This window comes from Stappia stellulata, assembly GCF_020176715.1.
Classification (GTDB): Bacteria; Pseudomonadota; Alphaproteobacteria; order Rhizobiales; family Stappiaceae; genus Stappia.
Genome location: NZ_JAIVMF010000001.1, coordinates 570,167 through 627,837 on the forward strand (window position 1 = coordinate 570,167; position 57,671 = coordinate 627,837).

Here is a 57,671-nt window from a genome sequence, read left to right on the forward strand (position 1 = left end):
CCGACGGCCCGCATCACGCCGGGCTGTGCCGGCATCTGGAGCGACGAACAGGAAGCGGCCTGGAAGCGGATCGTCGATTTCGCACATTCCCAGTCGGAAGCGAAGATCTGTCTGCAGATCGGTCACGCGGGCCGCAAGGGCGCCTCGAAGCTGATGTGGGAGGGCATGGACCGTCCGCTTCCGGCTGAAGAAGCCTGGCCGATCCTATCCGCCTCGCCCCTTCCCTATTATCCCGAAAGCCAGACGCCCAAGGCGATGGACCGGGCCGACATGGACACGGTGAAGGCGGACTTCGTCGCCGCCGCGCAGCGCGGCGCGCGCGCCGGCTTCGACATGCTGGAGCTGCATTGCGCCCACGGCTATCTGCTGGCGAGCTTCCTGTCGCCGATCACCAACACGCGTACCGACGACTACGGCGGATCGCTGGAAAACCGCCTGCGCTTCCCGCTGGAGGTGTTTACGGCAGTGCGTGCGGCCTGGCCCGACGACAAGCCGATGTCGGTGCGCGTCTCGGCGACCGACTGGATCGAGGGCGGGATTACCGGCGACGACAGCGTTGTTATCGCCAAGGCCTTTGCCGAAGCCGGCGTCGACCTGATCGACGTCTCCACCGGACAGACCAGTCCCGACAGCGCGCCGGTCTACGGACGCATGTTCCAGACGTCCTACGCCGACCAGATCCGCAACGAGAGCGGCATCGCGACCATGGCAGTGGGGGCAATCACCTCGGCGGACCAGGCGAACACGATCCTGGCGGCGGGCCGCGCGGACCTCATCGCGCTCGGCCGGCCGCATCTCGCCGACCCCGCCTTCACGCTGAGGGCTGCCGGCGACTACGGCTTCGGCGACATTTTCGCGCCGAAACAGTATCAGCCGGGCAAGTTCCAGTTGCTCAGGAATGCGGAGCGGGAGCGCGAAGAGCTGAAGGAACTCAAGCTCAAGGCCAAGCCGAAGACCCACAATCCGGCCTTCCGGGAGGCAGCGGAGTAATCCGCCGCCAATCCGGCGCGGGACCGCTCGCAAATCGGGTCGCCCACGCCCCACCCATACGGCTATCCGTCTGGTGCACTCATTGCCAGACGGAGGCAGACCATGGCCGCACTTCGATTTCTCGCACTCGATACCGACACCGTCCGCCGCTATCAGGCGGGCGGTCCCGATGCCAACGGCCAGACGCCGGAGAGGGCGACTTCCAGCGGCGGAGGCCTCCCCTGCCGGCACTGCCTGAGGCAGATACCCGAAGGCGCGCCTTACCTGATCCTCGCCCACCGGCCGTTCCCCCAAGCCCAGCCCTATGCGGAGATCGGCCCGATCTTCCTGTGCGCTGAGCCCTGCGAACGACATCCGGACAGCGACACGCTACCGGATATGTTCGCCGGGATGGACAGGCTGATCATGCGCGGCTACGGCCATGACCAGCGGATCGTCTATGGCACCGGGGACGTGGTCGACACGTCGCAGATCGAGGCGCGCGCCGAGGCCTTGCTTGCACGCGACGACATCGCCTTTGTGCATCTGCGCTCGGCCCGCAACAATTGCTACCAGGGCCGCATCGAGCGGGCGTAAGGGAGGTCGCGCCTTACTTGGTCTCGACAGAGATACCTTCTTCGCCGACCTGGATGTTGATACCCGAGGCCTGCTGCTGGTCCTGATAGACCTTGTAGCCCAACACACCCGCCGCGACGGCGAGAACGACAATAATCAGATACAGCCCGTTCCGTTTCACCCGAAAGTCCTTCCTTCAATGCCGGGCCTCGCGTGGGCTCCGGTCCGCCGACGGTACTGCCCCCTCGCGCCCAAGGCAAAGACGGCTTTCGCGCCATACACGGCAATCGCACAAGAAAACGGGCGACCAGAGGCCGCCCGTTTCCGGATCATGATTGAAATAATGTGCGCGGGATCTCAGTCGACGCGGCGCACGGCCCCTTCCGCCGCCGAGGTCGTCAGCAGCGCATAGGCCTTGAGTGCCGTCGTGATCTTGCGGGTGCGCTTTTCCTCGGGCTTCCAGGCATTCGGGCCCTTGGCTTCCATCCCGGCGCGCCGGCTGGCCATCTCCTCGTCGGAAATCGCCAGATTGATCGTGCGGTTGGGAATGTCGATCTCAAGCGTATCGCCTTCCCGCGCCAGACCGATCGCCCCGCCCTCCGCCGCTTCCGGCGAAACGTGGCCGATGGAAAGGCCCGAGGTGCCGCCGGAGAAGCGACCGTCGGTGACAAGCGCGCAGGACTTTCCGAGACCCTTGGATTTCAGATAGCTCGTCGGATAGAGCATTTCCTGCATGCCGGGTCCGCCGCGCGGGCCCTCGTAGCGGATCAGCACCACGTCGCCGGCTTCCACCTTGTTGGTCAGGATCGCGCTGACGGCGCTGTCCTGGCTCTCGAAGATGCGCACCCGGCCGGTGAACTTCAGGATCGAATCATCGACGCCCGCGGTCTTCACGATGCAGCCGTCGAGCGCGATGTTGCCGTAGAGCACCGCCAGGCCGCCGTCCTGCGAGAAGGCATGCTCCTTCGCGCGGATCACGCCGTTTTCGCGGTCGTCGTCGACGCTGTCGTAGCGGCAATCCTGCGAAAACGCCGTCTGCGAGGGAATGCCGGCAGGACCTGCGCGGAAAAAGTCGCGCGCGGTCTGGCTGTCGGTGCGCTTGATGTCCCACTGATCGAGCGCGTGCTTGACGCTTTCGCTGTGCACCATCGGCAGCGAGGTGTCGATCAGCCCGGCCCGGTCGAGTTCGCCCAGGATGCCCATGATGCCGCCGGCGCGGTGAATGTCTTCCATGTGCACGTCGGGCACCGACGGCGCGACCTTGCACAGCACCGGCACCTTGCGCGACAGCTTGTCGATGTCGGACATGGTGAAATCGACCTCGCCCTCGCGGGCGGCGGCGAGCAGGTGCAGCACCGTGTTGGTCGAGCCGCCCATGGCAATGTCGAGCGACATGGCGTTGTGGAACGCCTGACGGTTGGCGATGTTGCGCGGCAGCACGCTTTCGTCGTTCTGCTCGTAGTAGCGCTTGGCAAGATCCACGATCAGGTGCCCCGCCTCGACGAAGAGACGCCGACGGTCGGCATGGGTCGCGAGCGTCGAACCGTTGCCCGGCAGCGACAGGCCAAGGGCCTCGGTCAGGCAGTTCATGGAGTTCGCCGTGAACATGCCCGAGCATGATCCGCAGGTCGGACAGGCGGAACGCTCGATCGCCGCGACATCCTCGTCCGACATGTTGTCGTCGGCGGCCGCGACCATGGCGTCGACCAGATCCAGCGCCCGCTCGGTGCCGTCGGCGAGCCGGACCTTGCCGGCCTCCATCGGTCCGCCGGAGACGAAGACGGCCGGGATGTTCAACCGCATCGCGGCGCTCAGCATGCCCGGCGTGATCTTGTCGCAGTTGGAAATGCAGACCATCGCGTCGGCGCAATGGGCATTGACCATATATTCCACGCTGTCGGAGATAATCTCGCGCGAGGGCAGCGAATAGAGCATGCCGTCGTGGCCCATGGCGATGCCGTCATCGACCGCGATGGTGTTGAACTCCTTGGCGACGCCGCCGGCGGCCTCGATCTCGCGCGCGACAAGCTGGCCAAGGTCCTTCAGGTGCACGTGACCCGGCACGAACTGGGTAAAGGAGTTCACCACCGCGATGATCGGCTTGCCGAAATCGCCGTCCTTCATGCCGGTCGCGCGCCACAGGCCGCGCGCGCCCGCCATGTTGCGTCCATGGGTGGTGGTTCTAGAGCGGTAGGTCGGCATGCTCGCCCCTGTCGGTTCGTATGACTATTAGTGGAAGTGACGAGTAAATTGTCACCTGCCGAAACGCAAGTGAAAGCGCGGTGAGAACGGCAATGCCACCCGCTCAGGGATGCAATGCGTCCCTCCGCGGCTCATGCAGCCTGGTCAGATAGCCGGGAAGCTGATCGCACGCGTCGTCGCGGTAGGGAAGCAGATGCACCGCATCGTCCAACGAGTTTTCGTCGAAGACCCGGTTGATGCGCTCGATCCGCGCGCGGACTTCCTCATCCCATAGGTCCGTTAGCGGTTCGAATTTATCGACCGCCCCGATCCCCAACGCCTCGCCAAGGCGAACGAGATAAATGCCCTGGTCGGGAAAGTACTTGAGACTTTTCAGTTGAGCGTCGACCCGAAGAAGAAATTCCAAGGCGCCGGCATGATGGTGACACGCGGCAAGGTGCTTGAGGACGAACGTCGCGCTGAAGAGACGATTGTCGTCCAACTCGACGGAACGGGTCGCGGTCGCACGACCGATACCGATGAAATATTGCGCCGTGTGGACGTCGACTTCGTCCGCCCACTCTTCGGTCAGCCTTTGCGCCTCCGCAACGAGGGGCTCGACAATGCGGAGCGCCTGACAATACGAAAACGCACGCGAGTAGATGGGGAATATCGCCTTGCGAAACAGTGGACCGATATCCGTTTCAGCAAGGGCCAGCCTCAACTCCGGATACAAATGCTTGTAGGCGGCCAACTCGATCTCAGCGACCTCGCCACACTCCCTGTTTGTCACAGCAACATGCAGCCGCTGGCGTGCATCCGGGCTCAACGCCTCGGAGACCTGTTTTTCAAGAAACGGAAGCCAAGGGCTCCGAACCCGAAACCAGTCCCGCCCGTCGTCCCGCGAGAGCGCGAGCCCTCCCGTGGTGAACGTTCGATACTCTCGAACATCGCGCATGAAGACTTCTGCATCGAAAGGCTCGGCGTGGGCTGAAGGAGAGGGAGAAAATAGCAAGCAAACAAAGACTAGAACAGCCTTCAGCGCCCAGGAGTGAAGAAAAAATCCCTTCATTTTCATATACTTTCTTGCATTCAAACGACTTTATTCGCCATCAAAAAATAGAGCTAGTCTGGATGACCTCAATTAAATTTGGCAAAAATGAGGATTTTCGAATGCATGACCGCAAACGGGTTCAGACGTCTCTCCAGATCGCAGCATTCGGCGAAGCGCCCGAAAAACGAATGTCCCTGACACCGCATGACTTCAATCTTCGGAACCATTGTCGCTCGCTGCGAACAGAAATAGCCGGCGAGCAATCCAATCTTCGAAAGCTCGAAACCGAGCGCGACGCCTTAAACCGGGAATGGCTCGAAATCACAAATGAACGTCGAAATGGCGCCACCGGAGATCGCCTGGAGTTTATCAAAGCCGAAAAATCCCGCTTAAAGCAGCGCGCGGGTATGGCCGAAACCCTCATCTACCGAGCCAACGAGCGTCTTAAGGCCCTGAAGAACGACTGGGAAATCAGCGGCTGCGATTCGCTGTGAACCGCCCGCTCCCGGAACCGCCTGACGGACCGCTTCGGTGCGGCCCGTCAGGCATCCGCATCAGCTTTCGACCCAGGTGGCGTTGAGCACATGGTACTTCGACGGATGCGCCGGGAAGCCATGCACCTTGTCCGCTGTCATCGTGTAGATCGGCCGCCACAGCGGCTGTACGATGGCGCCGCTGTCCTGCAGCAGCCGCTCGACCGTCTCCATCTTCTGCCGACGTTCGTCGGGATCGAAGATCGCCTCTGCCGCGTCCAGGGCGGCGTCGAAGTCCGGGTTGGAGAAGCGGCTCTCATTCCACGGCACGCCGGAACGATAGGCCTGCGACAGCACCATGGTGCCGAGCGGACGATGCGCCCAGGACGTCGCGCCGAACGGCGTTTCGGTCCACACCTCCCAATATTTCGTCGCCGGCATCAGGTTCACGGTCAGGCGAATACCGGCGTCGGCCATCTGGTCGCGCATCGCCTCGCACACGGTTTGCTGCCACACGCCGTCGGTATTGCCGACGTCGATGGTAAGGTCGATTCCGTCCGCATATCCGGCCTCCGCAAGGAGCGCCTTTGCCCCGTCCACATCGCGCATCGTCTTCGGCAGGTCGAAATACTCCGGATGCACCGGCGACACGTGATGGTTCTCGCCCGTCTGTGCATCGTCGGCAAAAACAATGGCCGCGATCTCCACATTGTCGATCGACAATTGCACAGCCTTGCGCACCCTCACATCGTCGAAAGGTGCCGTGTCCATGCGCATCCGACACACGAGACAATAGGCCGTCTCCACCGGCAGGATCTTTCCGGGGAAGCTCTCGGCCAGCGGCTTTTGCTCCGGGCCAAATTCAAAGATCGCATCGACGTCGCCGCCGGCCAGCGCGAGCAACTGGTTGTCGACGCTGAAGTCGTAGTAGTGGATCTCGTCAAGCAGCACGTCTCCGCCCCAATAGGCGAAGGCTTCGCCATCGGCGCGGGTGGTCATCCGCTCCAGGATACAGCGTTCGCCGACGACCAACTCCTTGAGCGTGTAGGCGCCCGTGCCGATCGGATTGTCCGACCACGGCGCGGTGAACGACGGATGCACGATGGGGCAGGAGAAATTGCTGAAGTCCTCCGGAACCGACAAGACGGGCTTGGCGAGGTTCAGGCGCAGCGTCAACGGATCGACCACCTCGACGGCGCCCGCGATGGGACGGCGCACCGGCGTCCCGTCCTCCTCCCGCTCGCCGGTTTCCTCCACCAGCGCGCTGAAGGTCGACAGGCCGATGTTGGCGGATCCGAGCGTGGCGTCGAGCCAGCGCCGCACGTTCCAGGCAACGTCCTCGGCGGTGAAGGGATCGCCATTGTGCCAGGTCACGCCCTCGCGAAAGGTGATCACCCAGGTCTTGAGATCGTCGGAGGGCGACCACCCGGCGGCGAGCATCGGCCGGGTGATGTTGTCAGCGCCCGTCAGCGCGACATAGTCGAGCACCTGGCGAGCCTGATTGGCCATCTCCCCCCAGGAAAACAGCGCCGGATCGTCCATCTTCTGCACGCCCATGCCGATGCGCAGGACCCCGCCACGCGTGGCCTCGGCATCGACGGCGGGAAACGGCGAATCGGCGAGCGTGTTCGCCTGCGCGGGCGCCGAAAGGCCGGCGAGCCCGTAGGCACTTGCCGCTCCGAGGCCGAAAAGCGCGGCAAGGCGAACAAACTGGCGCCGGTCAAGACCGCCCTGCTCCATCTGACGGCGAGCGCGTTCCACGAGACGATGATTGGGGCCTGAAGTCATTGCGTATCGCCCTTTGCGGCTGATTGCAGATCGTGCCTTCGCACCCTGACGGGACGGGCGCTCGTGCCTTTTGCACGTGACGTGATCGAGAATTTGTGAGGGACCGACCCTAACCGGAATTGGAACGTCCGGATATGACGAATGAACGACTTCGCACCGCCCTCATGACAAGAACGCAAGAGAACTTTCAACGCCTCGACGTGCGCTCAAACGCTCAGGTAGCGTTCGCGAATGGTGGCGTCGGCCGACAGTTCCGCGGATGTCCCCGACCAGACGACTTGCCCCTTCTCCACCACGACATGGGCATCGGCGAGCTTTTCCAGCGCATCGACATTCTTGTCGACGACGAGGATCGACTGTCCCTCGCCCTTGAGGCGTTCCAGGCAGGCCCAGATCTCTGCGCGCACCAGCGGCGCAAGGCCTTCGGTCGCCTCGTCCAGGATCAGCAGCTTGGGGTTGGTCATCAGCGCGCGGCCGATGGCGAGCATCTGCTGCTCGCCGCCCGACAGCTGGTTGCCCATGTTCTGCCGACGCTCGCGCAGGCGCGGGAAGAACTCATAGACCCGCTCCAGCGACCAGCCGGGCGTCGCCCCGTGCCGATTGGCGCTGGTGGCGATCAGGTTTTCCTCAACGCTCAGGGTCGGGAAGATCTGCCGACCCTCCGGCACCAGCCCGAGGCCGGCCTGCGCGACCCGATAGGACGGGCGCCCCGTCACGTCCTCGCCGTCGAAGACGATGCGCCCGCCGTCGGCGGCAATCATGCCGAGCAGCGCGCGGATCGTAGTCGTCTTGCCCATGCCGTTGCGGCCCATGAGCGTGACGACCTTGCCGGCGGGCACGGAAAACTCCATCCCGAAAAGAACCTTCGCCGCCCCGTAGGAGGCTTCCAGCCCGGACACTTCGAGCAGCATCGTCATGCCACCGCCTCCTCGCCGAGATAGGCCTCGCGCACGCGTGGATTGTCGCGGATTTCCTCCGGCGTTCCGGTGGCGACGATCTCGCCGTAGACCAGAACGGAGATCCGGTCGGCCAGCGCGAAGACGGCACTCATGTCGTGTTCCACCAGAAGCATCGCGTAGCGCCCCTTGAGCGCGCGCAGGACCTCGACCAGACGGTCGGTTTCCTCGCGCCCGGTGCCGGCCATCGGCTCGTCGAGAAGCAGGAGCTTCGGCTCGCAGGCCATGGCGATGGCAAGCTCCAGCGCGCGTTTCTCGCCATGCGACAGCGTGCCGGCGGGCACCTCCGCGCGGGCCTCCAGGCCGAGTTCAGCCAGACAGGCGTCGGCGCGGGCATTGAGATCCGCGTCGCGCGACACGTTGCGCCAGAAACGGAAGGAATGCCCCTCGCGCGCCTGCAGCGCCAGCGCCACGTTCTCGCGCGCGGTGAAGGCGGGAAGGATCTCGGTGATCTGGAACGAGCGCAGCAGGCCCGCATGGGCGCGCGCATGCATCGGCAAGGCGGTGACATCCCGGCCGTCGAAACGGATGCGACCGCTGTCGGGGGCGAGCGAGCCGGAGATCTGGCCGATCAGCGTGGTCTTGCCGGCGCCGTTCGGGCCGATCACCGCGTGGATCTCGCCGGGCCGAACGTCAAGGCTGACGTGGCTTGTGACCTTAAGCGCGCCATAGGCCTTGCAGAGATCGTCGAGCGCAAGGATCGGTTCAGCCATTCTTGCGCCCTCCCGGCAGCAGCGAAATCAGGCCGCCGCGCCCGAACAGCACGACGAGCACGAGGAAGGGGCCGAAAATCAGCCGCCAGTGCTCGGTGAAGTGGGACAGCACCTCCTCCAGCACCAGAAAGCTCGCAGCCCCAACGATCGCGCCAAGCAGCGACCCGAGACCGCCGAGCACCACCATGACGATGAGTTCGCCCGAACGGTGCCAGGACATATAGGCGGGCGAGACGAATTCGGCCGCGTTGGCCAGAAGCGCCCCGGCAAGCCCCGCCATCATGCCGGCAATGACATAGGCGATGAGCCGGTAGGCGTAAGGATCGATACCGATGGCGCGCAGGCGCATTTCACTTTGCTTGGCACCCTGCAGCACCCGTCCGAAGCGCGAGGCGACGATCATGCGCGCCAGCAGATAGCAGGTCAGCAGGCATCCGAGCACGACATAGTAGAACACCGTGCGGTCGCCGAGCGCGGTGGAGCCCAGGATCTCGGTGCGCCCCCACATCGTCAGCCCGTCGTCGCCGCCATAGGCGGACAGCGAGGTTGCCGTGTAATAGGCCATCTGCCCGAAGGCGAGCGTGATCATGATGAAATAGACCCCGCGCGTCTTCAGGCTGATCGCCCCGGTTACCAGCGCGAAAAGGCCGCAGACGGCCAGCGTGACCGGCAACGAGACGGTGACATCCCAGATGCCGTGCTCGGCCAGGATGGCGACGCAATAGGCACCGAGGCCGAGATAGGCGGCGTGGCCGAAGCTCACCATCGCGCCATAGCCGAGGATCAGCGACAGGCTGACGGCGGCGATGGCGAAGACCATGATGCGGATGGTGAAGAAGACGACGAAGGTATCGCCCATCGCATCGGCGAGGATGGGGAGCCCGGCGAAGAGCGCGAAGACGATCAACGCACCGATCAGTTCGCGCGACAGGCGGGCGGGAGCGGATTGTGTGGACATGAGGTTAGCCACCCCGCACGGGAAAGAGGCCGGTCGGCCGGAAGAACAGCACGCCCGCCATCAGGATATAGATCAGCATGGAGGCGATGGCCGGGCCGACGTCATTGGCAGCGGAGGGCGAAAGCAGCAGCTTGGCGATGTCGGTTGCAAAGCCCCGGCCCAGCGTGTCGACCAGCCCGACGATGAGCGCTGCCAGGAACGCGCCGCGGATCGAGCCGATGCCGCCGATGACGATCACGACGAAGGCGAGGATCAGCAGATTGTCGCCCATCCCCGGTTCCACCACCAGGATGGGGGCTGCGAGAATGCCGGCGAAGCCCGCGAGCATGGTGCCGAAGCCGAAGACCAGCATGAACAGGCGGCGGATATCGACGCCAAGGGCAGAGACCATCGGCGCATTGGTCGCGCCGGCGCGCACCAGCATGCCCGCGCGGGTCTTGCTGACGAGCACATAGAGAAGGGCTGCGACCGCTAGACCGGCGACGATCAGGGCGATCCGGTAGACCGGGTAAAGCAAGCCGTCCATGATTTCGATGGAACCGGAGAGAAGATCGGGCATGGGCAGCGTCAGCGGCGCCGCGCCCCAGATCACCTTCACCGCCTCGTTCAGAAACAGAATCACGCCGAAGGTCGCCAGCACCTGATCGAGATGATCCCGGTCGTAGAGATGTCGGAAGATCAGGGCCTCAAGCAGAAGGCCGACGACCAGCGCGCCGACGAGCGCAATCAGCATCGCGCCCCAGAAGGTGCCGGTGATGGCGTAGCCCGCGACCGCCAGATAGGCGCCGAGCATATATTGGACGCCATGGGCAAGATTGATGAAATCCATCACGCCGAAGACGAGCGTCAGTCCGGCGGCGATCAGAAACAGCAGGATGCCAAGCTGCAGGCCATTCAGCGTCTGGACGGCAAAAAGGGTGGCGCTCAACGGTCCGACCTCGTCGGTTGCGCATGACTGCGGAGGCGATGGGAGTGCAGACGGTCCGGGCGCGGGGCCCGGACCGAAGGACGAACGGACGTCAGTTCATCCGGCATTCGTCGACATAGGCGTCGACCTTGTCGTCGAACACCTTCTCGACCGTTTCGGTGACATATTTGCCGTCGTCGCGCTTGACCGCCTTGACGACATAGACGTCCTGGATCGGGAAGTTGTTGGTGTTGAAGGTAAAGTCGCCGCGAACGCTTTCGAAGGGGGCTTCCTTCAAGGCGGCCATCAGCGCCTGCTTGTCGCCCTTGCCGCCGGCTTTCTTCAGCGCCGCATCGATCAGGCGGGCCGCGTCATAACCCTGGGCCGCATAGGTTGCCGGCGCATAGCCGTATTCGGCTTCAAAGGCTGCGACGAACTCCTTGTTGGCCGCATTGTCGAGGTTCGGCGCCCATTGCGCGCCGGCCTGCAGGCCAAGCGCGGCGTCCTGGGTCGCCGGCAGCGTGGTCTCGTCCACGGTGAAGGCGGAGAGGAAGGGGATCTCGCCAGCAAGGCCGGCCTGGGCATATTGCTTCACCAGGTTCACGCCCATGCCGCCCGGCATGAAGGTGAAGATGGCGTCCGGCTTGGCGGCCGCGATGCGGGTGATCTCGGAGGAGAAGTCGAGCTGGCCGAGCTTGGTGTAGAGCTCGTCGACGATCTCGCCCTTGAAGTGGCGCTTGAAGCCGGCGATGGAATCCTTGCCCGCCTGATAGTTCGGCGCCATCACGATCATGCGCTTGTAGCCGGCGTCCTCGGCGTATTTGCCCATCGCCTCGTGATTCTGGTCGTTCTGGTAGGACGTGGTGAAGAAATAGGGCGAGCAGGCGCGGCCCGCGATCGGCGAGGGACCGGCGTTGCCGCCGACGAAAATCGTCTCGCTGTCGATGATCGGCTTGTAGACGGCCATCATCACGTTGGAAAAGACCACGCCGGCCATCATGTCGACCTGGTCGCGCTCCAGCAGCCCGCGCACCTTGGTCAGCGCGCCGTCCGGCTTCAGCTCGTCGTCCACGACGATGACCTCGGTGTCGAGGCCGCCCAGCTTGCCGCCGGCCTGCTTGACGCCCAGCAGGAAACCGTCGCGCATGTGCTGGCCAAGAACCGCCGGCGGTCCGGAAAGGGTCGCCAGGAATCCGATCTTCAGGCTTTCCGCCTGCGCGGCGGCACCATAAAGGCCGACTGCGGCCGCGGTCACCGCGGCAGTAATAATACGCTTCATTGGTCTCTCCCCTCAGGCCCGCCGCACGCCACGATCCGGTCAGCAGCGGTCCTCTGGATGGTGTCTGTCGTCTTCTGACGCCGCGTTTTGTACGGCTCACCGCTCTGCCGGCGGTTGGAAATATTTTAGACCTAAAATATCTCCGGTGTGAAGCCCATTCTTGCGCGGCGCGCCCGAGTTAAGCATGCGGAAGGGAGAATCCGAATAGGATGGCCGCGTTTTCGCCCTGCCCTCGCAAAGCCGTGGCAGGAAACGGAGCGCCGACCGCCCGGATGCAGAGCGCGCCACGCCATGGCCCCGATCGAAGGGCAACCTGCCACTGTTCGCTTTGTCGGGGACAGGCTTTTCGCCGAGCCAACGAGACCGAGAGGATCCTGCCATGACCGCCGACCCAGTCATGTTCGACCGCACCGCCTCCGGCGCCACTGCGCGCAGCGGCTGGTTCCTTGCCCTTGTGATGGTTCTAGCCAGCGCGCCTGCAAGCCTTGCCGATTCCGGACCGGAGCCGGATGCCTGCTCGCTCCAGGCCGCGGCCTATGCCGACCGGGCCGGTGCGCGCGGCATCGATGGCGAGGACGTTGCGGGAGCCGCAGTGGAAGGCGCCATTGTCGGCGGCCTTGCCGGCCCCGGCCCTGCCCCCGGCGGCTGGAGCGTACGCGGAGCACGGCGTGGCGCCCGTCTCGGCGGAGGGCTTGCGACGCTCGACGCGTTGAACGGTCCAGACCTCGACGACTGGCAGCGCAATTTCAACGCCGCCTATCAGGCCTGTCTTTCCGGCCGGCCGATGCCGGCGCGGCCCGAGAGCCGCTGCCCGCCCTCGACGGGCGTCGTCACCGGGTCCGGTCAGGGCGGCCTCTACGGCGCGTCCTCGCGCCGGAACTGCCGATAGGCAACCGCCCGCGGCACTCCTTGCGGCTTGTTGCGGGCAAAGGCGTTGCCGGCAATCTCTCGCAGCAGCTTTCGCTTCATCGCCGTGCCGTAGTCGGCGAAGCTCTCCGCCGTTTCCACGAAGGCGCCGGGCCCGCGAATGACGGTCTCGCGGTAATAAGCCACCGGATCCGGATCCGCGCCCCGGATGACGAGCCCGTTCACCGTTGTGCGGGAGAAGTCGAAGGCGCGATAGGCGCTGGCCGGCGGAAAGCCCTCGTTGTTCACTCCGTCGCCGGAGACGTCGACGACCTGCCGGGCGCAGGCGCGCGGCGCGCGGTTGAACTGGATTGCGGCATGGCCCAGCGCATATCCGAGTGCTGTGGGAAACCGGTGGTGACTGCGCGATGCGCCGGCCAGACGATCCGCAAAAGTCTGCACGGCGGCGGGCGTCTCAAGCCAGGTCCAGTCGGCGATGGGAACCTGCTGGTTACGGCCGCTCCACTCGAAGGCCGTCACCAGAACGCCGCCGTTGGAAATGATCGCATCGACGACCTCGCGATCCTCGAAGGCCTCGCCAAGGCCGCGCATTTGCAAGCGATAATCGCTGGCATCAACGCTGGAGGACACATCGATTGCCAGCACCAGCGCGAGCGGACAGGCCATCGCCGCCAGTGGAACCATCAGGGCGGACAGCCCGGCGGCGACGCCTGCCGCCAGCCGGCCTCTTCGAGCCCGGGGTCTTCGCGTTTCCGCGTCCTTGGCAACACGCGGGCGTATAGACTTGAAGCGCTGCACCCACTGACCTCCCCTGCCGCTCACGCCTTCATCGGCGCTTGTGACAATTAGGGTAGAAGGGCAGGCCCGCATGGCAATGGCGACGCAGCGGAAATCAGCCGGCGCGCGCCTTTCCCTCCACCAGACGGCGAAGCAGCGCCTCGAGCGGCCCCTGACGCCAGCGGCGCAGCCAAAGCAGGACCACGATGATCTGGACCGCGTTGATTGCCAGCGCGACAATCAGCAGCTGATGATGCTCCAGCGTTCCGAACTGTCCGAAGCCGACGCCGTAAAACACAGTAATGCAGACGATGGTCTGGCTGACGTAGACCGACAGCGGCATCCGTCCGACCTGCGCCAGGACCCGCACGACGGCCGCCGTCGCCCGGGCATGCGTCAGGACATGGAACAGGCCGACGACGCCCAGACACAATGCCAGCCGGCGGGCGTTGTAGAGATAGGCATCGGCCGTCCCGACCGAATAATCGTCCCAACCCTCGATCGCCGTTGCCCCGTGGATCCCGAATCCGAGCAGGAGGCCGAGCCCCAATCCGCCGACCGCAAGCGCCAGATAGGCGCGAAACGGCCATGCGCCAGACAGGGCCCCGAGACGGAACAGCGCCATGCCGAAGAACATCATCGCCCCGACATCCAGCAAATGATCCGACACGAACACCGAGGTCTGCTCCTGGAACGTCTGCAGCGCCATGGTCTTCACAAGACCGGGGTAGTCCTGCAGATGCTCCTCGATCTCGTAGAGCGCCAGCCGCTCGATATCGTCCAGCATCGCCCGCTCGATGTCGGAGCCGTCAACCGTGCTCGCCTCCTCCTCCGTCGGACCGGGATCAGGGACGCCCGGTGCATCCGGCGGCGACTGCGCCGCCTGGAGCATCATCTTGGCGTCGAGAGCGTTCATGGAATCTTCCGCAAGGCTCCAGCCGGTGCCGTCCTTGAGTGACGACACGGCGAAGATCATTAGGGCGATCACCAGAAGCCAGCGGCCCGAAAGATTGCGAAAGACGAAGAGGAACATACCGATGACGCCGTAGACGTAGAGAACGTCATGCGGCCACAACAGCAGATAGCCGTGGACGAGACCGAAGACGATCAGCCACATCAGCCGACGAAAATAGAGGTCCGCAGCGGCAAGACCGCCGGGGCGCACGGCGTATTTCTCCATGATCAGGATCGCGGACGCACCGAACAGGAGCGAGAACAATCCGCGCATGGTGCCGTCGACGAAGATGACGACAAACAGCCAGCTCGCCACATTGGCGCCGGTCGACACACCCCATTCCTCGGGAAGTGAAAAAGCCACCGCCGGCATGCCGAACACGAAGATGTTGCGCCACAGGATGCCAAGGGCGGCGAAGCCGCGCAGGGCGTCGAGAACGGCCAGGCGGCCCGGCGGAGATGCCTGAGCGGCGCCGGGAACGGCCGAACGGATACTTTGATCCACTTGCGAATTTCCAGAAAACGGGGACGATTGCGCGTGTCTACAACCAAACATAGAGTCGCACAATAAAATAGAACGGCCCAGATCTACTTATCCGGGCCGCTGTCATGTCACGACGAAAAAGAATACCCGCCTCAGCGCGGCGCCATCCGGATGGCGCCATCGAGACGGATCGTCTCGCCGTTGAGCATCGGGTTGTCGACGATCGCCGCAACGAGATTGGCATATTCCTCCGGCTTGCCGAGACGCGAGGGGAACGGAACCTGCTGGCCGAGCGAGGCCTGAACCTCTTCGGGAAGTCCGAGCAGCATCGGCGTTTCGAACAGGCCCGGCGCAATGGTCATCACGCGCACGCCCGATTTGGAAAGATCCCGCGCGATCGGCAGCGTCGCGGCGGCGACACCGCCCTTGGAGGCCGCATAGGCAACCTGACCGATCTGGCCGTCGAAAGCGGCGACGGAGGCGGTCGAGACGATCACGCCGCGCTCGCCGTCGGGCGTGACGGGATCAAGCGCGGTCATGGCGGTCGAGGAATGGGCAATACAGCGGAAGGTGCCGACGAGATTGACCGCGATCACCTTCTCGAACATGTCCATGGGGTGCGGCTCGCCACGGGAGGTGGTCTTCGCCACCGGCGCGATGCCGGCGCAATTGACCAGGATCCGCTCCACGCCAAAGCGCTCGCGCGCGGCAGCGAAGCCTTTGGTGACGCTGTCGTCGCTGGTGACGTCAACCGCCACGAAGGCGCCGCCGATTTCCTTTGCCACGGCCTCACCCGCCTCGACGTTCATGTCGAAGAGCGTGACCTTGACGCCGGAGGCGGCGAGACGGCGTGCCGTCGCAGCGCCAAGCCCGGACGCACCGCCCGTCACCACGGCGGAAATGGTATCCCCCAGTTTCATATGTCCTCTCCAGTTGTCGTCCCGATACAGGCACCACCCTCGCAGTGCATTCGGGGGAGACTGGTGGCAGGAAGCCGCCAGACGGTCAAGTAAGACGCGCCCTGGTGCGGGGCGCGGGGTCTTCTCAAGCCAGCACCACCAGGTCCACCGGTTGCGCGATGCCGGCGACCTCCCGGGCCGGGCGCAGGTCGAGCGGCGCCTCGCGGTACCCTTGCGCCCTTGCCGACTCGAAGGTCTCCAGGTCCGTCAGCACCCGTGTCGCCTGCGCCTTGTTGGCGTCTTCGAGCTTCGCCGCCCGGTTCACCGTATTGCCGATAACCGTGAATTCCAGGCGGTTCGCGGCCCCGACCACGCCGACCGTCACGGCCCCGTAGGTCACCGCTCCGCCAGCACGCAGGGGCTCGGGCCATCCACAGGCCAGCGCGCGGGGCACCAGCCGCTCGACGGCCGCAGGCAGCCCGCAGGCTGCCCGCACGGCATCGGCGGCGGCGGTTTCGCTCGGCTCCACCGCACCGAAGGTTGCCAGAATGCCGTCGCCCAGGAACTTGTCGACCCGCCCGCCGTGCGCGGAGATCAGAGCCAGCATCTCCTCCTGATAGCAGGCGAGCACCTGCATCACCGTCGCCGGCGGCAGCCCAGCGGCCGTGCGTGTGAAACCGCGAATATCGATGAACATAACCGCGGCCTTGCGGATCTCTCCGCGCCCCGCGGTCAGCGCCTCATCGGAATCCGTGATCGTGTGAGCCACCTCGGGCGCGAAAAAGCGCTTGAGATCTTCCGCGGCCGCGTGATCGCGCACCGCATCGAACAGAACCTGCCGCCCCCGGTACAGGGCCACCGACAGAAACAGGGTGACACCCAGGATGATGATCGTCTTGTCGAGTTCCGCCCCGATCAAGATCGCGTTGGAGGTAAGATACTCGACGTAATTGCGGGTGATGCGCATGTCTCCCATGTCCGAGAGCACCGCATAGCCGACCAGCGCAAGCCATCCGGCAACGCCCACCAGACCGGTGATCAGGACAAACCGCGGATCGAACCGCAGGGCCCTCAAGGAAATGAAGATGAAGAGATACATCAAGGTCGGTGCCTTGAGATAAAACGTCGGATGCTGACCGTACTGGATATGAAAGGAGAAGATCAGGGCGCACAGGAGCGCCACGTCGACAATAATCGAGACCACCAGGTACCACGCCGGCAGGACGAAGCGGTAGGACAGGCCGACGCGCAGGACCGTGAAGAGGAAATAGGCGGCAAGCGCCAGCGGCACGAAATTGAACCCGTCCGCGCCCTCGGCCCGCGGCGCAAGCGAATAGAGCCCGGCGAAGAAAACCACCATGGCGAGCTGGACCCAGCCGATCAGGCGTTCGGCGCTGTTTTCGCGCATGCGGATCTCGGCCCGCACCCGTTCGGGGATTCCGTCCTGCCGGGGACCGCCGCGAAGAATGTAGCCGACCCAGCCGTCCCGACGCCGGGGGGGCGCAACCGCCTTGCCATTGTCCACGTCGCATCTCCGCCGGCTTCGGTTGTGCGGGCCGCATCGAGCACTTGCGAACGCCCCACCTCCGGCCATAAAGACCGCAAACCAACTCACCGGCAACTCACCGCTGGCGGCGTCACCGCGACGTGATCGTGCGTTACGGGGTCAGCACCATGCCCTCGCGCCCGACAAGCGCCCCGGGATGGCGTTTTGCCGCCGCTTCGCCGATCGCATCCAGCTGGTCGTCGGTGCGGCGCGGGTCGTGATGGAACAGAACCGGACAGGCGACGCCGGCGTCCAGCGCCAGCTCAATGCCCTTTTGCCAGGTCGAATGCCCCCAGCCGACGAAGCGGTCGTATTCGTCATCCGTGTACATGGCGTCATAAATCATCACGTCGGCGCCTTCGACGAACCGCCGGACGGCCTGATCGATCTCGGCATTGCCATGCTCGTGATCCGTGATGATGCAGATGGACTTGCCGGCATGGTCCAGCCGGTAGCCGGTGGCCCCGCCCGGGTGGTTGAGCCCGACGGTGCGCAGGGCGATGCCGTCGCCGCGCTCAACGGTTTCGCCGGACCGGAAATTGCGGAAGGACACCGCCCGCAGCTTGTTGGCGGCAACGGGAAAGATCGGCGGCGACATGATCCGGCAGATGATATCCATCAGCCCGGAGCGGTCGGCGAAATGCCCCGCCCAGGCCGTGATGGAAAAGCGGTCGTCATAGGCGGGGGTGAAGAACGGCAGTCCGCAGATGTGGTCGAGATGGGTGTGGGTGAAAAACAGGTCGAAGGCGCGCGGCGGCGCGGCATGAAGCTCCACACCGAGATTGCGCGCACCCGACCCGCAATCGATCAGGATGGCATCCTCTCCGGCGCGGATCTCGAAACAGGTGGTTTCCCCGCCATAGCGAAGCGTTCCGGCACCCGGCGTGGGCGTCGACCCGCGCACACCCCACAATTTCAGCGACAACGACTGCGACACTCGGTTTCCTCGCCTCAAGCTGCCGCGCCGGACGCCTTTTGCGCCGCGAGGTCTTGTGTCGTGCGCTCCAGACGTTGCGCGAGCGTGCGCATGACCTCGAGCGACATGTCCGGAAATTCCTTGAGCAACCGGAGAAAGTCATCCTTCGATACGGTGAGGACGTCCATTTCCGTTGCCGCCACCACCGTTGCGGTGCGCGGAACGTCGCACAGGATCGCGATTTCGCCAACAATGGAATGCTGCCCGAGCCGGGCGACGGTTTTTTCGCCATCCGGCGTGGAAACGCGAATGTCCGCCTCGCCCTCGAGGATGATGAAGGCGGAATCGCCCTCCTCCCCCTGACGGCACAACTCCTCTCCGGGCGCGAAATGCGTCCGGTCGGAGATGAAAGCCAGCAGCCTCAGTTTGGTGGCATCGATGCCCCGGAACAAAGGCACACGACGCAGGGCGTCAACTTCAGCGTCTAGGGTCACAGATCCTCCTTCGGCCCGGCGGCACGCGGCACGCCGTGCGTACCGGCGCTCGGGCCATTCGATACGATCGGGACAGGAGAGCGAACCCCGGATCACTCCGCATTGTCATCCCCCGACGCGCTCTCCGTCATCCGTCCCTGGTTCATCACGATACTATGATCGAATTCCTCCGCGACGATCAAATTCGACGCCCCGAACAGCAGCATGCGCCCGTCGAGTTGCTCGCGGATCACCTTGCGCAGCGCCTTGTCGTCGTCGCTGTTTCCCGTTGCCGTCTCGTCGAGGATCGTCACCGGCGCATTCTTCATCAACGCACGCACCAGTGCGACCCGCCGGCGCTGGCCGGCCGAAAGCCGCGACCCGGCCACACCGACGTGGAAGCCCAGTCCCGCACGGATGATCGGACGGCGCAACTCCATCTCCTCGACGAGCGCCCGGATCACCTTGTCGATCTTCTCGCGCGCATCCCGCCGGTCGACGCGGGGCCGGCCGAAGAGGAGATTGTCCTCGATGGTCATCGGCGCGACGAAACGGTCGCGGTCGAACACGACGAAACGGCGCTCCGCCTGATCCATACGCTTGTGGAAGGTGGCGCGGGCCGCCACGATCTCGCCCCGCATGTCGTCGTCGAGAACGCCCAGGCGGTGCCGGGCTGGAATCAGCTTGAAGGCAAGGCCGATGAGACGCTGCTCGTCGGTCGGGGTCAGCCCGCCCTTGCCGGATCCGACCTTTGCAGCCCTCAGGATCCGCTCGAACTCGGGCAATTCATCCTGGGTGATGAAGGAATAATCGCCGAGCAGGCCGGAATCGTCGCTGATGTTGGCGAAGAGCTCGACCATCGTCTCGGCGATCTTCTGGCCGATCTCCAGCAGGCGCGCATAGAGCCCGGACTCCTTCAAGGCCGCTTCGATGTCGGGATCCGACGCCAGGGTGTCGATCCCGATCGAGCTATCCGCGGGCGCCGCGAACAGGAGGTTCTCGGCGACGCTGGCGCTGTTGTTGAAGCGGTCGATCTGCCAGAGCTCGATCATCGCGGAAAAGCGGTCGTCATTCGCGACCCGGTCGGCAAGTGCCCGGCGCGCGGCCAGGATCGCGTCCGCGAACTCCGGCTGAGACTCCGGGTCGATGGTTGCCTGCAATCCCATGCGGAACACATCCGCCGCCAGGCCGGTGAGCTCGATCAGGGCGAGCGCGTGCTCGACGAGGTCGTCCACATCCGCACAGGCAAGCGCGTCCAGATCCTCCCATTCCGCCTCGATGTCATATTGCGGGTTGCTGGTCAGCTGGGCCTCGGAGAGCCGTCGGGCGTAATCCACCTTGGACTCGCCGGTCCGTTCGGGCGGGCGCAGGGGCCGGTGCCGCAGCCCGTAGAAGATGTTGTCGCGCACCGTTCCCGTCCAGACATGCACCGCCGGGCCGACATAGGCGATCTGGCGGCCGAGCACGGATTCGCTCAAGGTCTCCAGGTTTCGCCCGCCGATCTCGACCCGCCCGCTTGTCGGACCAAGCAGGCCGGCGGCAAGCTGCAGCACCTCCGAGCGGCCGGATCCGTCCGGGCCGATGACCGCGAGATGTTGATCCGGCTCCACCGTCACCGTGACGTCGAACGCCTCCTGACCGGCCGCGCCTCCCGAGACGCTGACATTCTTCAGAGCCAGCGCGCCGGAGAGCGGCTCGGGCTCGTCGGTGACCAGACGGGCGACGGGGTAGATGTCCGGCGGATCGAAGTTTTCCACCACCGTCTGGTACTTCACGTCGACATCGGCAACCATCTGGTAGTAGGCGAGAAGTTCCTTCCAGGGACCGGCAAGGTCCTTGTAGGCGGCAATCACCGCAAGCAGCGCACCGATCGACAGGTTGCCCTCAATCACCAGCCAGCCGCCGATCAGATAGAACAGGAACGGCGTCAACTGATTCATGAAGTTATTGAGAAACTTTATGAAATACTTCCAGTTGAAGATTTTGAAGCGGATCTTGTAGTTGGTATAGAGGCGATCGGAAAGGTCGGCCGAATGCCAGGCCGACGCATCGTTGGCATGGATCTCGGACACCCCGGTGATGCTTTCGCCGATCTTGTCGGCGATGACGCGCACGTTGCGCACCCTTTGCCGGGACAGCAGAACGACCTTCTTCTGCAGCTTGGGAATGATGTAGGCCTGCATCGGGTAGGACGAGATTGCCGCCAACCCCAGAAGCGGGTCCTGCATGAAGATGAAGCCGATCTGGACGGCGAGCATGCCGCCCTGATAGGCCGGCAAGGCCACCGCCTCGCCGATGAAGCCGCCGACATCCTCGACCTCGGAGGTGATCATCGGAATGATTTCGCCCGAACTCACCTTCTTGAAGTGCGGAAGACGGAACCGCAGCACCCGCTGAAACAGCTCGAAGCGGAGCCGGCGGAGCATGCGCTCGCCAAGACGCCCCTTGTAGACATTGAGAACAAGCTTGATCCCGTTCGACAGGATCACCAGGCCGAGGAAGGCGAAACACAAGAGCACCAGATAGGAGATCTGGTCGAACTCGAAGCCCAGCACCTCGCGGGGAAACAATTCCCCCTGGATCGCGTCGTTGACGATCAGCTTCGGCAGCTCCAAAAGGATATAGCTTACCGGATACGATAGCACGGTGATCAGCAGGATCACCATCTGCTGCCTTGCGCTATACTGCCAGATGAAGCGGAAGAGGCTTTTTTCCATAGGGGGTTGTGTGCCTGGCTGGCGTTGGTCGCTCTCGATCTTCTCGCATCATAACGCGGTGTTTTCAAAGCGCCAGTTCGCGCAGTATGCATTTGGCCACCGTTCCGGTCCGGGTCGTGCGAGCGGCGCAGAAACCGGCGGGGCTCCGCCTTGCCCGGGACAACCGGACCGTTCCGGTCTTGCATCGCGTTGACGCCGGGGCTAGAGCAGAAGGGTATGAGGGGATGCGTGGTCGTGCCGGACACCGGTTGCGCTGACCGAATGGGGCCGAATGACGAACACTTCCCCGAAAGTGCTGATTTACAGCCATGATTCCTTTGGTCTGGGCCATCTGCGGCGCTGCCGGACAATTGCGCATGCGCTCACCGAGCGGTTTGGCGACCTCTCGGTCCTGATCCTGTCCGGATCCCCGATCATCGGCAGCTTCGAATTCCGCACGCGCGTCGACTTCGTTCGCATTCCAGGCGTCATCAAGCTCAGGAATGGCGAATACACGCCGCTGTCGCTGTCGCTCAACATCGAGCACATTCTGGCGATTCGCTCGTCGATCATCGAACACACGGCGCAGGTGTTCGATCCCGACATCCTGATCGTCGACAAGGAACCGCTCGGATTGCGCGGCGAGATCCTCAGCACGCTGGAGATGCTCAAGGCGCGCGGGACGACCCGGCTCGTTCTCGGCCTGCGCGACGTGATGGACGACCCGGCGCATCTGCGCGAGGAATGGACCCGCAAGAACGTCGACCCAGCGCTCGAGCGGCTCTACGACGAGATCTGGATCTATGGACCGCCCGACCTGCACGACCCGTTGGCCGGCATGGACCTGTCGCCCGCCGTTCATGCCAAGGCGACGAACACCGGATACCTGCGCCGCGACATTCCCGCCGACGCCAAGATCACCGAACCGCTGCCCTTCGACGACGAACCCTATATTCTCGTCACGCCTGGCGGCGGCGGCGACGGCGTCGAACTGGTCGACTGGGTGATGCGAGCCTATGAGGCCCGCTCGCAGCCGCTGTTTCCCGCGCTGATCGTTCTCGGCCCCTTCATGCCGGCCTCATCGGCGACCGAATTCCTGGCACGGGCGGAGCACCTGCGCGATGTCCATATCCTGCGCTTCCTGCCGACCATCGAGCCTTATATGGCCGGCGCGAAGGCCATCGTCGGAATGGGCGGCTACAACACGTTTTGCGAGATCCTGTCGTTCGACAAGCCGACGCTGATGGTGCCGCGAGTCGTCCCGCGGCGGGAACAGTCCATTCGCGCGACACGGGCCCAGGCCATCGGCCTGCTCAAGGTGCTTCCGATCGAGGACTACCCCGATGTCGACAAGATGATCGCGGCGCTCGTTGCCCTGCCGAACTCGAACCCTCCGTCCGCGGCCGGGATCGACAATCTGCTTGGCGGACTGGACGTGATCGGCGACCGCGTCGAAACCATCCTGGCGGACAAGCCGCGCGCGGATGCGCTGCGCGTTACTGCGCGCGGCGGGGACTGACCCGCGTCTCGCCTGCCCCTTGAACCCTGTTGAAGACCAGGATCACATGTCGCGCCTCGCCGTCGTCGTAAAAGGCTATCCACGCCTGTCGGAAACCTTCATCGCCCAGGAGATCCACGGGCTTCAGACACGCGGGATCGACCAGCTCATCGTCGCCTTGCGCAAGCCCTATGATCCCTTCATCCACGAGGTGCATCGCAAGATCACCGCCGATGTTCTCTATCTTCCCGAGTATCTGAAGGATGACCCGGCCCGCGTTGCCCGCGCACGCCGTTGGGCGCAGGCGCAGCCGACCTATGCGGAGGCGCGCGCGCTTTTCGAGGCGGACTTCGCGCGCGAGTCCAATGCCGGGCGGCAGCGGCGCTGGGGCCAGGCCTGCGTGCTTGCCCACGAGCTTCCCGACGACGTCTCCTGGATCCACACCCATTATCTGCACACGCCCTGCACCGTTGCCAGGTATGCCGCGCATCTGTCGGGCCGGCGCTGGTCGTTTTCCGCTCACGCCAAGGACATCTGGACGAGTGCGGAGTGGGACCTGAAGGTTAAGCTCGCCGATGCCGCCTGGGGCGTGACCTGCACGAAGGTCAACGTCGATCACCTGAACGCGCTCGCCGGGACTGCGGACAAGGTGGACCTCGTCTACCACGGGCTGGATTTCTCGCCCTTTCCGCAACCGGACGGGCCGCCCGGCACGGCAAACGGCGCGACCGGCGCGCCCGTGCGCCTGCTCTCCGTCGGGCGCGCGGTGGAAAAGAAGGGGTATGACGACCTGCTGCATGCGCTGGCGGCCCTGCCCGCCTCGCTCAACTGGCACTTCGACCATATCGGCGGCGGGGAAAAGGCCGACGACCTGAAGGCGCTCGCCGAGCGCCTTGGCCTGACGGACCGCATCTCCTGGCAGGGCGCGCGTCCGCGCGAGGATGTGATTGCCGCGGCCAGCCGCGCGGACCTGTTCGTCCTGACATCGAAGGTCGCCAAGTCCGGCGACCGCGACGGGCTGCCGAACGTGCTGATGGAAGCGCAGGCAATGGGCCTGTGCTGCCTCGCCACCAGGGTCTCCGCGATTCCCGAACTGATCCGCGATGGCGAGACCGGCGTTCTGGTTCCGCCGGCGGATCGCTCGGCGATTGCTGCCGCGCTGGAAACGCTGATCCGCTCGCCCGACACCCGCCACCGGCTCGGCCAGGCAGCGGCACAGGACGTCCGCGCCCGGTTTTCCGCCGACCCGGGGCTCGATTTTCTGGCAGACCGGTTTCGCAAGATCCTGTAAGGCACAGCGATGCGCATCGCCTTCACCGCTCCGATGAAACCGCTGGACGATCCTGTGCCGTCCGGCGATCGCACCATGGGCCGGCTGATCCTGCGCGCGCTGGAAACGGCCGGGCACGAAGTCTCGGTCGCCTCGCGGTTTCGCGCCTGGCGCAGGGACGGCGGCGTCGACATGCAGCTTGCGCTGGAGGCCGAGGCCCGACGCGAGGCAGCGCGGATCGCGCGCGAATGGCGATCTGACGGCACCCGGCCCGACGCGTTCCTGACCTACCACCTCTACCACAAGGCGCCGGACTGGATCGGCCCCGCACTGGCCGGCGCCTTCGACCTTCCCTACGTCGTGATCGAGGCAAGCCGGGCGCCCAAGCGTCGCACCGGCCCCTGGTCGCACGGATTCGCCGCAGCCGATGCGGCCCTCGCCCGCGCCGACCGGGTCGCTGCCTTGCACAGCGCCGACCTAGGCTGCCTCAAGGAGGTCGTGCCGGCCGACCGGCTGGAGATCTGTCCGCCGTTCCTTGACGAGGCACCGTTTCGCGATGCGGCGTCGTCGCGCAGTGCGGCGACCTCGCCCTTGCGGCTGCTGGCGGTCGGGATGATGCGGCCCGGAGACAAGCACGCCTCCTACAGACTGCTCGCGGACGCACTTGCCCTGCTGGCGGGGCGGCCCTGGCAACTGACCATAGCCGGCGACGGGCCTTGCCGGACGGAAATCGCAGGGTGGTTCGATCCCGCGCGCGTCACCTTCACCGGAGCCCTTGCGGAGGATGACATGCCCGCGCTCTACGCCCGCCATGACGTCCTCGTCTGGCCGGCGATCCGCGAGGCCTTCGGCTTCGTTTTTCTGGAAGCGCAGGCGAGCGGGCTTGCCGTTGTCGGCGGCGACACCTTCGGCGTACCGGAGGTGGTTGCCGACGGCAGCAGCGGGCTTTTGTCACCGGAGGGCGACACGACCGCATTCGCCGCCAACATCCGCCGTCTGATCGACGATCCCGGCCTTGTGGCGCGTCTTGCCGGTGGCGCGAGGGCGAACATCGCCAAGCGTCACAGCCTCGCCAGTGGGGCGCAGCGGCTCGATGCCTTGATGCAAGCGGCCGGCGCCACTTATGCCGCCCGAAGCGGGACCTTGCCGTCATGACCCTCTCCGCCTTCATCCACGTCCAACATCTGCTGGGGACCGGCCATGTGCTGCGGGCCGCCGCGATCGGGCGCGCGCTCGCCGAGCGGGGCGTGGCGGTGACACTCGCCACCGGCAACACGCTGCCGCCGCATGCCGATGTCGGTGGACTGGAGATCGTCGAACTGCCGCCAGTGCGCGCCGCCGACGCCCGCTTCAAGACGTTCCTGACGCCCGAGGGACGGGAGATAGACGACGGCTGGAAGACGGCCCGCCGGCAGGCGACCCTTCGCGCCTTCACCGCCCGGCCCTATGACCTGCTTCTGAGCGAGACCTGGCCCTTCGGCCGCCGTCCCTTCGCCTTCGAGATGGAGGCTCTGACCGCGACCGCCCGGGCGTTGGATCGCCCGCCGCTTGTCGCAGCGTCGATCCGCGACATCCTGGTGCGCAAGCAGCAGCTCTGGAAGGAAGAGCAGATGGCCGAGCTTGCCCAGGCCTTCTACGACCGCGTGCTGGTGCATTCCGATCCGGAGTTCATCCGGCTTGAGGACAGTTTCCCCTTCACCGATCGTATCGCGCCGCTCCTGCGCTACACCGGCTTCGTCGACACCTCGACCGGTCGCCCTGATGCGCCGGACGGAGACGGCGAGGACGAGGTGATCGTCTCCTGCGGCGGCGGGGCCGTCGGCGCCGACCTTCTGGCAGCGGCCATCGACGCCCGCCCGCTCTCCCGGCGCGCCGGCGATTGCACCTGGCGGCTGCTTGCCGGCCATGACATCGACGCCGCCACCTTCGATGCACTTTCGAACAAGGCCTCAACCGGCATTGTCCTGGAGCGCGCACGGCGGGACTTTCCTTCGCTTCTGGCCCGCGCACGGCTGTCCGTCAGTCAGGCCGGCTACAACACGGTGCTTGATGTCCTGCGGGCAGGCGTTCCGGCAGTCTTTGTGCCCTTCGCCCAGATCAAGGAAACCGAACAGCAGCAACGCGCCGAAGCGCTGCAGCGCCAAGGGCGGGCGGTCGTCACCCCGGAAGCGTCCTTGACGTCGGAAGCCCTGGCCGGCGCCATCGACGACGCCCTCGCCCTGCCGAAACGCCGGTTTACCGTTCAAACGGGCGGGGCGGAACGCAGCGCCGAGATCCTGATGGACGACCTGGAGCGGCGAAGCCGATGACCGACGACGGGTTCAGCGACTTCCGCGCGCAACTCGAGGCGCATCTCGACTGGTTCGCCGAACGGGGCTTGAGCGTTCCGGTCTGGTGGCGCGACGACGACGCCGTCGAACCGACGCCGGCGCTCGATCGCCTGATCGCCATCGCCAACACGCATGACATCGAGGTCTCGCTTGCGGTGATCCCGAGGGAGGCGACCGAGGCGCTTGCGGAGCGAATCGCGAACGAGCCCTTCGTCGCGGTGCTCCAGCACGGGTACGAACACCGAAACCATCAGGACAAGGCGCGCGGCGAAAAGGCGGCGGAGTTCGGATCGCGCCGCGATGCCGATGAGGCGATCCGTCTGCTGAAGGGTGGCTGCGAAAGGCTCACGGCCCTGTTCGGCCCGCGGTTCGTGCCGGTGTTCGTGCCGCCCTGGAACCGTCTGTCACCGCAGATCGCGCGCCGCCTGCCGGAGGCCGGACTGGTGGCCTCATCCACCTTCACGCAGTTTCACCCGCGCGCCCTGCCCTATCTGCAGACCCATATCGACATGATCAAATGGAAGAAGGACCGGCGCTTCATCGGCTGGCGCTCGGCCGCGCTGCGCTTCGACTACCAGCTCGCCCGACGGCGCACCAATGCGGACGAGCCGCTCGGCATCCTGTCGCACCATCTGGCGCAGAACGACGCCTGTTTCGACTTTCTGGACAAGACCTTCGCCATCCTGCGGGCCCATCCCGGCGCGCGCTTCCTGCGCGCCGGCGCACTTCTGGCCGCGCGTTAGATCGCCGGCCTGACCAGACGCAACCGCCAGGTGACGTTCTTCTTGTCGGAGGTCAGCCGGTAGTCGTCGAGAACGTCCCACTCCACACCGTCGGTGGCTTCCCACAGGCGGGAAATCAGGCGGTTGGCACCGGATTCAAGGCGTTTGGGCGAATACATCGACACGGCAATCACGCCGCCCGGCGCCAGAAACGGAACGTAGCGCGCAACTGCAGCGGCCGGATCGTCGGAGAAATGCAGCACCTCGTTGAAGACGATGGCGGAGAAGGTCTCGCCCTCCTCCGGCGTAAAGGTGTGCAGATCGCCGGCGCGCAGCGAGGCGAGGTCGGGATCGACATTGGCGATGTTGAGCGCGGCCGGCGCCAGATCGACGCCGACATAGCGCTTGATACCCATCGGCTGCAGGCGCTCGTAGAGCAGCCCCTCGCCGCAGCCGATGTCGAGCACGCTGTCGAGCGTCTCCGTCAGCGACAGCCACATGCCGATGATGCCATAGCGACCGCTTTCGGGCAGATCGCGCAGGAACGACCAGCGTCCGGCCCGGTATTCCTCGTCCCAGCCGTCAGCGGTCGATGCGTTCTTCGCCATTCTCGTCTCCGGTTTGCCAGCACACGCCCCCGCGCGTTCCGCCTCACTTATACGGGTCGGCGGCATCACGCAAACCGTCGCCGAGGAAATTGAACGCAAGAACGACGATGATGATGGGGACAACCGGCGCCATCAGCCACGGATAGACCACAACGACCGAGATATCCTGCGCCTCGTTGAGCAGCACGCCCCAGGACACCGCCGGGCGCCGCAGCCCGAGATTGAGGTAGGAGAGCGCCGTCTCGCCCAGGATCATCGCCGGAATCGATAGCGAGGCGGAGGCGATGATGTGGCTGGTGAAACCCGGCAGCAGATGTTTGCGGATCACGCGCGAGGGGGTGGCGCCCATCAGTGTCGCGGCGCGGGCATATTCCTCCTCGCGCAGCGCGAGCAGCTTCGATCTCACCGCGCGTGCAAGCCCCGGCCAGTCGAGCAGCCCGAGGATCACGGTGATGCCGAGATAGATCCACACCGGCGACCAGGTGACGGGAAGTGCTGCGGACAACGCCATCCACAGGGGAAGCTCCGGCAGCGAGCGCAGGATCTCGATCACGCGCTGGACCAGGCTGTCGATGATGCCGCCGAAGAAGCCGGCGATCCCGCCGAAGAACAGGCCGAGCACGATGGAGATGGTCACGCCGACCAGACCGACGGTGAGCGACAGGCGCGCGCCGTAGACCAGCCCGGAAAAAACGTCGCGGCCCAGCCTGTCCGTGCCGAGCAGGAAGAGCGTGCCGCCTTCCGCCGGACAGAACAGGCGGAAACTGCCATCGATCAGGCCCCAGAACTTGTACTGCGACCCGAAACAGAAAAACCGGATCGGCTGCACGTCGGTCCGGTCTTCGGTGAAGACCCAGCGCACCGTTTCCAGATCGACGCTTGCCTCCAGTCCATAGACGAAGGGACCGACAAACCGGCCTTCATGGAAGAGATGGACGGCCTGCGGCGGCGAATAGAGGTGATCGTTCGCGCGTTCGTTCGCCGTATAGGGCGCGATCAGCTCAGCAAAGGGCACGGCCAGATAGAACAGGATCAGGATCGCGCCCGACCATACGGCCAGCTTGTGGCGGCGGAACTTCCACCACATGATTTTCCACTGCGAGGCCTGGTAGTAGCGCTCCTGCTCCGGCGTGAGCGTCTCGGCCGCGGTCGGGTTGAACGGCTCGGGGTTCACATAGTGATCCCGATCCAGCGGATCGCCTCCCTGCACGGTCATGACGGCGCCTTTCCGCCCAGGCGGATGCGCGGGTCGAGCACGGCGAGCAGCAGGTCGGACACCAGCATGCCAAACAGCGTCAAGATCGCCACGAAGAGCAGAACGAAGCCGGAGAGGAACTGGTCCTGCGATTGCAGCGCATTGAGCAGGACCGGCCCGACGGTCGGCAGGTTCAGCACCACCGACACGATCACCGACCCCGACACCAGCGAGGGGATCAGGTTGCCGATGTCGGCGATGAAGGGGTTGAGCGCCATGCGCAGCGGATACTTGAGCAAGAGCCGGGCCTCGCGCATGCCCTTGGCGCGCGCGGTCGTGACATATTGCTTGTGCAGCTCGTCGAGCAGGTTGGCCCGCAGCCGGCGGATCATCGCGGCGGTACCGGCGGTCCCGATCACGATCGTCGGCACGATCAGATGCGCCAGGATCGACAGCGCCTTGGCAACGCTCCAGGGCTCGCCGATGTATTGCGGGTCCATCAATCCGCCGATCGACAGGCCGAACCATCGGTTGGAGAAATACAGCAGGATCAGACCGAGGAGGAAGTTCGGCGTGGCAAGGCCGATGTAGCCGACCAGGGTAAAGCCGTAGTCGCCCCAGGAGTACTGCCGCGTGGCCGAGTAGATGCCGATCGGAAAGGAGACGACATAGACGAAGAGGATGGTCGCCGTGTTCAGCACGATGGTAAGCGGCAGCGTCGGGCCGACGACCTCCGCCACCGGCTTGTCGTATTCGAAGGACCAGCCCCAGTTGCCCTGGATCAGCCCGTCGAAGCCGTGCGGTCCGGGCCACAGCCCGACCCAGATCAGATAGCGTTCAAGGAACGGGCGGTCGAGCGCGAACTCGCTGCGCATGAACTCCAGCTTGGCGATCGACGCGCTCTCTCCCGCAGCCCTCAGGGCCGCGATCTGATTGGAGATATAGTCCCCCGCCGGCAACTCGATGATGATGAAGGTCAGCAACGAGATAACCAGCAGCGTCGGGATCATCGTCAGGATCCGGCGCAGCACATAGAAGGCCATCAGGCGACCTCCTGCAGGGGAATCGTCATGTTGCGTGTCAAACCCGTCATTTCACGAAGAACTCATCCATGCGGTGAATGCCGAAATGCGCACCCGGGTCCCACCCGTAGATGCCTTCCTTCGGCACATTTCCGAGGTTTTTCACGACCACCGGCTGACGCACCTCGGACACCAGCCCGATATGGATCGTTTCCTCGGCGTGAATCTCCAGGATCTCGTGCCAGATGCGCTCGCGCTCCGCCCTGGAGGTCGAGACGAGCCAGGAGTCATAGAGTTCGATCAGGCGCACAGCCGGCGGCCAATCGGGCTTTTCACCGGTAAGGCCGTCGGTCTCGTAATAGTCGCCCCACCGCGCCCAGGACAGGAAATCGCCACGAACCGGCACGAAGTCCTCCGGCGGCATCTCGGAGGTGGGAATGCCGTTTTCGAAGCCGGACCAGACCGACATCACCAAAAGCCCCGAAAGCGCGCGCTCGCGCATGATGTCGCGCTGGCTCGGCTTGGCGAACAGGCGCACGCCGATGCCGCGCCACGTCTCGCTGACAAGCTCCAGCGCATCGAGCTGTTCCTGGCTTTCCCCGGACGCCTCGATGATGATCTCCAGCGGCCGGCCGTCCGGCAAGAGCCGGGTGCCGTCGCTGCGGCGCTCGGTCAGCCCCATCTCGTCAAGAAGCGCATTGGCCTTGTCCGGGTCGTAGGAGGCATAGGCCTCGTGATAGTGCGACTTGTACAGCGGGCTCTTGGACAGGACCGTATCGTTTCCGGGCTTTCCGAAGCCCAGGTACAACACCTTGTTGATCATGTCGCGGTCGATCCCGAGCGACAGGGCGCGCCGGAAGCGGGTATCGCGCAGCACCTTGCGCCAGACCGGGTCGGCAACCGTCAGGTTCGGCAGGATCGAAATCTCCGATCCCTTGGAGATCGGCCAGAGATAGGTCTTGAACTTTCCGGACTTCTCGCCCTGCTTCAGGATCGTGATGTCGGAAAAGCCGATGTTGCGCGCCTGAAGGTCAGACTCACCCGCCTGCGTCTTGGCGGGAATGATCTTTCCGTCGGCGACGGTCATGATCACCCGGTCGATGTAGGGCAACTGGTTTCCAGCCGTATCGACCCGGTGATAATAGGGGTTTCGCTCCAGGACGAAACGCCGCTCGCCATCGTCCGTCAGCCTGAGCCAAGGCTGCAGGCTCGGCAGATCCGGGTTCCTGGCGTCATACATGTCGTCCATCTTGTTGAACAACGACGCCCAGTTGCGCAGCTTGCGCGCGGCGGCAAGCTCGGCGATCTCGTCCATGTCGCCGTATTTGGCGTGGAACTGCTTGAGATAATGCGCAGGCCGGTAGATGAACGGCGGACGCGACTTGGCCAGTTCCGGGGCAAAAAGCGGATTGGGCGCGTCCCAGGCGAACCGCACGGTCGTCTCGTCGATCACCTCGAACACAGGCGGCTTTCCGCCGGCCAGCATGAAGGCGGGAAGACCGGCCGGCTGCAGTTCCTGGTTCAACGCGATGTCTTCGTACCAGAAGCGGATATCCTCGCTCGTGAAGGGCGCGCCGTCCGACCACTTGTGCCCTTTACGCAGATGCAGCGTGAAGCGGCGATCATCCTCCGACACCAGATCCTTGAGGAGATCGGGAACGAGAACGAGGTCCTCGGTGTATCCGACGAGGCGCGCGTAGCCCCAGACGTTGATCAGGCGGACGTCCTTCGAGCGGCCGATCAGGGTGTTGATCTCTCCCCCCGACGTGCCGATCTCGCGCCCGGTCGCCTCAAGGTCGACCACGAGAGGTTCGGCCGGCACCCGCTCCGCCACCGGCGGCAGGTCCTTGCCGACACGCTCCGCCAGTCCGGGGGTTTCCTTCAGGTCAAGGGCCGAAGCGGCTGTGCCGAGGGCCGTGAACGTCAGCAGTGCGATTGACACGATGGTCGAGGAAAGCCTCAAGCCCAGGCTCATGATACAGCCTCCTTGACGGATGAAAGGGGGGCGTTGCCGGCAAGGCCGGGTGCGCAGACAAAATGGCCCGGCTCCGTTTCGACAAGCGTCGGCGCCATGCCGTCGGTCAGTCGATAGGGGTGCGGCCAGGCATCGGGCTCCGACGCGCGTCCCGCGTCGAGCCTGGCGAAATCGAGCGGCGCGTCGAGATCCGGCTCGGGGACCGAATCGAGCAAGGCGCGCGTGTAGGGATGCAGCGGATTTTCGATCAGCTCGCGGGTCGGCGCGACTTCCACGACCCGTCCGCGGCACATCACGGCGATGCGGTCCGCGATATAGTCGACGACAGCCAGGTTGTGGCTGACGAACAGATAGGTCAGGCCGAGTTCCCGCTTCAGGTCCTTCAGCAGGTTGAGGATCTGCGCCTGGACGGACACATCGAGCGCGGAGGTCGGCTCGTCGCAGAGGATGAATTCCGGATTGAGCGCGAGCGCGCGCGCGATGCCGATGCGCTGGCGCTGTCCGCCGGAGAAGGAATGCGGGTAGCGGCGCAGGAAGCGGGCGTCGAGACCGACCAGCCGCATCAATTCACGCACGCGTTCGGCGCGCTCCTCAGGCGTTCCGACCTTGTGGATGACCAGCGGCTCGGACAACAGGTCGTTGACCGTCATGCGCGGGTTGAGCGAGGAAAACGGATCCTGGAAGATCAACTGGACCCGCTTGCGGTAATCGAGAAGATCAGCGCCAGAGAGTTTGGAGACATCCACCGGCCCGGCGCCGGCATCGTAGCGGATCTCGCCCTCGTCGATCTCGATCGCCCGCAGGATCGCCTTGGCGGTCGTCGTCTTGCCGGACCCGGATTCGCCGACAAGCCCGAGGCATTCGCCGCGATTGACCGTGAGGTTGATGTCGTCGAGCGCCAGCAGCGCGTGGGATTTTCCGCCGAACATCCCGGCCTTGCGGGTCACGAAGCGTTTGGTCACGCCGGCGAGCGAAACGAGCGGCGTGCCCGGCGTGGCCGCACGGGTGCGCCCGCTCTTCAAGAACCCTTCCGCGTGCGGCTCGATGGGCCGGATGGGAACCAGCCGCTCTCCCGGCTCCATCCCGAACCGCGGCACCGCATTGAGCAGCGCCTTGAGATAGGCATGCTGCGGATTGCCGAAGAGCTGGGCGGCACTGCCCTGCTCCATCACCCGCCCGTGGTAAACGACGACGACCTCGTCGGCCATGTTGGCGACCACGCCGAAATCATGGGTGATCAGCAACATCGACATCTTCAGGGTTTCCTGGACGTCCTTCATCAACTTCAGGATTTCCGCCTGAATGGTGACGTCCAGGGCCGTTGTCGGTTCGTCGGCGATCAGGAGTGCGGGATGGCAGATCATCGCCATGGCGATCATCGCGCGCTGGCGCAAGCCGCCCGACAACTCGAAGGGATAGGCATCCAGGCCGCGCACGGGATCGGGAAAGCGGACCAGGCTCAGCATTTCGCGGGTGAGTTCACGCGCTTCCGCCGGCCCGGCGCCGCGATGAAGTTGGGCTGCCTCGCCAATCTGGTCGCCAATCGTATGCAGCGGCGACAGCGAGGTCATCGGCTCCTGGAAGATGATGGCGATCCGGTTGCCGCGGATGGCGCGCAAGGTCGCCCCCTTGCGATCGAGCTGCGCGATATCGACCGGCGCCCCATCGGTCGCCGGATCCCGGAACAGGACGCGCCCGCCGGTGACATGCGCCTTTTCCGGCAAAAGACCCATGATGGTCTGCGACACGACGGTCTTTCCGGACCCTGATTCGCCAACAAGCGCGACGGTCCGGTTTTCCGGCACGGAAAAGGACACTCCGTTCACCGCGCGGGCGCGTCCTTCCGGGGTCACAAAATCGACGCTCAGATCGTCGACCGTCAGCACATCCACGTAAACCGCCCTCCTCCCGGCGAAATCGCATTGGCGCGAGGAACGGACTACCGCTTGCAAAAAGCGTCCTGTCGGCTCCCCAGCCTCACCGACACAGTGTCACGGCGACTTTAAAGACAAGTGATGAAAATCACAAAAGAATGTCTTGCGATTGACGGTGCATTTCATTCACCGGCAAGGCCGATGGGCGCCGGCTCTGCAACAGCATCCGGCGCTGCGGTCTCGTCAATGCGCCACACTGTGACCGCTCCGCTGCGACCACGCAACTGGTAGGCGCCAAGCGATGCGGCGCCCACCGGCCCGATCCGCGAAACGGTCTCCTCGCTCGCAAGAATCACCACCTCCGCATTGGGCGCCACGTCCCGGCCAAGGGTCTGCAGGCGCTCGCACAGGTTTACCGCATCTCCCACGACCGTATAGTTCCAGCGATCGAGCGCCCCGACGTTGCCGACGACCGCCCGACCGCTGTGGATGCCGATACGCAGCCGGATCGGCTTGCCGCCAGCCTCGACGGCTTGCGCGTTTGCCAGCTTCACCTTCTGTGAAATGGAGAGGCAGGCGCGGGTCGCGGCCAGGGCGTGATCGTCGCGCGCGTCCGGCGCGCCCCAGAAAGCGAGCATGCCGTCGCCGACGAATTTGTCCACCGTTCCGCCCTCGGCCTCCACGGCCGCGACCAGCAGAGCGAAATGGTCGTTCAAGAGCTGCGCGGTTTCCGGTGCCGTGAGATGCTCCGAAACCGAGGTGAAGCCGACGATGTCGGTGAAGATGCACGTCAGGTCGCGCTCCTGGGCAACGGCAGCGCTGTCGACACCGAGGCGCATCAGCTTGCGAAACAGGCTGCGCGGCACATAGGTGTTCATCGCCTTCAGGCCGATCACCATCGCGTTGAACGCCTGATAGACCTGATCGAGCTCCTTGATCCGGCTTCTCGGCAAGGGAGCGACCTGGTCGAAGTCGAGTGCGCCGACATGTTCCGCGCGCCTAGCGATTTCCGACAGCGGCCGCGCCGCCCGGCGCACGAGAAGAATCGACAGCCCCAGCGCAATCACAATCGACACCAGCCCGACCACGGCAGACCCGAACAGGCGCCGCACCTCGCGCGAGATGCTGGATGCCTCGTAATACTGGCCCACCGTCCACACACCGGGACCGTAGCCGGCGATGGTTTTGGTCATGGACAGATAGTTGGGCCCGTCCTCAGGCGTTTCCAGATCACGCACATCGACGCCGGCGGCGCTCGCGCGGCGGAAATTGTCGAGGCGCGGGCTTGTCCTGAGGCGTTGAAGGGCGACATCGCCAAGTTCCTCGATCGTCGCCGGCAACATCGCCGGCCGGCCGTCGATCTGCGGAAGACGTTCCAGGTCCGAATGCGCAATGACCTCGTCGCCATCGGCAATGATGAAAACGGTCGCGAAGGGACCGTCGTCGAGCTGGCGCACCGTGTTTCCGATCTCCTCGGTCGAGACGGCGGCCGTGAGATAGCCGGACAGTTGTCCCTCTTGCACGAGCGGCACGGTGACATTCGCATAAAGCGCACCGTCGGACTCCATCAGCGGGCCCCAGGTCGCCGGCGCATCCATGCCGATTTCGGGAATACTGTAGCGCGATGCGACTTCCGGCACCTGCTGGCGCTGAAACGGCCAGAGCTTTCCCGTTTCCGACCGGTAGATGCCGAAGGCCTCGCCGTCGGGGCGGGAGACGACCAGAACATCAATGGCGGGATTGGCGTTGACGGCGGCGAGCAACACCGGGCGCAGCTCCGGATAGGCGGAGACGTCAAGCGGACGGTCGTCCATCTGGGTCTTCAAGCCGTTGACCGCACTTGCCGCAAGATCGAGGTGATCGCGCACCTGCCGTTCAAGAGCGCCGGTGGCCAGGACCGCCTTGTCGTTGAGGAGCGAGAAGGTGTTTTGAACGTTCGCGGTCACGGCAAGACCGAGCACGAGAAGCATGGACACGGTCAGCAGCGCGCCGAAAGCGGCGCCCACCAGAACGGTCATCGAGATCCCCCGCACGCGGGAGCGCCCATATTTTCTCAAACGCTTGATCATTCGGCGCGTCGATTCCTGCCCGTGCAGTCTTGAAAATCAGACGCACCTTACACCGGAAAGACGCACGGCGGCGACCCCGCCCGTCACGCGAGGGCAAGGGTCGGGGACGCGCATGCTCTCTCTGTACTCGCAGGCGACGGGCAGGTAAGACGGCAGATGAAACAGGAGCACCGGCGTGATCGACTACGAAGCGGAATACAACAACAGGGCGCTTGTGCCGGAGCATCCGGCGCTGATCGAGGGCTGGAAGCGGGATGCGGCCGCCTACAGGGCCGAGGCGCATTGCGATCTGGCGATCCCCTACGAGCTGTCGGAACGCACGACCTACGATCTTTTCCTGCCCGAAGACGGCATGCCCCGCGGCGGCGCCATAGCCCTCTTCCTGCATGGCGGCTACTGGCAGGCGCTTGATCGCACCTTCTTCTCCCACATGGCCCGCGGGATCGTGGCGCATGGCATTCCCTGCGCGGTGGCGAATTACACCCTGTGCCCGCAGGTCCGCGTCGGAGACATCGTCGAGGAAATCCGCCATCTGGCCGGCCACATCTGGGAACGCTACCGCAAACCGATTGTCGCCTTCGGTCATTCCGCGGGCGGGCACCTGACGGCCTCCCTGCTCGCCACAGACTGGGCGCAACGCGGCCTGCCGCTGCGCCTGGTGCCGGCGGGCCTGTCGATTTCCGGGGTCTTCGACCTGCAGCCGCTGATCGATACCTCGCTCAACGCGAATCTGCGCCTTGACCGCAAGGAAGCCATCGACGTCTCGCCGCTCGCCATGGTGGCGCCGTCCGGCACCCATCTCACTGCGGCCGTCGGCGGCGGCGAATCCAGCGAGTTCATCCGCCAGTCCCGCATCATCGCCGACATCTGGGGACGCGGCGGCGTCGACACGCGCCTCGATATTCGCGGGACAGACAACCATTTCACGGTGATCGCCCCTCTGGCCGATCCGCACAGCGATTTGACGCAGACCCTCGTCGCCATGACCAAAGCGATCTGCTGAGCGGCTGAGGAGCGACGCGGCCGACCCGCAAAACCACGATTGCCGCATGCCTCATCCCGTCGCCCGGCACCGGCCGGACACACGCGCCCGAGGATGCGAGCCGCAAGAAGGAGCCATTGATGCGCACGGAGACCCCTGCCCCGGTCCGCCTCGAGGACTATAGCCCGCCGAGCTTCCGGATCGACACTGTCGATCTCGATATCCGGCTGGCTCCGCGCGCCACAAGGGTCGCCGCGCGCCTGACGATCCGCCGTGCGGGCGATGCGCCGGCGGACGCGCCGCTCATCCTCGACGGCGACGAACTGACCCTCGTTTCGCTGGCGCTCGACGGCCAGGTGCTGGCCGCCGATCGCTACCGCGCGACCCCGTCGCGGCTTGAGATCGACAAGCTGCCCGACGGCCCGTTCCGGCTCGATATCGAAACGCGGCTCGATCCGGACGCAAACACCAAGCTGATGGGGCTTTACCGCTCGAACGGCACCTATTGCACGCAATGCGAGGCGGAAGGGTTTCGCCGGATCACCTATTTCCTCGACCGGCCGGACTGCCTCGCCGTCTACACCACCCGCATCGAGGCCCGGGCCAGCGAAGCGCCGCTCCTGCTTGGAAACGGCAATCCGGTCGAACAGGGCGAGGTGCCGGGAACGGACCGGCACTATGCGATCTGGCACGATCCGCATCCCAAGCCGAGCTATCTCTTCGCGCTTGTCGCCGGCGACCTCGCCTGCGTCAGCGACCGCTTCACGACCGCCGAAGGCCGGGACGTCGCGCTCAACATCTATGTGGAACATGGCAACGAGAACCATTGCGGATGGGCAATGGACAGTCTCAAGCGGTCGATGCGCTGGGACGAGGAGACCTTCGGGCGCTGCTACGACCTCGACGTCTTCAACATCGTCGCCGTCTCCGATTTCAACATGGGCGCGATGGAGAACAAGGGCCTCAACATCTTCAACGACAAATACGTGCTGGCCGACCCCGATACGGCAACCGATCAGGACTATGCCGGCATCGAGGCCGTGATCGCGCATGAGTATTTCCACAACTGGACCGGCAACCGCATCACCTGCCGCGACTGGTTCCAGCTATGCCTGAAGGAAGGCCTCACGGTGTTCCGCGATCAGGAGTTTTCCGCAGACATGCGGTCTCGCGCGGTCAAGCGGATCTCCGACGTGCGCCTGCTGAAGTCGCACCAGTTTCCCGAGGACGCCGGTCCGCTGGCGCATCCGGTGCGCCCGCGCCTTTATCACGAGATCAACAACTTCTACACGGCCACCGTCTACGAGAAGGGCGCGGAGGTCGTGCGCATGCTCAAGACCGTGCTGGGTGCGGCGGATTTCCGCAAGGGAATGGATCTGTTCTTCGAGCGCCACGACGGCGAGGCGACCACGATCGAGGCTTTTCTCGCCTGTTTCGCGGAGGCGAGCGGCCGCGACCTCAACCAGTTCGCGCTGTGGTACGAGCAGGCCGGAACGCCGTCCTTGCGCATCGACAGCGACTATGACGCGAATGAACAGCGCCTGACGCTCACCGTGGCGCAACACACGCCGCCGACCCCGAAGCAGAACGACAAGCCCGCCCTCCACATCCCGGTGCGGATCGGGCTCGTCGGACCGACCGGGGCGGAGCTCTCGCACGGGGCCGTGACCGGCGCGCAAACGACCGGCGACGTGGTGCATATCACCGCGCCGAAGCAGAAGGTCGTCTTCCACGACGTTGCGGACCGTCCCGTCCCCTCGCTGTTGCGCGGCTTTTCAGCCCCCGTCACCCTGAAGAGCGATCTCGGCGACACCGACCTCCTGTTCCTCGCCGCAAATGACGCGGACGCCTTCAACCGCTGGGAGGCCTTGCAGACGGTCGTCTTCAAGACCCTGATCGCGCAGACCTTCGCCGGCCCGCGCCAGCAGCCGCTCGAGATCGACCCGCGCCTGACCGCCGCCATCGAGGCGACCATGACGGACGATACTCTCGAGCCCGCCTTCCGCGCTCTGTGCCTGCAGTTGCCGGGCGAAGCGGATATCGCCCGGGAGATCGGAAGCAATGTCGATCCGGAGGCGATCCACCTCGCCCGCTCGCAGATGCGCGCCGGGCTCGCTGCCGCACTCGCACCGTCCATCAAGCGGATCTACGACGGCATGAAGGAGACGGCACCCTATGCGCCGGATGCGGCCGCTGCCGGTCGCCGTGCGCTGAAAAACGTCCTGCTCGAATATCTGGGCCATGCCCACGGCGGCGAATATGACGCCCTCGTGCGCCAGCAGTTCGACGCGGCCGACAACATGACGGACCGGCTCGCCGCCCTCACCGTCCTCGTGCACGCACGCCTTCCGGGATATGAGGACGCGCTCTCCGCCTTTGCCGACCGCCACGCGCGCACGCCGCTTGCCATGGACAAGTGGTTCATGGTGCAGGCCACGGCGCCGCGCGAGGAGACCTTGGCCGCGGTCAAGACGCTCACCGCGCATCCGGGCTTCTCGGCGGCAAACCCGAACCGCGTCCGCGCCTTGATCGGCGCCTTTGCCAGCGGGAACCAGAGCCAGTTCAACCGCGCCGACGGTGCGGGTTTCGACTTCATCGCCGACTTCGCGCTGGATCTCGACACGCGCAACCCGCAGGCCGCGGCCCGGCTGCTGTCGGCGTTCCGCTCCTGGCGGGCGCTCGAGCCCGGCCGCCGCGCCCGGGCACGGGCAACGCTTGAGTGCATGGCGCAGGCAAGCAACCTGTCGCCCGACGTGCGCGATATCGTCGACCGCTGCCTGCAATAACAGCGGGCGGCCAAAGGCCCGGAGACGGCGGACAACAAGCCTCTGCCGTCTCCACCGCCCCGGCCAAGACCAGACTCGCGATAGTTGTGTTTAAAGACCGATGCATTAACCTTTGATTAACTATATTTTTCTTGCCCAGCTCTGGACAAAATCAACGAATGCGATTCAAATAAAGTTGATTCGAACGCCTGTCGCGTTCTCGTTGCGGATACATCGAAACATCGGGAGCCATTACGATGGCGCGTGCCCTTGCAGGTTCAGCGTCCGCGCGTCGATTCGCGGAGCTGCTTCGGAAACAACGCGACGCCCAGTCGCTGACCGGACACATTCGCCTGCTGGCCCAACCGGCCTATCAGCGTCTCCTGACCGCAGAACCGTTCTTTCGCCGCGCCATTCCCGTTCTCTGCGTCGTCTTCATCGCCACGCTCGCCACCTATCGCGCCCTCACCCTGTCTTACGAGCATGAAGAGACCGACCAGCGGGCGCGCGACGACCTCACGATGATCGCAACGACCCTGGCCGCCCGCCTCGGCGCCGAGGAAGCCGACCTGCCGGAACAGGGGTTCCATACCGCACTGCAGGCGGCGCTTGCCGACAGCCTGCCGCCGCGCGCCACGAGCGACGCCCGCCGCATTCTGGTGGCCGACAAGGACGGCCGCATCGTTGCCACCGCGCCGCTGCGCTCCGACCTCGAAGGCCGCCCGCTGTCCGACCTTCTGGGCGTGGGCCAGCCGCTGACCGTGTTCGGCGCACGTGCCGGCGTACTGACGATCGCCGCCGACACGGATGACGAGGCCTATGCCACCGTGCACCATCTGGACGGACGTCTCGGCATGGTCGCGCTCATCCAGTCGAAGGACATGCTGTTTGCCGAGTGGCGCGCAGGCGTCTCGGCCAATGTCACGCTCTTCGTCGGCACCGCCACGGTGATGCTGATCCTGATCTACGCCTTCTTCGCCCAGGCAACCCGGGCCGAGCAGGCGGACCAGATCTACGCGGCGACACGCGCGCGCATCGACCTCGCGCTCAACCGCGGCCGCTGCGGCCTGTTCGACTGGGACCTGTCGCGCGGACGGATCTTCTGGTCGGCCTCGCTCTATGAAATGCTGGGCATGCCGCCGCGGGACGACATTCTCGGCTTCTCCGAGATCTCCGCCCTGACCCACCCCGACGACATCGACCTTTACGATCTCGCGGAATCGCTGCTGGAGACCGGGGAAACCACCGTCGACAAGCAGTTCCGCATGCGCCACGCCAACGGCGAATGGGTATGGCTGCGCGCCCGCGCCCAGGTGCAGAGCGAACCGGGCATCTCCGAACCGCATCTGATCGGCATCTGCATCGACGTCACCGAACAGAAGCAGCTGGCGGAGCAAAGCCGGACAGCGGACTTGCGCCTGCGCGATGCCATCGAGACGATTTCCGAGGCCTTCGTCCTGTGGGACACGGAAAACCGGATGGTGATGTGCAACTCCAACTATCAGACGCTGCACAATCTGCCGAACTCCGCCATCAAGGCCGGAACGCCCTATGCTCAGGTGATGTCGAGCGCCCGCCAGACGGTGGTCTCCGCCAGCCCGACGATCGGCAGCGACGGATCCGACCCCTCCTCTAGCTACGAGGCGCATCTCGCCGACGGGCGCTGGCTGCAGATCTCCGAGCGCCGCACCAAGGACGGCGGCTTCGTGTCGGTCGGCACCGACATCACCGCGCTGAAGCGGCACGAGGAAAAGCTGATGGAAAGCGAGCGCCGGCTGATGGCGACCGTCGCCGACCTGCGCCAGTCCCGCCAGAAGCTCGAGATCCAGGCCCAGCAGCTCGTCGAGCTTGCCGAGAAATATTCGGAAGAAAAGACCAAGGCCGAAGAGGCCAACCAGGCGAAGAGCGAATTTCTCGCCAATATTTCCCATGAGCTGCGCACGCCGCTCAATGCGATCATCGGCTTTTCGGAGATCATGGACCAAGGCATGTTCGGCCCGCTCGGATCGGACAAATACCGCGAGTATTGCAGCGATATCCACGACAGCGGCCGTTACCTGCTGAACGTCATCAACGACATTCTCGACATGTCGAAGATCGAGGCCGGCCGGCTGGAGCTGAAGTACGAGGAAATGGATTTCGGCGCCGTCGTCAGCGACGTCTCGCGGATCATCGCCTCGGCCGCCGACGAGAAGAACATCTCCGTCACCACCGAGACGGCCGACGATCTCCTGCTGAACGGCGACCGCCGGGCGATGAAGCAGGTTCTCCTGAACCTGCTGGCGAATGCCGTGAAGTTCACGCCCGATGGCGGAGCTGTCAGTCTCTCCGCCCAGCATTCGGGCAAGGGCGATATCGCGCAGATCGTCGTCGACATCCGCGACACGGGCATCGGCATCAAGCAGAGCGACATCGTGCGCCTCGCCAAGCCCTTCGTGCAGGTCGAGAACCAGTTCACCAAGACCCACAAGGGCTCGGGCCTCGGGCTGGCGATCGCCCAGTCGCTGATCAAGCTGCACGGCGGGTCGATGGCCATTCAGTCGACCGTCGGCAAGGGCACCTGCGTCACCGTGACGTTGCCGGTCCGTCGCCCGGCGACACCGCCGGTCGAGCTGCCGGCGGCCTGAATTGCGAGAGCGCGCGCGGCGGTTCAGTCGCCCGCCTTCTCCACCGGTCCGACGATCCGCGCGAAGGTTTGCCTGACCGCGTCCTGACAATCCTTCAACCGATGTTCCAGATGGCTGAAGTCCGGTGCCTCTCCGGCATGGACCAGAAGGTCGCGGACGCCCTTTGGCGCGGCGTCCGCCTTGAACGGTCCGTCGAGGGTCAGGCGCTGCACCTGGGTCAGGGCGTGATAGAGACGGATGGCGGGCAACAGTACCTCGGCATCGCCGGCGGACAGAAAACCGGCGCGGGCTGCGTTTTCCAGCGCCGTCTCCGTGGTCTGGGAGAGGACGCCGGGATCTGCCTCGGCATGCACGAGCTGCAGAAATTGCGCGATGAACTCGATATCGACCAGCCCCCCGGCAACCTGCTTCATGTCCCAGATGTCGGATGTGCCCTTCTCCGCCTCGATGCGCGCGCGCATCGACGCCACCTCTTGCGCCACCTTCGCCGCGTCGCGCGGCCGCGCCAGCGTCTCGCGGATCAACGCATGAATGCGCTCCGCGAAGGCGTCCGAGGAGGCGGCGATGACCCGTGCCCGCGTCAGCGCCATATGCTCCCAGGTCCAGGCTTCCTTGGCCTGATAGGCCTCGAAGGACGCAAGACGGGTGGCGAGCGGACCGGCGTTGCCCGACGGGCGTAGCCGGAAGTCGACCTCGTAGAGAAGCCCTTCCGCCGTCGGTGCGGAGAGCGCCGACACCAGTCGCTGGGTCAGGCGGATGTAATACTGGCTGGCGGCCAGCGGGCGCGACCCGTCCGTCTGGGCGGTCTCGTCCGGGTGATCGTAGAGCAGGATCAGGTCGAGATCGGAGGAGGCCGTCATTTCCCGGCCGCCGAGCTTGCCCATGGCGAGAACCGCCCAGGACCCGCCGGGCAGCCGGCCGTGGTTTTCCGCCACATGAGCGATCACATACGGCAGCAAGCCCTCGATGATCGTCTCGGCCAGGCGTGCCAGCGCCTCGCCGACCTGGTGGGCGGTCAACGTGTCCGACAGGAGCCGCAGGCCGATCAGGAACTGCTGCTCCTGCGCGAAGATGCGCGCACGGTCGAGCGCATCCTCATAGAAGCGCGCGAGGTCCAGCGTGCGGGCAAGGCCGGCCCGGAATTCCTCGGAGGTCGGCATCGCGCCGAAGAAGGCCGGATCGAGAACCGCGTCCAGCACATGCACGCGCTTGGAGACGACCTCGGCGAGGCGGGGCGCCGCGCCCATCACCGTCGCCAGCAGGCGCAGCAGTTCTGGGTTCGACCTGAGCAGCGAGAACAGCTGCACGCCGGCAGGCAGCTTGGACAGGAACCCGTCGAAGGAAATCAGCGCCTGATCGGCATTGTCGGTGCTTGCCAATGCCGCGATCAGCACAGGGTGCAGCTCAGTAAGCCGCTCGCGCGCTTTGGAGGAGCGCACCGCCGGATAGCGCCCGAAATGCCAAGCGCGAATGATCTTCGCCGCCTCCTTCGGCCGGGCGTAGCCGAGCCCGCTCAGCGTTTCCAATGTTTCGGGATCGTCGTCGTCGCCGGTGAAAACGAGGTTGCCGAGGTCGGAGGCGAGCTCCGGCTCGTTCTCGAACAGCGCCGAATAGTGCCGCTGGACCGTCTTGAACCGCGTCCGCAGATCGGTCTCGAATGCCGTGAGGTCGGTGTAGCCCATCAGGCGCGACACCCGCGCGCGGGCGCTCTCGTCCGCCGGCAGGATATGGGTCTGCTCGTCGTTCACCATCTGGATACGGTGCTCGACGTTGCGCATATAGACATAGGCCTCGGCCAGTTCGTCCCGCGTGTCCGGCGTGATCCAGTCGAGATCCGCCAGCGTGCCGAGCGTGTCGAGCGTGCGCCGCCCGCGCAGTTCGGTGATCCGGCCGCCTGCGATCAGCTGCTGGGTCTGGGCGAAGAACTCGACCTCGCGGATGCCGCCGCGCCCGAGCTTCACGTTGTGGCCGGCGACCGCGATCTCGCCGTGTCCCTTGTGCACATGGATCTGGCGCTTGATGGAATGCACGTCGGCGATCGAGGCGTAATCGAGATACTTGCGCCAGATGAAGGGCACGATTTCCTTCAGGAAGGCGTCGCCGCAGGAAATGTCGCCGGCGCAGGCCCGCGCCTTGATCAGCGCGGCGCGCTCCCAGTTCTGACCCAGGCTCTCATAGTAGACGAGCGCGCCGGGGATCGACATGGCGAGCGGCGTCGCGCCGGGATCGGGACGCAGCCGCAAGTCCGTGCGGAACACATAACCATCCGCCGTGCGGTCACCCATGATCTTCACCAGACGCTTGGTCAGGCGGACGAATTCCACCGGAGCTTCCGCCCCGCCCCCCATCGGCGCCAGATCCGGATCGTAGAGCACGATCAGATCGATGTCGGAGGAGTAATTCAGCTCGAAGGCGCCGTATTTGCCCATCGCCAGAATGACGAAACCGGAGCCCTCCTCCGGGCGCATCGCATCCTTGGGAACGAAGCGGCCGCGGCGCTCCAAATCACGCAGGCAGAAGCGGATCGCGGCGGTCAGCGCCGCATCGGCAAAGCGGCTGAGACCGCCGGTCACCGCATCGAGATCGATCGCCTGGCCGATGTCGGCGAGCGCGAGCGTCAGCGCCAGATCCTTTTTCAGATCGCGCAGCGCACGCATCAGACCCGCCTCGTCGTCCACGTCGAGCGCGCGCGCCTCCGCGATCAGGCGTTCGGCGCGCTGACGCGGCGGCGTGGTCAGGATGGTCGCAAGGCGCTCGGGATCGGAACAGGCGAGATCGCGCAGATACGGCGCATTGGAGAGCGCCCCGGCCAGAAAAGCACGGGCGCGGTCCTGCAAGCCGGCATCGGCGATCGCCTCCAGCGCCGGCGCGAGATCGGCCAGAATGACCTCGCCGGCCTGTCGGTCGGCCGGTGCCGGTTCCACGGTCAGCGCCTCGATCAGAGACCGTTCGCCCGCCGTTTGGTCGTCAGCCGCCTGTGCGTCCGTCTGCTCGCCCGTCACGCTCATCTACCCCGTTTCCCCGTTTCCCGGATGCCCCGCCAGCCGGCAGCCGCAGTTCCGCACGCAATCCCGGATGCGCATCCGCCAACACCAGACGCCCGCCATGCAGCCGCGCGACCGCGGACACGAGGCTCAGGCCGAGCCCGGACCCCGGTGCATTGCGGCTCTTCTCCAGCCGCACGAAGCGGTGCAGCACGCGCTCCTTGTCGGCATCCGGGATCCCGGTTCCGAAATCGCGAACGGCAAGCACCACCGTGTCGCCGTCCCTGTATCCCTCAAGCGCGACCCTGACACCGCCGTCATCCGGGTTTTGAGCGTATTTCAACGCATTTTCAATGAGATTCACCAAAGCCTGCACCAGCAGCTCGCGGTTTCCGCAAAGCGTCATCCCCGTGCCGGCGTCCAGCTCAAGCCGGCCTCCCTGATCCTCGACCACCGGGGCATAGAGCTCGCCAACCTCGGCGATGAGAGTGCCCGCGTCAAAGGTTTCCTGGACGGCATCAGAAGACCCCGCCTCGACGCGCGCGATGCGCAAGAGCGCGTCGAAGGTGCGGATCAGCGTGTCGCAATCCTCGATCGTCGCCTCCAGCGCCGCGCGCGCGGGCGCATCCGCATCCTGCTGGCGCAGCGCCTCCTCGACCCGATTACGCATGCGCGTCAGCGGGGTCTTCAGGTCGTGCGCAATGTTGTCGGAGACATCCTTGAGGCCCTGCATCAGCGCCTCGATGCGCTCCAGCATGGTGTTGAGGCCGATTGCCAGGCGGTCGAACTCGTCGCCGGTGCCCTCCACCGGCAACCGCTCCGACAAATCACCCGACATGATCCGCCGGCCGGTCGCCGCCATGGCGTCGATGCGCTTGAGCACGCGCCGGCTGACGTAGATCCAGGTCACCAGACCGAGACCGGCAAGCACCAGCAGCCAGAAACGCATCGCCTCGACCAGCAGCGAGCGGAAATACTGCTGCTCCTGCAGATCCCGCCCGACCAGAAGGCGAAAGCCGCCGGAAAGCTGGAACACCCGCACGAGCGCCTCGCGCTTGTCGCCGCCGCCGAGCGGCGTGTAGCTCACCCGCTGCAGCTCGCCGCTCTCGCCGGCCAGCACGCGCTCGTCCAGTCCCTCGACGTTGCCGACGAGCTGGTTGGCGGCAAAATCCGTGACGAGATAAAGGCTTGCGCCGGGCCGCCTCGAGCGCGCCTCGACGGAGGCGACCAGACCGCGAATGCCGGCGATGCGGTAGCGGTCGGCCAGGCCGACGATCTCCGCATCCACCGTTTCGACGATCTGCTCGCGCAGCACCGTCGCCGTGTTTTGCGACAAATAGACGATCACCGCGCCGGAGGCGAGCGAAAGCGCCGCCAGATAGATCAGCGCAAGCTTTATGGCCGTGGTGCGAAACAATTTAGCGAGCGGTGTCACGGATCGTGTACCCGGCGCCGCGCACCGTATGGAGAAGCGGGCGGTCGAAATCCTTGTCGATCTTCGCGCGAAGCCGCGAGACGTGGACGTCGATCACATTGGTCTGCGGATCGAAGTGATACTCCCAGACATGTTCCAGCAGCATCGTGCGGGTCACCACCTGCCCGGCGTTCTGCATCAGGTATTCCAGCAGCTTGAACTCGCGCGGCTGAAGCGGAATGTCGCGGCCCGAGCGGGTGACCGTGTGGGTGAGCCGGTCGAGCGTCAGGTCGCCCACGGTATAGCTGGTGTCGATGTCCTGCTGGCGCGGGCGCCGGCCAAGCGCCTCGACGCGGGCGAGAAGCTCGGAAAACGCATAGGGTTTGGGGAGGTAGTCGTCGCCGCCGGCGCGCAGTCCGGTGACCCGGTCGTCGACCTGGCCAAGTGCCGACAGCACGAGGACCGGTGTGTGATTGCCGTCCGCGCGCAGGCCGGAAATCATCGAGAGACCGTCGCGGCGCGGCAGCATCCGGTCGACCACCAGAACGTCATAGGGTGCGGAGGACGCCAGTTCGTAACCGGTCTCGCCGTCGGCCGCGTGGTCGACCACATGGCCGGCCTCGCGCAGGGCCTTGGCGAGATAGTTGGCGGCTTCGGTATCGTCCTCGACAATCAGGATTCGCATCGGCTTCTTCACATCGCGTTGCGCAGCGGTTGCTTGCATATCACCGTCGGGGAGCGCGGTCTAATCGCGCGCCCGCGACGCCAAAGCCCCGGACCGTATCACCGGTCCGGGGCTTCGTTGCGTTTCAGGCGCCGGGTGGCGCCGGCTTTCGCCCCTTGAGGACCCGCGTCAGCCGCGGGCGACCGGGACCGCCACGAAGCGCGTGGCGTTTTCGCTCTTCACCCGCATCAGGACGGCCTTGCGGCCTCCCTCGCTGGCGCCGAGCACGGCACTAGCCACATCGCCCGGAGCGTCGACCTGCTTGCCGGCGACCTCGAGGATCACGTCGCCGCGCTTCAGGCCCTTCTCCGCGGCCGCGCTGTCGTTCGCGAGATCGGTGATCACCACACCGCGCTCGCCCGCGCCGACCTTGCTGGCGGAGGCCAGTTCCAGGCCGAGGCTGTCGACGAAGGCGGTTGCCTCGCCGGTCGGCTCGACCGCCGCGGTGACGCTGGCCTTTTCCTGCAGGCGACCGAGGGTCACGTCGACGCTCTGCTTGCGGCCGTCGCGCCAGATGCCGAGCTCGACCACGGTCTCCGGCGGATAGCCGGCGATCTTGCGGGCCAACTCACGCGGTCCGTCGATCGCCTCCCCGTCGACCGTCAGGATGGTGTCGCCGGACTCGATCCCGGCCTGCAGCGCAGGGCTGTCGGCCTGGGCCTCGGCAACGATGGCGCCCTTGGCTTCCTCGAGGCCGAGGCTTTCGGCGATGTCGGCGGATACCGGCTGGATCTGTACGCCGAGCCAGCCGCGCACCACCGTTCCGTCGTCCTTGAGGTCGGCGATAATGTTGGTCGCCGTCGACGCGGGAATGGCGAAGGCAATGCCGACATTGCCGCCCGACGGCGAGAAGATCGCAGCGTTCACGCCGATGACCTGCCCCTTGGTGTTGAAGGCGGGACCGCCGGAGTTGCCGCGGTTCACCGGGGCATCGATCTGGATGAAGTCGTCATAGGGACCGGCGCCGATGTCACGGCCGCGAGCCGAGACGATACCGGCCGTCACCGATCCGCCAAGACCGAAGGGATTGCCGACAGCAACCACCCATTCGCCGACCACCGGGGCCTCCTCGGCGAATTCGACATAGGTGAACTCCGTATCCGCATCGACCTTGAGCAACGCCAGGTCGGTGCGCTCGTCGGTGCCGATCAGCCGCGCCTCATACTCGCGTCCGTCGTCGCCGACCACGGTGAATTCGCTGCCGCCGGCCACGACATGCTCATTGGTGACGAGATAGCCGTCCTCGGAGATGAAGAAGCCCGAGCCCTGGCTTGAGGCACGGCGCTGCGGACGCGCGTCATCGCCGCCCGGCTTGCCGCCGAACTGCCGGAAGAAGCGCTGAAGCGGATGATCGCGGGGCAGATCCTCAAAGCCCGGAATGCCCCGCCCGCGCGAGGACATCATGCGCGGGGTCCGGTCGGAGGTGACGCGGACGCTGACGACGGCGGGCTTCACCGCCGCGACGACCGGCGCGAAGCTCTGCGGCGCGGCGGCGTCGACCCGCACCGGGTCGGCAAGGGCGAATTGTCCGGGCACGACGGTCTGCGCCGTCAGGCCGCCGGCAAGGCCGAGCGCCAGCGCACCGACGACGAGGCCCCTGCGCCCACCGCGCGGCAGACGGCGAATGGCTGCGGGAATTTTCTTGGTCGACATGTTTGGTCTCCACGTCTTGGTCAGGAACATCAAGCCGGGCCGGCCTGAGGGGAAGTGGCTGCCCGGGTGTCACCTGAAGATATGGACCATGTCGCCTTACAGCCGCCTGTCGAAGCGATTAAGCTTTGGTAATGTTGGCAGGCCACCACCGCCCGACGGATAGAGAAGCGGCCGTGTCAGTCCCCGGCCGCATCCCCATCCTGCGTGACAACGGCCGCGCCGGCCTCCAGCGTTTGGTGAACGGGACACTTGTCCGCGATCTCCAGCAGGCGGGCGCGGGTCTCCGCGTCGATGTCGCCGGTGAGATGCAGGATCCGCTCGAAGCGGTCGATCCGGCCGCCACGGGCGCGGGCATCCTCGGCGCAGTCGGCACAATCCTTGGCGTGAACCTTGGCATGGCGGACCGTCGTGCCGATCCGCTCCAGCTCGATGCCCTTGTGCTCGGCATACATGCGCAGCGTCATGACGGTACAGGCACCGAGCGCGGCCGCGAGATAGTCGTAAGGAGACGGCCCGCTGTCGAGGCCGCCGACGTCTTCCGGTTCGTCGGCCAGCAAGCGATGCGTGCCTGCCCGCACGAGCGCCTGGAACTTGCCTTGCCCCGTCTCGGTAACGACAACCCCCTCCGCCGTGCTGTCGTCGGCCTGGCTTTCGGCCGGCGCGAGATAGCGGCTCGCCCAGGCGGCGATGACATCCGCCGCATAGGCGGCATCACCGGGATCGCTCAGCAGATGGTCGGCGGTATCGAGGGAGATGAAGCTCTTGGGATGTTTGGCGGCCACGAAAAGCGCCGTCGCATTGTCGATGCCGACGACCTCGTCGCGCGGGGCATGCAGCACCAGAAGCGCCTTGCCGAGCCGTGCCACCCGGTCGCGCACCGCGTGCTGCGACAGGTCGTCGAGAAACTGCCGCTCGATGGTGAAGCTGCGCCCGGCAAGCGTAACGTCCGCCTGTCCGTCCTGGCGGATCGTCTCGAGATCGGCATGGAAATTGTGGACCACGTGATCGGCATCCGCCGGCGCGCCGATGGTGGCGACCGCCACAGTCTCGGGAATATCGGCAGCAACGGCAAGCACCGCCGCGCCGCCGAGCGAATGGCCGATCAGGAGGCTCGGCGCCTCGTAGTTGGACCGCAGGAAGTCCGCAGCCGCCAGAAGATCGGCGAGATTGGAGGAAAAATTGGTGGAGGCGAAGTCGCCCCCCGACCCGCCAAGGCCGGTGAAATCGAAGCGAAGCACCCCGATGCCCGATGCCGTCAGCGCCTGCGCGATGCGGCGCGCCGCGACCACATCCTTGGAACAGGTGAAGCAATGCGCAAACAGCGCATAGGCCCGCACGGGGCCGTCCGGCAGATCGAGCCGGGCGGCAAGCTCGGCTCCCGCATGTCCGGCAAAGGTCAGTCGGATCGGCTTGGCAGTCATTCACGCATCCCCGGTTTTCTGGCGCAGCAATAAGGCGCCGCCCCCGTCATGTGGGACGGCGCCTTCGAAATGTCGAGCCGGAGGCTTGCGCGCCATCGCCCCGGCGCGCGGCGACATGCGCAAGACCCCCCTCAGCGTCCGTCGGCCTGTTCGGCGAGAATGCGGTCGAGTTTCGCCTGTTCCGCATCGCTGAGCGATGTGGTCCGCGTCGTCGCCAGCGTGCGCGTGCGCCGTCGCGCCGCGACCAGCAGCGTCCCCGCGCCCACCAAAAGGGCGAGAGGCGCCACCGCCCAAAGCAGGACCGTGTTCCAGGAAAAGCGGGGCTTGAGCAGGACGAACTCGCCGTAGCGCGCCACCAGATAGTCGATCACTTCCGAATTGCTGTCGCCGGCGACAAGCCGCTCGCGCACCAGCACGCGCAGGTCCTTGGCGAGCGGCGCGTCGCTGTCGTCGATCGACTGGTTCTGGCACACCATGCAGCGCAGGTTCGCAGACAGGTCTCGGGCGCGCTGTTCCAGCACCGGATCGTCGAGGATCTCGTCGGGGGCAACGGCCCCCGCCGGCAAGGCCGCGAGAGCAATTGCCAGCCCGGCGAGAATCGCGAGAACGATGTTGCGCATTGTCACTGCTCCTATTCCGCCGGGACGGCGCGCATGCGCGCCGGGCGCGGGGCGCCGACCCTGAGGCGGCGGTCGAACAGCGACAACACGGCGCCGAAACCCATCACCAGGCAGCCGAGCCAGATCAGTGTCACGAAGGGCTTGTGATAGAGCCGGATATCGGCACCGCCGTCGGCGTGAACCTCGCCGATGGAGACATAGACCTGCGACAGGCCGAAGGTCACGATGCCGGCCTCCGTCGTCGGCATGCGCCGCGCTGTGTAGAGCCGCTTGGCCGGATCCGCTTCCGCGACCTTCACACCGCCCTTGAAGATATCGAAATGACCGACGTCGTCGATGTAGTTCGGTCCGGTGCGACGCACGAGTCCGCCGAAGGCAAGCTCGTAATCGCCAATGGTCACGGTCTCGTTCGGACGGATCGTCAGGACCTTTTCTTCCTGGAAGGCTTCCGTGGCGACGATGCCAAGCATCACGACGCCCATGCCGATATGCCCGAAGGCCGCGCCCCAGGCGGAGCTCGGCAGACCGAAGAGCCGCCGGAACCCCGTCGACATGCCGACATCGGCGAACCGCGCACGCGAGAGGATTTCGGCGACGGCTCCGGCGATCACCCAGACACCGGCGCCGATGCCAAGGGCCGCCAGGATCTGCTGCGGCCCCTGGAACCACACCACCATCAGCGTTGCCAGCAGGGTCAGGCCGAAGGCGCCGTAAAGGCGCTGGGACACGGCATAGATGTCGCCGCGCTTCCAGGCGAGCAGCGGCCCGAAGGGCATTGCCAGCAGGAGCGGGATCATCAGCGGGCCGAAAGTGAGGTTGAAGAACGGCGGTCCGACGGAGATCTTCTCGCCGGTAACCGCCTCCAGGGCCAGCGGATAGAGCGTGCCGACGAAGACGGCCGCGGCCGCGACCGTCAAGAGCAGGTTGTTCAGCACCAGCGCGCCCTCGCGGCTGACCGGCGCGAACAGGCCGCCCTGCTTGAGAAGCGGCGCGCGCCAGGCGTAGAGCGCCAGCGATCCGCCGATGAAGACGACCAGGATGCCGAGAATGAAAGTGCCGCGGGCCGGGTCGGTTGCGAAGGCATGCACGCTGGTGAGCACGCCCGAGCGCACCAGGAAGGTGCCAAGCAGCGACAGCGAGAACGTCAGGATCGCAAGCAGGACTGTCCAGACCTTCAGCGCGCCGCGTTTTTCCATGACGATGGCGGAATGCAGCAGCGCCGTGCCGGCAAGCCAGGGCATGAAGGAGGCATTCTCCACCGGATCCCAGAACCAGTAGCCGCCCCAGCCGAGCTCGTAATAGGCCCAATAGGAGCCCATGGCGATGCCGAGCGTCAGGAACAGCCAGGCAAGCAGCGTCCAGGGGCGCACCCAGCGCGCCCAGGCCGCATCGACGCGCCCGAGGATCAGCGCCGCAATGGCGAAGGAGAAGGTGATCGAGAAGCCGACATAGCCGACGTAGAGCAGCGGCGGATGGATCGCCAGGCCGATGTCCTGAAGGATCGGGTTGAGGTCCTGCCCCTCCAGCGGCGGCGGCGACACACGGATGAAGGGGTTCGAGGTGACCAGCGTGAACAGCAGGAAGGCGGCCGTCACCCAGCCCTGCACACCCAGCGTCGTCGCCCGTAACTCGGGCGGAATGTTGCGGCCGAAGGCGGCCACGAGCGCACCGAAGAGCACGAGGATCAGAACCCACAGCAGGAGCGATCCCTCGTGATTGCCCCACACGCCGGTGATCTTGAAGAGGTCGGGCTTTGCCGAATGGGAGTTCTGCACGACGTTCAGAACCGAGAAGTCCGACGTGACATAGGCCATCATCAGCGCGGCGAAGGAAATCCCGACCAGAAGGAACATCATCGCCGACACGGGCGGTGCGACGGCCATCATCCGCTGGTCGTGGCGCAGCGCGCCCCAGATCGGAACCACCGACTGGACGAGGGACAGGACGAACGCGAGAATCAGTGCGAAATGTCCGACTTCAACAATCATTCCGGTCCATCCTTCCAGCTCTCGGATCACGCGCGTCTGCGGTCGGCATCAAGTCTAGGGCTTCCGGCGGGCGGAAGGTCAACCTCCCCTTGCGGCATCGGCCGCACGGCAACGGTGGCGCAGCCCCCCGTCGAGGTCAATTCACGCGCCCGGCATCGCGCCTATTGCTCGCCCTGCCACACGCCCTTGCCCTTGAGCGCATCGGCGACTTCCTTGGGCATATAGTTCTCGTCGTGCTTGGCCAGCACATTGTCGGCCCTGAAGATCCCGTCCGGGGTGAGCACCCCTTCGGTGACGACGCCCTGCCCCTCGCGAAACAGGTCGGGCAGCAGCCCGACATAGACAACGTCGACCGTCTCGACCGTGTCGGTGACGGAGAAGCGCACCTGCGCGTTCTCGCCGCGCTGCACGCTGCCTTCCGCCACAAGCCCGCCGAGGCGGATCCGCTGGCCATCCGGCAGCCCGCCGGCGACGATATCGCTCGGGCTCTGGAAGAACACGATCCGGTCGTTCAGGGCGAAAAGGATCAGGCCGACGGCAACGGCAAGCACGCTGCCGGCCGCGGCGATCATCGTAAGGCGTCTTTGTTTGCGCGTCATGTCAGTCCCGGTGCGATCCCATCATCGAAGCCCCCACGCCCCGTTCGAAACATCATGATCCGACGCCAAGCTCGCGCGCGAGGGATTTCACCTGCGCCACGGCCGCGGGATCCTCTTTCAGCGCCTCTTCAGCGCGTGTCGCCGTGTCGCGCAGTCGGTCGGCATCGCCGAGCACCGCGACGGCGCGCATCAAACGCAGCCATTCGTCGGTCGAACCGCCCTCCTCGGACAGGCGCGTGTCGAGCCGGTCGACCATCGAGCGGATCATCGCCGAGCGGTCCTCGGCGGTCATCTCGGCGGCGGCGGCGATGTCGTCCCGGTTCGGCCCCGGCGCGGCGGCCACCGCCGGTGCGGTCTCGACGCCGAGTTTCGCCAGTTCGACGCGAACCGCCTCGGCCCAAGCCTCCCCGCCCTCAGCCTCGTCGAGAAGCGCCTGCCATGCGGCGATCGCCTCGTCCTTGCGGTTTTCCTGGGTCAGGGCGAGCGCGAGAAAAAAGCGCGGCTTGATCGCGCTCGGGTCCAGCGCCACGGCGCGCTCGAAGGCCGCCCGGGCCTCCGCGCCGACGATGCCGTTGTTGGCGATCACCAGCGCCTCGCCGCGGTCGGTCTCCCGGCGCTCGGTGGATCCGAGGATGCGGATCGCCGCGGCATAGGCCGCCGCCGCATCCTCCGCGCGCCCGAGCCGCATGTAGGCCGGCGCGATCACGTCCCATCCGCGCCCGTCGGACGGCTCTTCGGCCAGCCGCTGCTCGACCCTGGCAACGAGATCCGGCAGCGAGCGGTTCTGCACCGGTTCCTGGAGACGGGCCTGAAGCGGCTGGTCGGGAACATCCGGCGAGCCGATGACCGAGTAGAGGCCGATGGTTCCAAGCGGCACCGCGACGAGCGCCAGCGCCTGAGCGACCCGAAGGCCGATGCGCGCGCGCGGACGCGAGCCGGCGTCCGCCGTCGGCGTGTCCGGCGCTTCTTCCCCTGCGCCACCGGCCGCTATCAGCCGGCGGGCGATTTCCGTGCGTGCCGCCTCCGCGGCCTCCTCGGAAATCAGGCCGCGATCGAGGTCGCGGTCGACCTCTCCGAGCTGGGCCTTGTAAACCTCGACGTCATAGGCCGCGGTTTCGCGCTGCTCCCGACCGGAACGCGACAAGGGAACCAGCACCGAAAGCGCCGCTGCAACCGCCAGAACGGAGAACACAATCCAAATCATCATGACGGGCATATAGACCGCGACTTGCGACGTTCCGCAAGCAAAACCGGACTGTGACAGGGCGTCGCGGGTGGGTGCGCCGGATCAGCTCGCGGCGGATTGCTTCTTGGGTTCGGTCGCGAGCGCGGCCTTGCGGCTGCGGCGCAGCTGATCGGCATACTCTTTGCCGAAATAGCTTTCGCACAGGCCGATCGCCGCATCGACGGCCACCAGATGGGCCTTTCGCTCGGCGCCGGCCTTTTGCGATAGCTCCGAAAGCAGCGCGCGGGTCTTGATTTCCAGCGACTGATCGAGGGCGGTCCGGGTGCGGGCGGTGATCTCGTTCACCGCGAGGCTGTCGGCGGCGTCGCGCATCTTGTCGAGCAGCATCATGCCGCGATGCGCCTCCTCGATGGCCGCGGTGTCGGTTTTCGGCTCTCCCGCCTCGTCGAGCCTGGGGACCAGCAGCGCACGCCGGACACTGCCGGTCATGGCTTCCAGTTCCCGCGTGACCAGGGCGGAGACGGAGCGGCGGGTGACCGCCATCCGCTGCTGCCATGTGCCGGATTCGGCAAGGTCGTAGTGGCGATCGATGGTCTTCATCAGCCGGCAATAGGCGTTCAGCGCCTCCGCGAGTTCGGCGTTCGAACAGGCTCCGCAGGCAATCGCCGAGAAGCGTTCGGCTTCGGAGAACGCCATTTCGGCGAATATCGCATAGGGCGACGCGGCCATCTTCTTGATCGAGGTGGAGCCGGCAAGGCTCGCCGTCAGCGCCAGCAGCGTGTCGGCAATCTCGACGCGGCTCAGCACGATGGAGGCAATCAGCGGCGCCTGTTCGCCATGCCGGTCCATCACCGCCTTGATCCGCAAGAGCGAGGGACTTCCCGCCTTGAAATCCCACTCCGTGAGGCGGACCGGCAGGCTTTCGCGAAGCCCGTCGAGCCACGGCCGCGCGTTGAAGGCTGCGAGAATATCGTGAAGGTCGCGCAGTGCCCGTTCGCCGCCGACAAGCATCGCGATCTTCTGGTGAACCCTGTCGCTGGAGTGCGCTTCCGCCAGTGTTTCCGCGACCAGCGGCATCGCCTGCTCGCGCAGGTCCTCCGCAAGGGTTTCAACGGTCTGCGGTTCGGTCTCCATGCGCATGGAGACCTCCTCGGCGGACCCGAACGCCTTAGGCGCAAGGTCGCGGGACATCCAGGTCCAGATCAGCGGAAGACTGGAGCGGTTGATCCGGCCCGGCACCTTGCCGGACAGACCCTCATTCGCCAGAAGGTCCTCGATCGGTCGATAGAACGCTCTTTGCAGCCGTCCGCCGCGCGGTTCGCCGTCGAGCACCAGCGTGTCCGCGGTGCGCACGGCATTCAGGCAGGCATCGAGAATCAGGTCGAGATGCGGGTCGTCCGAGCCCTGCGAGCGCGCGTGCTCGAGACTGCGCAATAACGTCCGGATCGCGCGCGGAGACAGCGCGTCCAGATAGGACTTGATCTTTAACGTCAGTTGATGCCGGTCAGGCATTGGGTCCGCTCGCAACACAGGCGTAATTACAACTCGGCGGAACGGTCGCAGAAAAGGATTAAACAAGTGTTGGCACGGGCTTCCGGCGGTGCGCGCTCGGAATTTGCCGGAGCGTCAGCCGACGGGCTGCGGCACAGGCGTCAGGTGATCGGCTGCCAGGTGCCGGCCTCGCCCCGGCAGGCGGCGCCACGCAGCGAGCTCTCGCGGTCGTCGATCAGGATGATATGCGTGTAATCGCGGCAAACGATGTTGTTCACCTGGTAGTTCGGTCCGGTAACGACCCGGCCCCTGGCGCCGCTGGTGCGGTTGCGCCATTCCACGGTCTCGCCCGTACGATCGACAGCGAGCGCGCCACGCAGCGCGGTGGCGGCGGCGCGGCGGTCCGCATCGGACATCGCCTGCCCGGTTTCGGTCTTGAGAAGATCCGCCAGAGCCCGGTCGGCTTCCGACTGGGGAACAGCGGACGCGCTGAACGCACTGCCGAACAGGCCGTCCCCGACGACAACAGGTCCGGTTGTGCCGGTGCCCTGCGAACTGGCGCAACCGGCAGCCAGAGCAGCAAAGCCAACAGCCAGCACAAGCCTGAACGCGTTCATTCCAACTTCCCTATCCATACGGGGCGGCCCGATCCGCCTCCGACCGCCATCGTCTGTGTTTCCATGTCCCGTTTCCATCCGTGAAAGCCACGGAAGCGACCGGGGGGAACGCACCCCGATAATCTTCAGGATCGGGGAGAAATTACATGCATTTGTGGCCGAACTGCGTCTCACGATCCGCCTGCGGGTCACGTCTGCGAAATGCGTGGCGTAGCGGCATCCCCACCCTCCAGCATCGGCAGCACCAGCGTCGCGCTTAGCCCGCCGGCAGCCGAAGGTGACAGGGTGAACTCCCCACCGTAAAGAGCCGCGAGATCGACGACAATGGACAGGCCGAGCCCGGTTCCCGGCACGGTTTCGTCGAGCCGCCGGCCGCGCTTCAGCGCTTCCGCGCGTTCTTCCGGCGAAAGTCCCGGACCGTCATCCGTGACGCGAATCGCAAGCCGTCCGGCCCCTGGCCCGTCGAGGCGTTGGAGGGAAACCTCGACCCGCGACCTTGCCCATTTGCAGGCGTTGTCGATCAGGTTTCCGGCCATTTCCTCAAGATCATGCTCCTCGCCGCGAAAGCGAA

The 57,671-nt window shown here is 65.5% G+C and carries 46 protein-coding genes (2 of these 46 running past the window's edge); 12 read left to right on the top strand and 34 right to left on the bottom strand.

What is annotated here, in order from left to right:
• Together LC092_RS02585 and LC092_RS02590 are read left to right on the top strand one after the other, a co-directional pair.
• Nucleotides 1-990: the end of a bifunctional salicylyl-CoA 5-hydroxylase/oxidoreductase gene (locus tag LC092_RS02585; protein ID WP_224804739.1), read on the top strand. The gene continues 1,350 nt to the left of window position 1, outside the view; the window shows 990 of its 2,340 coding nt (coding positions 1,351-2,340); its start codon lies off the left edge, out of view; it ends in the stop codon at nt 988-990.
• A 102-nt stretch (nt 991-1,092) separates the two neighbouring features.
• Entirely contained in the window at nt 1,093-1,566 is a 474-nt protein-coding gene (locus LC092_RS02590; protein ID WP_224804741.1) for a DUF1203 domain-containing protein, read from the top strand.
• A 13-nt stretch (nt 1,567-1,579) separates the two neighbouring features.
• On the opposite strand, the gene LC092_RS02595 is transcribed toward LC092_RS02590, so the two are convergent.
• The 3 genes from LC092_RS02595 to LC092_RS02605 form a co-directional block, all read right to left on the bottom strand.
• Nucleotides 1,580-1,726 (bottom strand): hypothetical protein, encoded by a 147-nt coding sequence (locus tag LC092_RS02595; RefSeq protein WP_224804743.1) that lies wholly within the window; start codon nt 1,724-1,726, stop codon nt 1,580-1,582.
• Nucleotides 1,727-1,902: 176 nt separating this feature from the next.
• Nucleotides 1,903-3,747: a dihydroxy-acid dehydratase gene (ilvD, locus tag LC092_RS02600; protein ID WP_224804746.1), complete on the bottom strand. Its 1,845-nt coding sequence runs from the start codon at nt 3,745-3,747 to the stop codon at nt 1,903-1,905.
• Between the two features lie 103 nt (nt 3,748-3,850).
• Nucleotides 3,851-4,804, bottom strand: a complete 954-nt coding sequence (locus LC092_RS02605) for a hypothetical protein (protein ID WP_224804748.1) — start codon at nt 4,802-4,804, stop codon at nt 3,851-3,853.
• A 95-nt stretch (nt 4,805-4,899) separates the two neighbouring features.
• On the opposite strand from LC092_RS02605, the gene LC092_RS02610 reads away from it, so the two are divergent.
• A complete protein-coding gene (locus LC092_RS02610; protein ID WP_224804750.1) occupies nt 4,900-5,274 on the top strand; it encodes a hypothetical protein in 375 nt (124 codons plus the stop codon).
• 60 nt (nt 5,275-5,334) lie between these two features.
• On the opposite strand, the gene LC092_RS02615 is transcribed toward LC092_RS02610, so the two are convergent.
• The 6 genes from LC092_RS02615 to LC092_RS02640 all read right to left on the bottom strand — a co-directional run bounded on the left by LC092_RS02615 (nt 5,335) and on the right by LC092_RS02640 (nt 11,854).
• Nucleotides 5,335-7,041, bottom strand: a complete 1,707-nt coding sequence (locus tag LC092_RS02615) for an ABC transporter substrate-binding protein (protein WP_224804752.1) — start codon at nt 7,039-7,041, stop codon at nt 5,335-5,337.
• A 206-nt stretch (nt 7,042-7,247) separates the two neighbouring features.
• Nucleotides 7,248-7,958, bottom strand: coding sequence for an ABC transporter ATP-binding protein (locus LC092_RS02620; protein WP_224804754.1), 711 nt, complete (start codon nt 7,956-7,958; stop codon nt 7,248-7,250).
• Nucleotides 7,955-8,710 carry an ABC transporter ATP-binding protein gene (locus LC092_RS02625; RefSeq protein ID WP_224804756.1) on the bottom strand — a complete coding sequence of 252 codons (756 nt, stop codon included), beginning with the start codon at nt 8,708-8,710 and terminating at the stop codon, nt 7,955-7,957. The genes LC092_RS02620 and LC092_RS02625 overlap by 4 nt, the downstream gene beginning before the upstream one ends.
• A complete protein-coding gene (locus LC092_RS02630; protein WP_224804758.1) occupies nt 8,703-9,668 on the bottom strand; it encodes a branched-chain amino acid ABC transporter permease in 966 nt (321 codons plus the stop codon). The genes LC092_RS02625 and LC092_RS02630 overlap by 8 nt, the downstream gene beginning before the upstream one ends.
• 4 nt (nt 9,669-9,672) lie before the next feature.
• Nucleotides 9,673-10,596 carry a branched-chain amino acid ABC transporter permease gene (locus LC092_RS02635; protein WP_224804760.1) on the bottom strand — a complete coding sequence of 308 codons (924 nt, stop codon included), beginning with the start codon at nt 10,594-10,596 and terminating at the stop codon, nt 9,673-9,675.
• A gap of 91 nt (nt 10,597-10,687) precedes the next feature.
• Nucleotides 10,688-11,854 carry an ABC transporter substrate-binding protein gene (locus tag LC092_RS02640; RefSeq protein WP_224804762.1) on the bottom strand — a complete coding sequence of 389 codons (1,167 nt, stop codon included), beginning with the start codon at nt 11,852-11,854 and terminating at the stop codon, nt 10,688-10,690.
• Between the two features lie 379 nt (nt 11,855-12,233).
• On the opposite strand from LC092_RS02640, the gene LC092_RS02645 reads away from it, so the two are divergent.
• Nucleotides 12,234-12,743 (top strand): hypothetical protein, encoded by a 510-nt coding sequence (locus LC092_RS02645; RefSeq protein WP_224804763.1) that lies wholly within the window; start codon nt 12,234-12,236, stop codon nt 12,741-12,743.
• Here LC092_RS02645 and LC092_RS02650 read toward each other — a convergent pair.
• The 7 genes from LC092_RS02650 to LC092_RS02680 all read right to left on the bottom strand — a co-directional run bounded on the left by LC092_RS02650 (nt 12,710) and on the right by LC092_RS02680 (nt 21,487).
• Nucleotides 12,710-13,405: a DUF1194 domain-containing protein gene (locus LC092_RS02650; RefSeq protein ID WP_224804765.1), complete on the bottom strand. Its 696-nt coding sequence runs from the start codon at nt 13,403-13,405 to the stop codon at nt 12,710-12,712. The two genes, LC092_RS02645 and LC092_RS02650, sit on opposite strands and share 34 nt — an antisense overlap.
• Before the next feature lie 208 nt (nt 13,406-13,613).
• Nucleotides 13,614-14,957, bottom strand: a complete 1,344-nt coding sequence (locus tag LC092_RS21230; RefSeq protein WP_224804767.1) for a DUF418 domain-containing protein — start codon at nt 14,955-14,957, stop codon at nt 13,614-13,616.
• A 131-nt stretch (nt 14,958-15,088) separates the two neighbouring features.
• Nucleotides 15,089-15,856: an SDR family NAD(P)-dependent oxidoreductase gene (locus LC092_RS02660; protein ID WP_224804769.1), complete on the bottom strand. Its 768-nt coding sequence runs from the start codon at nt 15,854-15,856 to the stop codon at nt 15,089-15,091.
• Nucleotides 15,857-15,980: 124 nt separating this feature from the next.
• Nucleotides 15,981-17,360, bottom strand: a complete 1,380-nt coding sequence (locus LC092_RS21235) for an adenylate/guanylate cyclase domain-containing protein (RefSeq protein ID WP_224804771.1) — start codon at nt 17,358-17,360, stop codon at nt 15,981-15,983.
• A gap of 133 nt (nt 17,361-17,493) precedes the next feature.
• The gene (locus LC092_RS02670; RefSeq protein ID WP_224804773.1) at nt 17,494-18,318 is read right to left on the bottom strand and encodes an MBL fold metallo-hydrolase; all 825 of its coding nucleotides are present in this window, start codon (nt 18,316-18,318) and stop codon (nt 17,494-17,496) included.
• Between the two features lie 14 nt (nt 18,319-18,332).
• Nucleotides 18,333-18,791 (bottom strand): cyclic nucleotide-binding domain-containing protein, encoded by a 459-nt coding sequence (locus tag LC092_RS02675; RefSeq protein WP_224804917.1) that lies wholly within the window; start codon nt 18,789-18,791, stop codon nt 18,333-18,335.
• Between the two features lie 92 nt (nt 18,792-18,883).
• Nucleotides 18,884-21,487 (bottom strand): ABC transporter ATP-binding protein, encoded by a 2,604-nt coding sequence (locus LC092_RS02680; protein WP_224804775.1) that lies wholly within the window; start codon nt 21,485-21,487, stop codon nt 18,884-18,886.
• A 271-nt stretch (nt 21,488-21,758) separates the two neighbouring features.
• Between LC092_RS02680 and LC092_RS02685 the strand changes: the two genes are divergently transcribed.
• Genes LC092_RS02685 through LC092_RS02705 form a run of 5 tightly spaced genes read left to right on the top strand, consistent with a single transcriptional unit; the run spans nt 21,759 to nt 27,307 of the window.
• A complete protein-coding gene (locus tag LC092_RS02685; protein WP_224804777.1) occupies nt 21,759-22,985 on the top strand; it encodes a glycosyltransferase family protein in 1,227 nt (408 codons plus the stop codon).
• Between the two features lie 46 nt (nt 22,986-23,031).
• Nucleotides 23,032-24,255, top strand: coding sequence for a glycosyltransferase family 4 protein (locus LC092_RS02690; RefSeq protein WP_224804779.1), 1,224 nt, complete (start codon nt 23,032-23,034; stop codon nt 24,253-24,255).
• Between the two features lie 9 nt (nt 24,256-24,264).
• Nucleotides 24,265-25,389, top strand: a complete 1,125-nt coding sequence (locus LC092_RS02695; protein WP_224804781.1) for a glycosyltransferase family 4 protein — start codon at nt 24,265-24,267, stop codon at nt 25,387-25,389.
• Nucleotides 25,386-26,543 carry a glycosyltransferase family protein gene (locus LC092_RS02700; protein WP_224804783.1) on the top strand — a complete coding sequence of 386 codons (1,158 nt, stop codon included), beginning with the start codon at nt 25,386-25,388 and terminating at the stop codon, nt 26,541-26,543. Before LC092_RS02695 ends, LC092_RS02700 begins: the two co-directional genes overlap by 4 nt.
• Nucleotides 26,540-27,307: a polysaccharide deacetylase family protein gene (locus LC092_RS02705; protein WP_224804785.1), complete on the top strand. Its 768-nt coding sequence runs from the start codon at nt 26,540-26,542 to the stop codon at nt 27,305-27,307. The genes LC092_RS02700 and LC092_RS02705 overlap by 4 nt, the downstream gene beginning before the upstream one ends.
• Here LC092_RS02705 and LC092_RS02710 read toward each other — a convergent pair.
• From LC092_RS02710 to LC092_RS02735, 6 genes are all read right to left on the bottom strand, one after another.
• Nucleotides 27,304-27,894 carry a class I SAM-dependent methyltransferase gene (locus LC092_RS02710; protein WP_224804787.1) on the bottom strand — a complete coding sequence of 197 codons (591 nt, stop codon included), beginning with the start codon at nt 27,892-27,894 and terminating at the stop codon, nt 27,304-27,306. The genes LC092_RS02705 and LC092_RS02710 overlap by 4 nt on opposite strands.
• A 43-nt stretch (nt 27,895-27,937) precedes the next feature.
• A complete protein-coding gene (locus LC092_RS02715) occupies nt 27,938-29,110 on the bottom strand; it encodes an ABC transporter permease (protein WP_224804789.1) in 1,173 nt (390 codons plus the stop codon).
• Nucleotides 29,107-30,132: an ABC transporter permease gene (locus tag LC092_RS02720; RefSeq protein ID WP_224804791.1), complete on the bottom strand. Its 1,026-nt coding sequence runs from the start codon at nt 30,130-30,132 to the stop codon at nt 29,107-29,109. Before LC092_RS02720 ends, LC092_RS02715 begins: the two co-directional genes overlap by 4 nt.
• A 46-nt stretch (nt 30,133-30,178) precedes the next feature.
• Nucleotides 30,179-32,086 (bottom strand): ABC transporter substrate-binding protein, encoded by a 1,908-nt coding sequence (locus LC092_RS02725; RefSeq protein ID WP_224804793.1) that lies wholly within the window; start codon nt 32,084-32,086, stop codon nt 30,179-30,181.
• The gene (locus LC092_RS02730; protein ID WP_224804794.1) at nt 32,083-33,978 is read right to left on the bottom strand and encodes a dipeptide ABC transporter ATP-binding protein; all 1,896 of its coding nucleotides are present in this window, start codon (nt 33,976-33,978) and stop codon (nt 32,083-32,085) included. Before LC092_RS02730 ends, LC092_RS02725 begins: the two co-directional genes overlap by 4 nt.
• Nucleotides 33,979-34,142: 164 nt before the next feature.
• Complete coding sequence (locus LC092_RS02735) at nt 34,143-35,978, bottom strand: adenylate/guanylate cyclase domain-containing protein (protein WP_224804797.1); 1,836 nt, start codon at nt 35,976-35,978, stop codon at nt 34,143-34,145.
• Between the two features lie 226 nt (nt 35,979-36,204).
• Between LC092_RS02735 and LC092_RS02740 the strand changes: the two genes are divergently transcribed.
• From LC092_RS02740 to LC092_RS02750, 3 genes are all read left to right on the top strand, one after another.
• Nucleotides 36,205-37,032 carry an alpha/beta hydrolase gene (locus LC092_RS02740; protein ID WP_224804799.1) on the top strand — a complete coding sequence of 276 codons (828 nt, stop codon included), beginning with the start codon at nt 36,205-36,207 and terminating at the stop codon, nt 37,030-37,032.
• Between the two features lie 119 nt (nt 37,033-37,151).
• Nucleotides 37,152-39,797 carry an aminopeptidase N gene (pepN, locus tag LC092_RS02745; RefSeq protein ID WP_224804801.1) on the top strand — a complete coding sequence of 882 codons (2,646 nt, stop codon included), beginning with the start codon at nt 37,152-37,154 and terminating at the stop codon, nt 39,795-39,797.
• A gap of 236 nt (nt 39,798-40,033) precedes the next feature.
• Nucleotides 40,034-42,403, top strand: coding sequence for a PAS domain-containing sensor histidine kinase (locus LC092_RS02750; protein WP_224804803.1), 2,370 nt, complete (start codon nt 40,034-40,036; stop codon nt 42,401-42,403).
• A gap of 23 nt (nt 42,404-42,426) precedes the next feature.
• Here the strand turns inward: LC092_RS02750 and LC092_RS02755 are convergent, their stop codons facing one another.
• The 12 genes from LC092_RS02755 to LC092_RS02810 form a co-directional block, all read right to left on the bottom strand.
• Nucleotides 42,427-45,411 (bottom strand): bifunctional [glutamine synthetase] adenylyltransferase/[glutamine synthetase]-adenylyl-L-tyrosine phosphorylase, encoded by a 2,985-nt coding sequence (locus tag LC092_RS02755; protein ID WP_224804805.1) that lies wholly within the window; start codon nt 45,409-45,411, stop codon nt 42,427-42,429.
• Nucleotides 45,371-46,822 (bottom strand): ATP-binding protein, encoded by a 1,452-nt coding sequence (locus LC092_RS02760; RefSeq protein WP_224804807.1) that lies wholly within the window; start codon nt 46,820-46,822, stop codon nt 45,371-45,373. Before LC092_RS02760 ends, LC092_RS02755 begins: the two co-directional genes overlap by 41 nt.
• Nucleotides 46,806-47,486 carry a response regulator transcription factor gene (locus LC092_RS02765; RefSeq protein WP_224804809.1) on the bottom strand — a complete coding sequence of 227 codons (681 nt, stop codon included), beginning with the start codon at nt 47,484-47,486 and terminating at the stop codon, nt 46,806-46,808. Before LC092_RS02765 ends, LC092_RS02760 begins: the two co-directional genes overlap by 17 nt.
• Before the next feature lie 168 nt (nt 47,487-47,654).
• Nucleotides 47,655-49,178, bottom strand: a complete 1,524-nt coding sequence (locus LC092_RS02770) for a Do family serine endopeptidase (protein ID WP_224804811.1) — start codon at nt 49,176-49,178, stop codon at nt 47,655-47,657.
• A gap of 176 nt (nt 49,179-49,354) precedes the next feature.
• Complete coding sequence (locus tag LC092_RS02775) at nt 49,355-50,599, bottom strand: bifunctional alpha/beta hydrolase/OsmC family protein (RefSeq protein ID WP_224804813.1); 1,245 nt, start codon at nt 50,597-50,599, stop codon at nt 49,355-49,357.
• A gap of 131 nt (nt 50,600-50,730) precedes the next feature.
• On the bottom strand, nt 50,731-51,219 hold the full coding sequence (locus LC092_RS02780) for a cytochrome c-type biogenesis protein (RefSeq protein ID WP_224804815.1): 489 nt from the start codon (nt 51,217-51,219) through the stop codon (nt 50,731-50,733).
• 11 nt (nt 51,220-51,230) lie between these two features.
• The gene (locus LC092_RS02785) at nt 51,231-53,207 is read right to left on the bottom strand and encodes a heme lyase CcmF/NrfE family subunit (protein ID WP_224804817.1); all 1,977 of its coding nucleotides are present in this window, start codon (nt 53,205-53,207) and stop codon (nt 51,231-51,233) included.
• Nucleotides 53,208-53,368: 161 nt separating this feature from the next.
• Nucleotides 53,369-53,806: a cytochrome c maturation protein CcmE gene (gene ccmE, locus LC092_RS02790; protein WP_224804819.1), complete on the bottom strand. Its 438-nt coding sequence runs from the start codon at nt 53,804-53,806 to the stop codon at nt 53,369-53,371.
• 52 nt (nt 53,807-53,858) lie between these two features.
• The gene (gene ccmI, locus LC092_RS02795) at nt 53,859-55,013 is read right to left on the bottom strand and encodes a c-type cytochrome biogenesis protein CcmI (protein ID WP_224804821.1); all 1,155 of its coding nucleotides are present in this window, start codon (nt 55,011-55,013) and stop codon (nt 53,859-53,861) included.
• A gap of 81 nt (nt 55,014-55,094) precedes the next feature.
• A complete protein-coding gene (locus tag LC092_RS02800; RefSeq protein WP_224804823.1) occupies nt 55,095-56,504 on the bottom strand; it encodes a hypothetical protein in 1,410 nt (469 codons plus the stop codon).
• 140 nt (nt 56,505-56,644) lie between these two features.
• The gene (locus tag LC092_RS02805; RefSeq protein WP_224804825.1) at nt 56,645-57,100 is read right to left on the bottom strand and encodes an RT0821/Lpp0805 family surface protein; all 456 of its coding nucleotides are present in this window, start codon (nt 57,098-57,100) and stop codon (nt 56,645-56,647) included.
• Between the two features lie 188 nt (nt 57,101-57,288).
• Nucleotides 57,289-57,671, bottom strand: partial view of an ATP-binding protein gene (locus LC092_RS02810; protein WP_224804827.1) — the end only. 1,048 nt of this gene lie beyond the right edge of the window; only the last 383 of its 1,431 coding nucleotides appear in the window; its start codon lies off the right edge, out of view — the gene reads right to left on this strand; it ends in the stop codon at nt 57,289-57,291.

Excerpts from the sequence above, each read along its gene's own strand:
- LC092_RS02590 (WP_224804741.1), top strand. The coding sequence starts at position 1,093 with ATGGCCGCACTTCGATTTCTCGCACTCGATACCGACACCGTCCGCCGC.
- ilvD (WP_224804746.1), bottom strand. The coding sequence starts at position 3,747 with ATGCCGACCTACCGCTCTAGAACCACCACCCATGGACGCAACATGGCG.
- LC092_RS02605 (WP_224804748.1), bottom strand. The coding sequence starts at position 4,804 with ATGAAAATGAAGGGATTTTTTCTTCACTCCTGGGCGCTGAAGGCTGTT.
- LC092_RS02610 (WP_224804750.1), top strand. The coding sequence starts at position 4,900 with ATGCATGACCGCAAACGGGTTCAGACGTCTCTCCAGATCGCAGCATTC.
- LC092_RS02615 (WP_224804752.1), bottom strand. The coding sequence starts at position 7,041 with ATGACTTCAGGCCCCAATCATCGTCTCGTGGAACGCGCTCGCCGTCAG.
- LC092_RS02620 (WP_224804754.1), bottom strand. The coding sequence starts at position 7,958 with ATGACGATGCTGCTCGAAGTGTCCGGGCTGGAAGCCTCCTACGGGGCG.
- LC092_RS02625 (WP_224804756.1), bottom strand. The coding sequence starts at position 8,710 with ATGGCTGAACCGATCCTTGCGCTCGACGATCTCTGCAAGGCCTATGGC.
- LC092_RS02630 (WP_224804758.1), bottom strand. The coding sequence starts at position 9,668 with ATGTCCACACAATCCGCTCCCGCCCGCCTGTCGCGCGAACTGATCGGT.
- LC092_RS02640 (WP_224804762.1), bottom strand. The coding sequence starts at position 11,854 with ATGAAGCGTATTATTACTGCCGCGGTGACCGCGGCCGCAGTCGGCCTT.
- LC092_RS02645 (WP_224804763.1), top strand. The coding sequence starts at position 12,234 with ATGACCGCCGACCCAGTCATGTTCGACCGCACCGCCTCCGGCGCCACT.
- LC092_RS02650 (WP_224804765.1), bottom strand. The coding sequence starts at position 13,405 with ATGGTTCCACTGGCGGCGATGGCCTGTCCGCTCGCGCTGGTGCTGGCA.
- LC092_RS02660 (WP_224804769.1), bottom strand. The coding sequence starts at position 15,856 with ATGAAACTGGGGGATACCATTTCCGCCGTGGTGACGGGCGGTGCGTCC.
- LC092_RS02680 (WP_224804775.1), bottom strand. The coding sequence starts at position 21,487 with ATGGAAAAAAGCCTCTTCCGCTTCATCTGGCAGTATAGCGCAAGGCAG.
- LC092_RS02685 (WP_224804777.1), top strand. The coding sequence starts at position 21,759 with ATGACGAACACTTCCCCGAAAGTGCTGATTTACAGCCATGATTCCTTT.
- LC092_RS02690 (WP_224804779.1), top strand. The coding sequence starts at position 23,032 with ATGTCGCGCCTCGCCGTCGTCGTAAAAGGCTATCCACGCCTGTCGGAA.
- LC092_RS02695 (WP_224804781.1), top strand. The coding sequence starts at position 24,265 with ATGCGCATCGCCTTCACCGCTCCGATGAAACCGCTGGACGATCCTGTG.
- LC092_RS02700 (WP_224804783.1), top strand. The coding sequence starts at position 25,386 with ATGACCCTCTCCGCCTTCATCCACGTCCAACATCTGCTGGGGACCGGC.
- LC092_RS02705 (WP_224804785.1), top strand. The coding sequence starts at position 26,540 with ATGACCGACGACGGGTTCAGCGACTTCCGCGCGCAACTCGAGGCGCAT.
- LC092_RS02710 (WP_224804787.1), bottom strand. The coding sequence starts at position 27,894 with ATGGCGAAGAACGCATCGACCGCTGACGGCTGGGACGAGGAATACCGG.
- LC092_RS02715 (WP_224804789.1), bottom strand. The coding sequence starts at position 29,110 with ATGACCGTGCAGGGAGGCGATCCGCTGGATCGGGATCACTATGTGAAC.
- LC092_RS02720 (WP_224804791.1), bottom strand. The coding sequence starts at position 30,132 with ATGGCCTTCTATGTGCTGCGCCGGATCCTGACGATGATCCCGACGCTG.
- LC092_RS02725 (WP_224804793.1), bottom strand. The coding sequence starts at position 32,086 with ATGAGCCTGGGCTTGAGGCTTTCCTCGACCATCGTGTCAATCGCACTG.
- LC092_RS02735 (WP_224804797.1), bottom strand. The coding sequence starts at position 35,978 with ATGACCGTTCTGGTGGGCGCCGCTTTCGGCGCGCTGCTGACCGTGTCC.
- pepN (WP_224804801.1), top strand. The coding sequence starts at position 37,152 with ATGCGCACGGAGACCCCTGCCCCGGTCCGCCTCGAGGACTATAGCCCG.
- LC092_RS02750 (WP_224804803.1), top strand. The coding sequence starts at position 40,034 with ATGGCGCGTGCCCTTGCAGGTTCAGCGTCCGCGCGTCGATTCGCGGAG.
- LC092_RS02755 (WP_224804805.1), bottom strand. The coding sequence starts at position 45,411 with ATGAGCGTGACGGGCGAGCAGACGGACGCACAGGCGGCTGACGACCAA.
- LC092_RS02765 (WP_224804809.1), bottom strand. The coding sequence starts at position 47,486 with ATGCGAATCCTGATTGTCGAGGACGATACCGAAGCCGCCAACTATCTC.
- LC092_RS02770 (WP_224804811.1), bottom strand. The coding sequence starts at position 49,178 with ATGTCGACCAAGAAAATTCCCGCAGCCATTCGCCGTCTGCCGCGCGGT.
- LC092_RS02775 (WP_224804813.1), bottom strand. The coding sequence starts at position 50,599 with ATGACTGCCAAGCCGATCCGACTGACCTTTGCCGGACATGCGGGAGCC.
- LC092_RS02780 (WP_224804815.1), bottom strand. The coding sequence starts at position 51,219 with ATGCGCAACATCGTTCTCGCGATTCTCGCCGGGCTGGCAATTGCTCTC.
- LC092_RS02785 (WP_224804817.1), bottom strand. The coding sequence starts at position 53,207 with ATGATTGTTGAAGTCGGACATTTCGCACTGATTCTCGCGTTCGTCCTG.
- ccmE (WP_224804819.1), bottom strand. The coding sequence starts at position 53,806 with ATGACGCGCAAACAAAGACGCCTTACGATGATCGCCGCGGCCGGCAGC.
- ccmI (WP_224804821.1), bottom strand. The coding sequence starts at position 55,013 with ATGATGATTTGGATTGTGTTCTCCGTTCTGGCGGTTGCAGCGGCGCTT.
- LC092_RS02800 (WP_224804823.1), bottom strand. The coding sequence starts at position 56,504 with ATGCCTGACCGGCATCAACTGACGTTAAAGATCAAGTCCTATCTGGAC.
- LC092_RS02805 (WP_224804825.1), bottom strand. The coding sequence starts at position 57,100 with ATGAACGCGTTCAGGCTTGTGCTGGCTGTTGGCTTTGCTGCTCTGGCT.